The sequence below is a fragment of the Stenotrophomonas sp. GD03794 genome (genome assembly GCF_029842145.1).
GTDB lineage: Bacteria > Pseudomonadota > Gammaproteobacteria > Xanthomonadales > Xanthomonadaceae > Stenotrophomonas > Stenotrophomonas riyadhensis.
The window spans coordinates 1-41,145 of the sequence record NZ_JAOCFV010000043.1; the positions used below are offsets into that span (position 1 = coordinate 1).

45 protein-coding genes and 1 tRNA gene are annotated in these 41,145 nt (G+C 61.9%); 21 read left to right on the top strand and 25 right to left on the bottom strand.

Translation table 11 applies throughout. The annotated features are described in order from the left end of the window. Positions 1–223: transposase (locus tag N5D91_RS18365; RefSeq protein ID WP_279908568.1), on the bottom strand; the 223-nt coding region annotated here is incomplete at its 3' end. Positions 224–570: 347 nt separating this feature from the next. Here N5D91_RS18365 and N5D91_RS18370 point away from each other — a divergent pair. Continuing rightward, a protein-coding gene (locus tag N5D91_RS18370; protein ID WP_279908566.1) for an IS3-like element ISStma13 family transposase occupies positions 571–1,694 on the top strand; the annotation gives its coding sequence in 2 pieces (ribosomal slippage) (positions 571–847 and positions 847–1,694; 1,125 coding nt in all). A 41-nt stretch (positions 1,695–1,735) separates the two neighbouring features. On the opposite strand, the gene N5D91_RS18375 is transcribed toward N5D91_RS18370, so the two are convergent. The 5 genes from N5D91_RS18375 to arsH form a co-directional block, all read right to left on the bottom strand. Continuing rightward, positions 1,736–2,782 carry an NAD(P)/FAD-dependent oxidoreductase gene (locus tag N5D91_RS18375; protein WP_279908564.1) on the bottom strand — a complete coding sequence of 349 codons (1,047 nt, stop codon included), beginning with the start codon at positions 2,780–2,782 and terminating at the stop codon, positions 1,736–1,738. A gap of 63 nt (positions 2,783–2,845) precedes the next feature. Beyond that, entirely contained in the window at positions 2,846–3,193 is a 348-nt protein-coding gene (locus N5D91_RS18380; protein ID WP_019186249.1) for a metalloregulator ArsR/SmtB family transcription factor, read from the bottom strand. Positions 3,194–3,224: 31 nt separating this feature from the next. Next, entirely contained in the window at positions 3,225–4,448 is a 1,224-nt protein-coding gene (locus N5D91_RS18385; RefSeq protein ID WP_019186248.1) for an MFS transporter, read from the bottom strand. Positions 4,449–4,478: 30 nt separating this feature from the next. Beyond that, complete coding sequence (arsC, locus tag N5D91_RS18390) at positions 4,479–4,898, bottom strand: arsenate reductase (glutaredoxin) (protein WP_019186247.1); 420 nt, start codon at positions 4,896–4,898, stop codon at positions 4,479–4,481. Then, positions 4,895–5,635 (bottom strand): arsenical resistance protein ArsH, encoded by a 741-nt coding sequence (arsH, locus tag N5D91_RS18395; protein WP_012480200.1) that lies wholly within the window; start codon positions 5,633–5,635, stop codon positions 4,895–4,897. Before arsH ends, arsC begins: the two co-directional genes overlap by 4 nt. 41 nt (positions 5,636–5,676) lie before the next feature. Here arsH and N5D91_RS18400 point away from each other — a divergent pair, with 41 nt between their 5' ends. The 13 genes from N5D91_RS18400 (at position 5,677) to N5D91_RS18460 (ending at position 15,847) form a co-directional block, all read left to right on the top strand. After that, positions 5,677–5,991, top strand: a complete 315-nt coding sequence (locus tag N5D91_RS18400; RefSeq protein WP_012480201.1) for a metalloregulator ArsR/SmtB family transcription factor — start codon at positions 5,677–5,679, stop codon at positions 5,989–5,991. 27 nt (positions 5,992–6,018) lie between these two features. After that, entirely contained in the window at positions 6,019–6,510 is a 492-nt protein-coding gene (locus N5D91_RS18405; protein WP_032960056.1) for an arsenate reductase ArsC, read from the top strand. Between the two features lie 20 nt (positions 6,511–6,530). Next, the gene (gene arsB, locus N5D91_RS18410) at positions 6,531–7,589 is read left to right on the top strand and encodes an ACR3 family arsenite efflux transporter (RefSeq protein ID WP_012480203.1); all 1,059 of its coding nucleotides are present in this window, start codon (positions 6,531–6,533) and stop codon (positions 7,587–7,589) included. A gap of 3 nt (positions 7,590–7,592) precedes the next feature. Beyond that, positions 7,593–8,579 (top strand): thioredoxin-disulfide reductase, encoded by a 987-nt coding sequence (gene trxB, locus N5D91_RS18415; protein ID WP_012480204.1) that lies wholly within the window; start codon positions 7,593–7,595, stop codon positions 8,577–8,579. A gap of 24 nt (positions 8,580–8,603) precedes the next feature. Continuing rightward, entirely contained in the window at positions 8,604–9,677 is a 1,074-nt protein-coding gene (locus tag N5D91_RS18420; protein WP_026070021.1) for an ArsO family NAD(P)H-dependent flavin-containing monooxygenase, read from the top strand. Positions 9,678–9,864: 187 nt separating this feature from the next. After that, positions 9,865–10,299, top strand: coding sequence for a helix-turn-helix transcriptional regulator (locus N5D91_RS18425; protein ID WP_019184704.1), 435 nt, complete (start codon positions 9,865–9,867; stop codon positions 10,297–10,299). Between the two features lie 76 nt (positions 10,300–10,375). Then, complete coding sequence (locus tag N5D91_RS18430; RefSeq protein ID WP_180855443.1) at positions 10,376–11,428, top strand: PstS family phosphate ABC transporter substrate-binding protein; 1,053 nt, start codon at positions 10,376–10,378, stop codon at positions 11,426–11,428. A 50-nt stretch (positions 11,429–11,478) separates the two neighbouring features. After that, the gene (pstC, locus tag N5D91_RS18435; RefSeq protein ID WP_174704372.1) at positions 11,479–12,423 is read left to right on the top strand and encodes a phosphate ABC transporter permease subunit PstC; all 945 of its coding nucleotides are present in this window, start codon (positions 11,479–11,481) and stop codon (positions 12,421–12,423) included. After that, a complete protein-coding gene (gene pstA, locus N5D91_RS18440) occupies positions 12,423–13,352 on the top strand; it encodes a phosphate ABC transporter permease PstA (RefSeq protein WP_082332067.1) in 930 nt (309 codons plus the stop codon). The genes pstC and pstA overlap by 1 nt, the downstream gene beginning before the upstream one ends. Positions 13,353–13,366: 14 nt before the next feature. Then, a complete protein-coding gene (pstB, locus tag N5D91_RS18445; RefSeq protein ID WP_074038423.1) occupies positions 13,367–14,194 on the top strand; it encodes a phosphate ABC transporter ATP-binding protein PstB in 828 nt (275 codons plus the stop codon). Positions 14,195–14,206: 12 nt separating this feature from the next. Next, positions 14,207–14,932 (top strand): phosphate signaling complex protein PhoU, encoded by a 726-nt coding sequence (gene phoU, locus N5D91_RS18450; RefSeq protein ID WP_180855442.1) that lies wholly within the window; start codon positions 14,207–14,209, stop codon positions 14,930–14,932. A gap of 108 nt (positions 14,933–15,040) precedes the next feature. Beyond that, positions 15,041–15,637 carry a 3'-5' exoribonuclease gene (locus tag N5D91_RS18455; protein ID WP_228892862.1) on the top strand — a complete coding sequence of 199 codons (597 nt, stop codon included), beginning with the start codon at positions 15,041–15,043 and terminating at the stop codon, positions 15,635–15,637. 107 nt (positions 15,638–15,744) lie between these two features. Further along, positions 15,745–15,847, top strand: a tRNA-Ile gene (locus tag N5D91_RS18460). 3 nt (positions 15,848–15,850) lie between these two features. Here N5D91_RS18460 and N5D91_RS18465 read toward each other — a convergent pair. Next, positions 15,851–16,477 carry an SEC-C domain-containing protein gene (locus tag N5D91_RS18465; protein WP_019184711.1) on the bottom strand — a complete coding sequence of 209 codons (627 nt, stop codon included), beginning with the start codon at positions 16,475–16,477 and terminating at the stop codon, positions 15,851–15,853. A gap of 45 nt (positions 16,478–16,522) precedes the next feature. After that, complete coding sequence (locus tag N5D91_RS18470; protein WP_180855445.1) at positions 16,523–17,560, bottom strand: DNA-binding protein; 1,038 nt, start codon at positions 17,558–17,560, stop codon at positions 16,523–16,525. A 1,363-nt stretch (positions 17,561–18,923) separates the two neighbouring features. Here N5D91_RS18470 and N5D91_RS18475 point away from each other — a divergent pair. After that, positions 18,924–19,253, top strand: coding sequence for a YegP family protein (locus N5D91_RS18475; RefSeq protein ID WP_074038356.1), 330 nt, complete (start codon positions 18,924–18,926; stop codon positions 19,251–19,253). Between the two features lie 142 nt (positions 19,254–19,395). After that, complete coding sequence (locus tag N5D91_RS18480; RefSeq protein ID WP_129111535.1) at positions 19,396–19,752, top strand: hypothetical protein; 357 nt, start codon at positions 19,396–19,398, stop codon at positions 19,750–19,752. Positions 19,753–19,922: 170 nt separating this feature from the next. On the opposite strand, the gene N5D91_RS18485 is transcribed toward N5D91_RS18480, so the two are convergent. Together N5D91_RS18485 and N5D91_RS18490 are read right to left on the bottom strand one after the other, a co-directional pair. Further along, a complete protein-coding gene (locus N5D91_RS18485; RefSeq protein ID WP_049401588.1) occupies positions 19,923–20,864 on the bottom strand; it encodes an SseB family protein in 942 nt (313 codons plus the stop codon). Positions 20,865–20,866: 2 nt separating this feature from the next. Then, positions 20,867–21,160 carry a BPSL0761 family protein gene (locus tag N5D91_RS18490; protein ID WP_223224794.1) on the bottom strand — a complete coding sequence of 98 codons (294 nt, stop codon included), beginning with the start codon at positions 21,158–21,160 and terminating at the stop codon, positions 20,867–20,869. 294 nt (positions 21,161–21,454) lie between these two features. Between N5D91_RS18490 and N5D91_RS18495 the strand changes: the two genes are divergently transcribed. The 5 genes from N5D91_RS18495 (at position 21,455) to N5D91_RS18515 (ending at position 28,277) form a co-directional block, all read left to right on the top strand. Further along, entirely contained in the window at positions 21,455–21,718 is a 264-nt protein-coding gene (locus tag N5D91_RS18495; protein ID WP_180855441.1) for a cation transporter, read from the top strand. 137 nt (positions 21,719–21,855) lie between these two features. Continuing rightward, a complete protein-coding gene (locus N5D91_RS18500; RefSeq protein ID WP_012480207.1) occupies positions 21,856–22,251 on the top strand; it encodes a hypothetical protein in 396 nt (131 codons plus the stop codon). A gap of 73 nt (positions 22,252–22,324) precedes the next feature. Continuing rightward, positions 22,325–23,629, top strand: a complete 1,305-nt coding sequence (locus N5D91_RS18505; RefSeq protein ID WP_170935783.1) for a TolC family protein — start codon at positions 22,325–22,327, stop codon at positions 23,627–23,629. Continuing rightward, positions 23,626–25,140 (top strand): efflux RND transporter periplasmic adaptor subunit, encoded by a 1,515-nt coding sequence (locus N5D91_RS18510; RefSeq protein WP_180855440.1) that lies wholly within the window; start codon positions 23,626–23,628, stop codon positions 25,138–25,140. The genes N5D91_RS18505 and N5D91_RS18510 overlap by 4 nt, the downstream gene beginning before the upstream one ends. Next, on the top strand, positions 25,137–28,277 hold the full coding sequence (locus tag N5D91_RS18515) for a CusA/CzcA family heavy metal efflux RND transporter (protein ID WP_005413407.1): 3,141 nt from the start codon (positions 25,137–25,139) through the stop codon (positions 28,275–28,277). Before N5D91_RS18510 ends, N5D91_RS18515 begins: the two co-directional genes overlap by 4 nt. A gap of 104 nt (positions 28,278–28,381) precedes the next feature. Here N5D91_RS18515 and N5D91_RS18520 read toward each other — a convergent pair whose 3' ends face one another. The 15 genes from N5D91_RS18520 to N5D91_RS18590 form a co-directional block, all read right to left on the bottom strand. Further along, positions 28,382–29,212: a DUF4198 domain-containing protein gene (locus N5D91_RS18520; protein ID WP_012480210.1), complete on the bottom strand. Its 831-nt coding sequence runs from the start codon at positions 29,210–29,212 to the stop codon at positions 28,382–28,384. A gap of 26 nt (positions 29,213–29,238) precedes the next feature. Further along, positions 29,239–29,679 carry a TonB-dependent receptor gene (locus N5D91_RS18525; protein ID WP_229298439.1) on the bottom strand — a complete coding sequence of 147 codons (441 nt, stop codon included), beginning with the start codon at positions 29,677–29,679 and terminating at the stop codon, positions 29,239–29,241. A 153-nt stretch (positions 29,680–29,832) separates the two neighbouring features. Continuing rightward, a complete protein-coding gene (locus N5D91_RS18530) occupies positions 29,833–30,384 on the bottom strand; it encodes a DUF305 domain-containing protein (protein WP_005995733.1) in 552 nt (183 codons plus the stop codon). Positions 30,385–30,458: 74 nt separating this feature from the next. Then, positions 30,459–30,734 (bottom strand): hypothetical protein, encoded by a 276-nt coding sequence (locus tag N5D91_RS18535; protein ID WP_005413412.1) that lies wholly within the window; start codon positions 30,732–30,734, stop codon positions 30,459–30,461. Between the two features lie 28 nt (positions 30,735–30,762). Further along, on the bottom strand, positions 30,763–33,084 hold the full coding sequence (locus tag N5D91_RS18540; RefSeq protein WP_219625521.1) for a copper-translocating P-type ATPase: 2,322 nt from the start codon (positions 33,082–33,084) through the stop codon (positions 30,763–30,765). 61 nt (positions 33,085–33,145) lie between these two features. Further along, on the bottom strand, positions 33,146–34,087 hold the full coding sequence (gene copD / locus N5D91_RS18545) for a copper homeostasis membrane protein CopD (protein ID WP_012480212.1): 942 nt from the start codon (positions 34,085–34,087) through the stop codon (positions 33,146–33,148). A gap of 10 nt (positions 34,088–34,097) precedes the next feature. Then, the gene (gene copC, locus N5D91_RS18550; RefSeq protein WP_005413416.1) at positions 34,098–34,481 is read right to left on the bottom strand and encodes a copper homeostasis periplasmic binding protein CopC; all 384 of its coding nucleotides are present in this window, start codon (positions 34,479–34,481) and stop codon (positions 34,098–34,100) included. 178 nt (positions 34,482–34,659) lie between these two features. Further along, on the bottom strand, positions 34,660–35,010 hold the full coding sequence (locus N5D91_RS18555; RefSeq protein ID WP_012480213.1) for a four-helix bundle copper-binding protein: 351 nt from the start codon (positions 35,008–35,010) through the stop codon (positions 34,660–34,662). A 70-nt stretch (positions 35,011–35,080) separates the two neighbouring features. Next, positions 35,081–35,446, bottom strand: coding sequence for a DUF411 domain-containing protein (locus N5D91_RS18560; RefSeq protein WP_019184727.1), 366 nt, complete (start codon positions 35,444–35,446; stop codon positions 35,081–35,083). A 173-nt stretch (positions 35,447–35,619) separates the two neighbouring features. Then, entirely contained in the window at positions 35,620–36,129 is a 510-nt protein-coding gene (locus tag N5D91_RS18565) for a nuclear transport factor 2 family protein (RefSeq protein WP_012480215.1), read from the bottom strand. 19 nt (positions 36,130–36,148) lie between these two features. Then, on the bottom strand, positions 36,149–36,877 hold the full coding sequence (locus tag N5D91_RS18570) for a cytochrome c (RefSeq protein ID WP_279908531.1): 729 nt from the start codon (positions 36,875–36,877) through the stop codon (positions 36,149–36,151). Between the two features lie 54 nt (positions 36,878–36,931). After that, a complete protein-coding gene (locus tag N5D91_RS18575; RefSeq protein WP_005413421.1) occupies positions 36,932–38,200 on the bottom strand; it encodes a copper-binding protein CopB in 1,269 nt (422 codons plus the stop codon). Then, the gene (locus N5D91_RS18580; RefSeq protein ID WP_012480217.1) at positions 38,197–40,065 is read right to left on the bottom strand and encodes a copper resistance system multicopper oxidase; all 1,869 of its coding nucleotides are present in this window, start codon (positions 40,063–40,065) and stop codon (positions 38,197–38,199) included. The genes N5D91_RS18575 and N5D91_RS18580 overlap by 4 nt, the downstream gene beginning before the upstream one ends. 113 nt (positions 40,066–40,178) lie before the next feature. Beyond that, positions 40,179–40,598, bottom strand: coding sequence for a transcriptional regulator CopL (copL, locus tag N5D91_RS18585; RefSeq protein ID WP_012480218.1), 420 nt, complete (start codon positions 40,596–40,598; stop codon positions 40,179–40,181). Positions 40,599–40,772: 174 nt separating this feature from the next. Next, a complete protein-coding gene (locus N5D91_RS18590) occupies positions 40,773–41,123 on the bottom strand; it encodes a helix-turn-helix transcriptional regulator (RefSeq protein WP_043033515.1) in 351 nt (116 codons plus the stop codon). Positions 41,124–41,145: the final 22 nt, after the last annotated feature.

The following is a 41,145-nucleotide window of genomic DNA, read 5'->3' on the forward strand; positions in this document are numbered from 1 at the left end:
CGGCCTTCAGGCGCCGCACCTCGGCTGAGTCCTTGGGCGTCGGCAACATCGACCCCTCAGGCGTGCCCGCCAAGGCCTCGCTCCTGGACTTGCGGAGCCATTGGTAAAGGCTGTGGGACGAGACCCCCAACCGCTTGGCAACCTCGGCTACCGCAAAGCCTCTTTCGGTAACCTGCTTGACCGCCTCGGCCTTGAACTCATCCGTGTACTGTTTGCTTGCCATTAGACACCTCTCTCGCTTCCATTGATTATGGCTCTGAGATGTCTACGAAATCCTGGCCGGTCCACTCTATCACCAATGGTTGGTTTCTAAGATGAACTTTTTAAACTCGTTGACCCTCTTACAGCAGATGAGCATTGTCGCCGGCGTTGCTGTCTTTTTAGTAGTATCCATAACTGTCGCTGCCGTATGGGTCGCTCACCGTCAGAACAACAAAGGCTGACTTTGGGATTGCGCGACCACCTCGACGGCCCCGCAGAAGTTCCGGTGCCCTACTCCGTTCTTGGCATGCCAAACGTGCGACGTCCCCCCGAGATTGAGTAGCGAAGCGGTTTGGAGTCCAATCCTCAATGACAAGGAGATTGGACGTGAAGAAGCGCTTTTCCGAAGAGCAGATCATCGGCTTCCTGACGCAAGCTGAGTCCGGCATGCCCATCAAGGACCTCTGCCGCCAGCATGGCTTCAGCGAGGCCTCGTACTACCTGTGGCGCAGCAAGTTCGGCGGCATGAGCGTACCCGACGCCAAGCGGCACAAGGACCTGGAGGCGGAGAACACACGCCTGAAGAAGCTGCTGGCAGAACAGGTCTTCGAGAACGACGTCATTAAGGATGCGTTGCGAAAAAAGTGGTGACCGCGCCGGCGCGCAGGCTGCTGGTGCGGAGCATGGTCGAGAAGGGGTTGAGCGAGCGGCGAGCGCTGACGGTGGTGCGGATGAGCGCTAGCGCGCTGCGCTATGAGCCTCGGCCCGACAACAACGTTGAGCTGCGCGAGCAGATTGCTGCGCTGGCGCATCGGCACAGACGCTACGGGGTGGGCATGATCCATCTGAAGCTGCGGCAGAAAGGACTTGTCGTGAACTACAAGCGAGTGGAGCGGCTCTATCAGGAAGCGGGCGTGCAGGTGCGACGCAGAAAGCGTAAGAAGGTGCCGGTTAGCGAGCGCCAGCCCCTCCTGCGGCCGTCCGCTGCCAATGAGGTGTGGTCGATGGACTTCGTGTTCGAGCGTACCGCAGAAGGCCGGGTGGTCAAGTGCCTGACGATCGTCGACGACGCCACCCACGAGGCTGTGGCCATCGAAGTGGAGCGGGCAATATCCGGGCAAGGCGTGTCCAGGGTACTGGACAGGCTGGCCATGCAGCGCGGCTTGCCACGAGTGATCAGGACAGACAACGGCAAGGAGTTTTGCGGTAAGGCGATGGTGGCTTGGGCTCACGAAAAGGAAGTTGCCCTGCGTCTGATCGAACCGGGCAAGCCGAACCAAAATGCGTACATCGAGTCCTTCAACGGACGGCTGCGCGACGAATGCCTCAACGAGCACTGGTTCCCGACGTTGCTTCATGCCCGCACCAGTATCGAAAGCTGGCGGCGCGACTACAACGAAGAAAGACCAAAAAGAGCGCTTGGCGGTCTAACACCCGCCCAATACGCCGCGCAGTTGGCGGCGAAGAACGATAACATCAGCACCGGACTCTAAACCCGCCCACTACTCAAGCCGGGGGGACGTCGCGTGCGCAATTACATGGGCCGCAAGTGGCTCATGATCGATGCTAGGACTCCCAAGGAGTCACTACCAACTCCGCGAAGCGTGGCAGAGGCAAAGTTGCGCTGTAGCGGTAGCCCGAGGTAGTAGAGCCCCTTGATTGTGGTGGAAACCCCTTGGCTGTGTAGTGCCCGCCTGTCCGGATCCAAGGCTTCCCGTGGCAGGAATGACACGTTCGGCCGGAAGCCCGTCGCGAAGATCACAGCGTCGACCGCCTGTATTTCCGCATTCGGCCAGACCACCCCATCGTTGGTAAACGCAGTGAACATCTCTCGACGGGAAATGGCACCCGTACTCAGGGCGTGTCGATAACGTCCATCATCCAGAACGGGCGTGCTCTGATCGCTCAGCCAACGGGAATTGCCCAGGCCGGTCCACTTGAGCCAGTCATGAAAATCGAAGCCGAGGAACCGTTGTGGCATGAACTTCACTGGCTCGCGGGTTGCCAGCACCACGGTGGCAGTGGAGTGCAGTTCGTGCGCGATCTGTACCGCTGAGTTGGCCGCACCGACGACGACGACGCGTTTGCCTTCGAAGCCGGTGGGTGTTCGGTAGGCCGAACTGTGCAGAATCGTCCCTTGGTATAGCTGCCTTCCAGGGATCCCCGGCAGGTGAGGTGTGTTGAAGCCACCGGTTGCCACCACTACTGCCTGGGCGGTAATGACCGCTCCATCGGCAAGTTTGACGCGATGTTGGCTTGCTTCGGAGATGACCTCCACAACCTCGCTGTTGGCGCGCACTGGCAGGTCGAAGGCGGACGCATACTGGCGCAGATACGCGGTGACCTCGTCCCGCTTGGGATAGCGCTTGGCTCCGCCGGGGAACTCGAGGCCAGGCAGCGAGGAATATCCTGCCGGGGAGAACAGGGTCAGGCTGTCGTAGTACGACGGCCAACTGCCACCAGCGGCCGGTTGTCGTTCGAGAATCAGGTGCGACACGCCTGCGTTCTTGAGCCGGTATGACATCGCCAAGCCTGCCTGCCCTGCCCCGATCACGACGACGTCGACATTCAACTTATTCATGCGTGTATGCGCCTATATGCATATATGTGAGTTGCGTTGATGAATCAAGAATTGCCTGCGGTATTACTTCAAATCACCGGGGCAGCAGTAAGGTGCCAGCGCCCTGACCTGCAGCAGGATCTGCTCCAAGCGTGCGACCATCGCGGGGCCATCGACCTGGTAGTACACCTGCCGGCTCACCCGCTCTGCGCGTAGGATCCCAGCATCGTGGAGTCCCTGCAGATGACGTGAGACCACGGATCGCTCCTGTGGAAGGCCGGCGGCAATCTCCGCGATATCTGCCCGTTCCACCTGAAGCACACGCTTGAGCACGGCCAAGCGCGACGGCTCAGCCAGCGCCCGAAAAATGGGGTCTGCCAGCACGCTTACTGCTTGCTCAATGGCGTTTGCCTTGGGGGTGCCCTTGCTCATGCATAAAGCATATATGCACACGCATGCATATTCAAGGGCTCACGCCCTGCGTCTTTGCAGGCAACCAACAGCTTCCAACCAAGGAAACAGTGGCAAGCAGCGCCAATAGGCAGATCAGCCAAACAGGCTCGGTTCGCTCGAGCGCAATGGCTGCAAGCGGCGGTGCTGCCGCCTGTGCCAGTAGCATGGGACGGGCAAGTTGGCCCATGGTCTTGCCGTAGTCCGCCGATCCGATCAACGCCAACGGGAGGGTGCCGCGGGCCACCGTGAGTATCCCGTTGCCGGCACCGTAGATGACGAATGCAATGATCGCTGCCCACGAGTATCCAGTGAGTAGCAGCAGTAGCGCTGCCAATGTCGCTGCAATTCCCACGCGTGCGGACCAGGTCGGATGCACGCCTCGCCCGAAGTACATCTCCAGCAAACGAGCGATGACCTGCGCGGGGCCGATCACCATGCCAGCGAGCAGCGCAACCGATGGCGCCAGCCCGATGGCACCGAGCAGCGCAATCAGATGCACCGATAAGGTCGCCATGATCGCTGCCTGGCAGGTCAGCAACAGGCCAATGAGCACAAGCCAGTGTGCAGGCGGTGCTGCAGCTGAAACGGGTGCTGCAGTGCTGGTGTGGACGGCAGCGACCGCTGAGGGATGCGGACTTGCGCTAATACGGGGCTGATGCTTCGGAATAGCGAGCAAATGGATGGGCAATGCGACCAGCAGGTTGAATGCGGCAGCCACCCACAACGCGCCGCGCCATCCCATGGCCTCGTCAAGGTAGGTCAGCGCTGGCCAGCCGAGCGTGCTTGCAAAGCCGGCCACCAAGGTCAGGCCGGCAATGGATTGCTTCGCGTTTGCCCCGAGCAGCTGTCCCAGTGTCGTGAACGCAGCGTCATACAGGCCCGCAGACATGGCAACGCCCAGTACCACCCAGCCAAGGTAATAGGTAGTTGGGGAGTGTGACGTGGCCAGCGCCGCGAGGCCCATGGCAAACACTACGGAGCTGACCGCCAGTACGGTCCGCCCTCCCCGCCTGTCGATGGTCCGACCGGCCAGAGGAGCGAGTAGTCCGGCTGTGACCAGCCCAGCGGAGAGGCCTCCGACCAACAGCCCCAGCGACCAGCCAGTGCTTCTGGACATGGGAAGCGCCAGAATGGCCAACAGGTAATAGCTGCTGGCCCACGCAATGATCTGGCCCACTCCCAGCGCAACGATCAGCCGGGGCAGCTTTTGCGGCTGCTTGGACGCGCTTTGCATGCTCTCGAACTCTCCCTGCCGCTTAGCAACTCAGCGGACGCGCTTGCCGTCCTGATCGATCACCACTTCGCCATCTTCCTTGGTAAAGGGCTCGTGCACTGCTGGCAGGATGTCCAGAACCACCTCAGAAGGCCGGCACAGGCGCGTGCCCATGGTGGTCTGGACGAAGGGGCGATTGATGAGAATAGGATTGGCCAGCATGGCATCCAGCAGTGCGTCCTCGCTCAACGCGGGATCGTGCAGCCCCAGTTCCAGATAGGGTGTGCCTTTCTGGCGGATTGCACCGCGAACATCCAATCCGGCGGCGGCAATCAGCTCGACAAGCCGCGTTCGGCTGGGTGGGTTGACCAGGTACTCAATGACTTCAGGCTCAATGCCGGCGTGGCGAATTAAAGCCAAGGTGTTTCGCGAGGTGCCGCACTTGGGGTTGTGATAGATGACAGCGTTCATGCGTTCTCCTTTTCATTCAATGCGGTCTCGACGACACCGGCCGCGGCAGTCAGCGCGGCCGCTTCGACAGCCCCCTTTCGTTCGCTGTAGCGATCAACCAGGTAGTCACTGCGTCCACGCACCAGGAGGGTGAACTTGACCAGCTCTTCCATCACATCCACGACGCGATCGTAGTAGGCGGAAGGCTTCATGCGCCCCTCGTCATCGAACTCCTGCCAGGCCTTGGCCACCGAGGACTGGTTCGGAATCGTGACCATCCGCATCCAGCGGCCGAGAACGCGCAACGCGTTGACCACGTTGAAGGACTGGGAGCCACCGCAGACCTGCATCACTGCCAGCGTGCGACCTTGGGTCGGGCGTACGCTGCCCTCTTCCAGCGGTAGCCAGTCAATCTGGTTCTTGAACACGGCAGTCAGCGTCCCGTGCCGCTCCGGGCTGACCCACACGTGCCCCTCGGACCACAACGAGGCTTGGCGCAGCTCCTGCACCTTGGGGTGGGAGGCGGGCACCGAATCGAGCATCGGCAGCTCATGCGGATCAAACACTCGGGTCTCTGCGCCCAGATGTTCCAGCAACCGCTGCGCCTCCAAAGCCAGCTTGCGGCTGAACGACTGCGGGCGCAGGGAACCGTACAAGATCAGGATGCGGGGCCGGTGCGGCGCGGCATTGGGCTCGCTCAGCTTTTCGGCCACCGGAGGGTTCAAGGCGCCCGGGACGACATTGGGAAGGTGTTGCATGGGGGGTTGTCCTGCCTATTCGATTCGACTATTCTAGAATCATGGAACATAAAAACGCAACTCACGCCCTGGCCGCCCTGGGTCACGCCACCCGGCTTTCCATCTTCCGCCTGCTGGTCCAAGCCGGAAGTGGCGGCAAGCTGGCCGGCGATATCGCCCAGTCCCTCTCCCTTCCCGGTGCCACCCTCTCCTTCCATCTGAAGGAGTTGCTGGCCGCTGGCCTGATCACCGCCGAGCAGCGCGGTCGCACCATCTGCTACCGCGCCGAGTTCGAGGCGATGAGCTCGCTGGTTGCCTACCTGACCGAAAACTGCTGCGCCGACGAACAGGCCTGCGAACGTCCTGCTGGCTGCTGACCTCCCCCCCTCCTAGAGATCGCTCAAATGACCCGTCGTGTTCTGTTCTTGTGTACTGGCAACTCCGCCCGCAGCGTGCTTGCCGAATCGACCCTTAAAAAATGGGGCGAAGGCCGCTATCTCTCCTTCAGTGCGGGCAGCCAGCCGGCCGGTCGCGTCAATCCCTTTGCCATTGCCCAGCTGGAGCGCGAAGGCTTCCCGGTCGAGGGCATGCGCAGCAAGTCCTGGGACGAATTTGCCGAAGCCGATGCCGCTGCCATGGATCTGATCGTCACCGTGTGTGACAGCGCGGCCGCCGAGGCGTGCCCGGTGGTGTTTGGTGACTTCGTTCGCGTGCATTGGGGCCTGTTCGACCCGGCCGGCGTGGAAGGTTCGGATGCGCAGAAGGCAGAAGCCTTTGACCGTGCCCATCAGACCATCAAGCGACGCCTGCAGGCCTTCCTGGAGATTCCTGACAGCGCCTGGGACGACCGCGCAGCGCTGAAGGCTCGCCTCGACCCGATCGCGCAGATCGACTAACCGCTTTTCCGAGACCTGCCATGACTACTGATTCCCCCCGCCTGTCCTTCCTGGACCGGTACCTTACGCTCTGGATTTTCTTGGCGATGGCCCTTGGCGTCGGCTTGGGCGCGATGTTCGAAGGCGTCCCCAGCGCGCTTCACAGCCTGTCGATTGGATCGACCAACATCCCGATCGCCATTGGCCTGATCCTGATGATGTATCCGCCGCTGGCCAAGGTGAAGTACGAAGAGCTGCCCAAGGTGTTTGCCGACAAGCGCGTGCTGATGCTCTCGCTGGTGCAGAACTGGATCATCGGTCCGTTCCTGATGTTCGGCCTGGCGGTGCTGTTCCTGCGCGACTACCCTGAGTACATGACTGGCCTGATCCTGATTGGCCTGGCACGCTGTATCGCTATGGTGCTGGTCTGGAATCAGCTCGCCCGCGGTGATGGGCAGTATGTGGCCGGGCTGGTGGCCTTCAACTCGATCTTCCAGATCGCGTTGTTCAGTGTGTACGCGTGGTTCTTCCTGTCGTGGCTGCCGCCGGTGTTCGGCCTGCAGGGCAGCGTGATCGACGTCAGCTTCTGGACCATTGCCGAGGCGGTGCTGATTTATCTGGGCATCCCCTTCCTCGCAGGGTTCCTCACCAGCCGCTGGCTCAAGGCGCGCAAAGGCGTGCGTTGGTATGAAGAGAAGTTCCTGCCAGCGATCAGTCCGATCACGCTGGCGGCGTTGCTGTTCACGATCGTTGCCATGTTCAGCCTGAAGGGGGGCGATGTGCTGCGCATCCCGATGGATGCAGTGCGCATCGCGATCCCGCTGACGCTCTATTTCATCATTCAGTTCGTGCTGAGCTTCTTCATGGGCAAGTTCATTGCGAAGGACTACCCGCGCACGACCGCGATCGCCTTCACTGCTGCTGGCAACAACTTCGAGCTGGCCATCGCCGTCGCCATCGCCGCCTTTGGTCTGGCTTCGCCGGTCGCCTTCGCTGCGGTCATCGGACCGCTGGTGGAGGTGCCGGTGCTGATCCTGTTGGTCCATGTCGCCCTGCGGCTGGGCAAGCGCTACTTTCCTGCCGACGCACGGAGTCATTGAGTTATGAGCACGACCCGACACATCCCGCTGTTGATCCTCGGTTCCGGCCCGGCCGGCTGGACGGCAGCGGTCTACGCCGCCCGCGCCAACCTGAACCCGGTGGTGATCACCGGTCTTCAGCAGGGCGGCCAGCTCATGACCACCACCGAAGTGGACAACTGGCCGGGCGACGCCCACGGCCTGATGGGCCCGGACCTGATGGCGCGCATGCAGGCCCACGCTGAGCGCTTCGAGACCGAAGTGATCTTCGACCACATCCACACCGCGGATGTGACCCAGCGCCCGTTCAAGCTGATCGGCGACAGCGCCGAGTACACCTGCGACGCGCTGATCATTGCCACCGGCGCCACCGCCAAGTACCTGGGCATTCCGACCGAAGAGGAATTCAAGGGCCGCGGCGTCTCCGCCTGCGCCACCTGCGACGGCTTCTTCTACCGTGACCAGGACGTGGTCGTGGTGGGCGGCGGCAACACCGCCGTGGAAGAGGCCCTGTACCTGTCCAACATCGCCCGCAAGGTCTACCTGGTCCACCGCCGCGACACCCTGAAGGCGGAAAAGATCATGCAGGATAAGCTGTTCGCCAAGGTCGCCCACGGCAAGATCGAAACCGTGTGGCACCACCAGGTGGACGAAGTGCTGGGCAATGAAGCCGGCGTCACCGGCGTGCGGGTCAAGTCCACCCTGGACGGCAGCACCCGCGACATCGAGGCACACGGCTTCTTCGTGGCCATCGGCCACCACCCCAACACCAGCCTGTTCGACGGCCAGCTGACCATGAACAACGGCTACCTGGACATCCGCTCGGGCCTGGGCGGCAACGCCACCCAGACCTCGGTGGAAGGTGTGTTCGCCGCCGGCGACGTGGCCGACCAGCACTACCGCCAGGCCATCACCTCGGCCGGCTTCGGCTGCATGGCTGCACTGGATGCGGAGCGCTACCTGGATGCACTCAAGATCTCCGATCAACAGCAGAGAAAGAATGCCGCCTGAGTGAGGCGGCGCGAGGGAGCACAGATGGACAGCGTCGATGTGGTGGTAATCGGAGGTGGCCAATCGGGTCTTTCTGCCGGCTATTTCCTGCGCCGCAGCGGGCTGTCCTATGTAATTCTCGATGCGGAAGCGTCGCCCGGCGGCGCATGGCAGCATGCCTGGCACTCGCTGCATCTGTTTTCCCCGGCGGGCTGGAGCTCCATTCCCGGATGGCCCATGCCCGCCAGCCAAGGCCCCTACCCTGCGCGTGCCGAAGTGCTCGCTTATCTGGCGCAGTACGAACAAAAATATGCGCTGCCCGTTCTTCGCCCTATCCGCGTGCAACGAGTCAGCCACTTTGGCGAGCGTCTGCGGGTGGTGGCCAGGGACGGTCGGCAATGGTTGGCGCGGGCGGTGATCAGCGCCACCGGAACATGGGGGGAAGCCTACACGCCTGAGTACCAAGGGTTGGAGTCATTTGCGGGGATCCAGCTGCACTCCGCTCACTACAGCACCCCTGCGCCGTTCGCCGGAATGCGGGTGGCCATCATCGGTGGTGGCAATTCCGGTGCGCAGATTCTGGCCGAAGTATCGACGGTGGCGGAAACCACCTGGATCACACAGCACGAACCGGCGTTCCTGGCCGATGACGTCGACGGCCGCGTGCTGTTCGAACGCGCGACTGAGCGATGGAAGGCGCAGCAGGAAGGCCGGGAGCCTGACCTGCCACCAGGCGGTTTCGGCGACATCGTCATGGTGCCGCCGGTGCTCGACGCGCGGGCGCGCGGGGTGCTCGCCGCAGTCCCACCGCCGGCCCGCTTCTCCCCCACCGGCATGCAATGGGCCGACGGCACCGAGCGGGCGTTCGATGCAGTGATCTGGTGCACCGGCTTCCGCCCGGCGTTGTCGCACCTGAAGGGCCTGGACCTTGTAACCCCGCAGGGCCAGGTGGAGGTCGACGGCAGCGGCCTGCGCGCGTTGGCGGTGCCCTCGGTTTGGTTGTTGGGATACGGGGATTGGAACGGCATGGCCTCTGCCACGCTGATTGGGGTCACGCGTTACGCCCGCGAGGCGGTGAGGCAGGTCACTGCCTATTGCGCAGACCACCAGGACAGGTAGCTGACCCCTGTTGCCAACCGTGCCAGCTTGCTCCCCTCAACGTCCCGCTCCCGCGGGATTTTTTGTGAGCGACGTTGATCGATAACTGAATAGGTGTGTGTCATCACGGTGTCACATAGAGGGCCCACCATTTCGTCATGTCGATATATCTCGACATGTCGACATCTTGTGCAATCGGAGCACCGTGATGGCCCAGCCCCAACGCGTCTTGGATTTTGATTACTTCGAACGGCGCTCACTCAGCGCATCGATGTCGATCGACCATGCGCTGGATGCACTGTCGGCACTGAGCAACGGCGCACGTCTTGTGATCTTCCGCACGCTGGTGAACCACGAGCCGGAAGGACTGACCGCCGGTGTCCTGACCGACATGATGGGAATGCGGCACAACACCTTGTCCAACCATCTGGCCGTGCTGAGCCGAGGCGGATTGATCTGCGGCACCCGCGAAGGCCGCTTCGTGCGCTATCGCGCCTGCCTGGACGGCATGCATGGTTTGCTGGCCTTCCTGCTGGACGATTGCTGCGGCGGTCGTTCCGAGCTCTGTCTGCAGCCTCATCCCACCGATCCCGCCTGCGATTGCGTGGCGGAGGTCCCTGCCCCACCGCGGCCGCTCAAATAGTCGTGTACCGCCCGGCTGGGGAGTCGGGGGGTACCTAACCATCGCACCCATGCTCATCTGAACCTCGGAGACTTACATGTACCTGCGCCTCACTTTGCTTGCCGCCGCAACGCTCAGCATCCTCGCCTGCTCGCCGTCTGGAACACCTGCTACCACTGACCAGGACAGTGCCGGGGCACCTGCAAAAGCCGGCGAGATCACCGGCATGGTGAGCACGGACGGCTCGTCGACCGTGTTTCCCGTCACCGAAGCGATGGCTGAAGAGTTCCAGAAAGAAAATGCCGGCATCAAAGTAACGGTCGGCATGTCAGGAACCGGTGGCGGCTTCAAGAAGTTCTGCCGCGGCGAAACCGACATCTCCAATGCGTCGCGCCCGATCAAGGGTGAGGAGAAGGAAGCCTGCAAGGCCGCTGGCGTAGAGTACATCGAGCTTCCAGTCGCGATGGACGCTCTGACAGTTGTGGTCAACCCACAGAACACCTGGGCCAATGACCTCACCGTCGACGAACTGAAGGCCATGTGGGTCCCTGAAGCACAGGGCAAGATCACCAACTGGAACCAGATTCGTCCGAGCTTCCCGGACAAGCCGCTGGTCCTCTACGGTGCGGGCACCGATTCGGGCACCTACGACTATTTCACCGCTGCAATCGTTGGCAAGGAGCACTCCAGTCGCGGCGACTACACGGCCTCGGAGGACGACAACGTGCTGGTGCAGGGAGTCTCGGGTGATGCCAATGCACTGGGGTTCTTCGGTTTGGCCTATTACGAAGAGAACGCCGACAAGCTCAAGGCAGTAGGCATCAAGACCAACGCCGCCGCCCAGGCGGTCGCGCCCAGCGTCGAAACCGCGCGCTCCGGCCAGTATCAGCCTCTGTCGCGCCCGATCTTCATCTACGTAAGCAAGAAGGCCGCCGAAACCAAGCCCGAGGTCGCGCGCTTTGTCGAGTTCTATCTGGACTCCAAGCACTCCGAAGGATTGGTGCAGGAGGTGGGCTATGTGCCGCTGCCGGAGAACGCATTGGCCGCAATGCGCGAGCGCTTTGCAAAGCGGGAGATTGGCACCGGCTTCACTGGCTCGAAGATTGGCGTTTCCATCGACGAGCTGCTGAAAGAGAAGCTGGTTTACTGACAATCATGGTCGGCGCGCACAGCGATGTGCGCGCTGGCTGAGGCCGTCTGATGAAAAGTAGTGGTTCCTTCCTCGATGTGGGTCCTGTCCCGCTTCAGCCAAGCGACGCATTTCTGCGCCGCCGCCATGCCATCGACACAGGCATTCGCCTGGTACTGTTCGTCGCAGCGGCGCTATCAGTTCTGGTCACCTTCGGCATCCTCTACGTCCTTCTCAGTGAGAGCTTGAAGTTCTTCACTCAGGTGTCCATCGTGGACTTCCTGACCGATACGCAGTGGACGCCCGTCTTCGAAGAGAAGCACTTCGGGATCATGACACTACTGTCGGGTACGCTGATGACCACGGCCATTGCCCTGGTTGTTGCCGTGCCTGCCGGCACGATTCTCGCGTTGTATCTCAGCGAGTTCGCCAAGCCCAGGCTCCGTGAAGCGGTAAAGCCGTTCCTTGAGCTCATTGCAGGCGTACCAACGGTCGCTTTCGGGTACTTCGCTCTGCTGTTCTTGACGCCCATCTTTCAATCCTTCATCCCGGGTCTGGCGCGCTTCAACCTGCTCGTGTCTGGGGTGGTCATCGGCATCATGATCTTGCCCTACATCGTATCCATGAGCGAAGATGCCATGCGCGCCGTGCCTGATTCGCTGCGTGAGGGGGCATACGCACTGGGATTCACCCGCCTGCAGACCGGACTGAAGGTGGTGACGCCAGCTGCGCTCTCGGGCGTCACCGCCGCTTACTTGCTCGGAATGTCGCGGGCGGTCGGCGAGACTATGGTAGTGGCTATCGCTGCCGGCCAGCAGGCCAGGATCGCGACCAATCCGCTCGAGGGTGCAGCAACTATCACCTCATACATCGTGCAGTTGAGCATGGGCGATCTTCCACATGAGTCGATTGCCTATCAGACCATCTTCGCCGCCGGATTGACGCTTTTCGCACTTACGTTCAGTTTCAACCTCTTCGCCTTCTGGCTCCGCAAGCGCTACCGGGAGGCCTACTGATGCGCGACCACATCGAGCCCATGGGCCTTGACGATGCTGCAATTACACGGCGCGCAAGAGTTTCAGACTTGTGCTTCACCGTGCTCGGGCTGCTGGTACTGTTCCTGACCCTGACCATTCTGATGGCGCTTGTAGCCGACTTCGTAGTCGACGGCGCGGCCAGACTCACTCCAGACTTTTTCACCAACTTCCCCTCTCGCCGACCTGAGTCTGCCGGTATTCTCTCGGCGTGGATCGGTACTTGCCTTGTCATGCTGGTGACCGGGGTCCTTGCCGTGCCGGTGGGGGTCGCCGCAGGCGTCTATCTTGAGGAATACGCCCCGAAGCACTGGGTCACCGACTTTATTGAGGTCAATGTCACCAACCTTGCTGGCGTTCCTTCGATCATCTTCGGACTGCTGGCACTGGGGCTCTTCGTCCAGATGTTCGGGCTCGGCCAAACGATCCTGGTCGCGGGCATGACGCTTGCTCTGCTGATCCTGCCCATCATCATTGTCGCGACCCGCGAGTCACTGCGTGCCATTCCTCAAGACATCCGCGAGGCTGCTTTCGGGCTGGGGGCAGATCAGTGGCAGACCGTCAGCATCTTTCTGCTTCCGGCCGCGCGTCCGGGAATCCTGACTGGCGCCATCGTGGGCATGTCGCGGGCCATTGGCGAAACCGCGCCGATCATCACCATCGGCGCACTGACCTTCATTGCCTTCCTGCCGCCGTCACCAATCCAGGCATCTGCTCCCTTCATCAGTTTTGAATGGCTCAGCTCCCCCTTCACCGTGATGCCCATCCAGATGTTCAACTGGGTGTCGCGACCGCAGGCTGGCTTTCACGTGAATGCAGCCGCCGCCGGGCTGGTGCTGCTGGGCATGACCCTGCTGATGAACGGCTTTGCAATCTGGCTGCGTTACCGCCTTCGCCGCCGCTTGCGGTGATCCACGGAGACAACATGAATCACTCGACCATCTCAATTCCGGTTCCCGTGGCCGAACGCACCTCAACCCCCGCCCACGATGCGACGGTGCGTGCTGAGGTCCGTGGGCTTGACTTCCATTATGACAAGTTCCACGCGCTGAAGGACATCAACCTGTCGATCGGCAGCAACCAGGTCACTGCGCTGATCGGCCCCTCGGGCTGCGGCAAAAGTACGCTACTGCGCTGCTTCAACCGGATGCATGACCTGTATCCGAATAACCGGTACTCCGGCGCGATTACCCTCATGCCGGAGAACCTGAATATCGTAGGGCCGGATGTGGACCCGATGCGCGTGAGGCTGCGCATTGGCATGGTTTTTCAGAAGCCAAATCCGTTCCCGAAATCGATCTTTGACAACGTGGCCTCAGGGATCATGATTCGCGGTGTGCGCAACAAATCAGTTGTCACTGAGCATGTCGAACGCGCATTGCGCGGAGCGGCCCTCTGGGATGAGGTGAAGGACAGGCTTGGTAAGTCAGCATTCGAGTTGTCCGGCGGTCAGCAGCAGCGTCTGTGCATAGCCAGGGCGCTGGCGCCCAACCCCGAGATAATTCTCTTTGATGAACCCACATCTGCACTCGATCCCATTGCAACTGCGCGGATTGAAGAGCTGATCGACGAGTTGCGTGCGCAGTACACCATCGTCATTGTTACCCACAACATGCAGCAGGCTGCGCGGATCTCGGACAGGACGGCATTCATGCACATGGGACAGCTCATTGAGAGTGGCCCTACGGCGGAGTTTTTTACCAATCCGAAAGAGCAGAAGACCCACGAGTACATCACCGGCCGTTTCGGCTGAGGAGCAAAGGTCATGACCGACCATATTGTCCAGTCTTTCGATGTCGAGCTGCGGGGGCTTACTTCACACATCCTTGAGCTCGGCATCCTTGCCGAACAGCAGCTTACGGATGCCGTCTGGTCGCTACGGCGTGGCAACGAGCAAATGGCCAAGGAAGTGGCAGAGCGTGAGGAGCGACTGAACCGGCTTGCGGCGCAGATTGATAGCGACGCTGTGAGCATGATCGCGCGTAGACAGCCGCTAGCGATCGACCTTCGCCATGTGATGGCGGCAATCCGAATTAGTTCAAACCTGGAGCGCGTGGGCGATCTTGCTTACAACATTGCCAAACGCTCGATGGCAATGAGCGAGGCTCCGATACCAGCAGAGCTTGCGGAGCCTATGCAGCGTATGGCCGAGCTCACGCTATTGCAGCTGAAATCAGCGCGGGAGTCCTTTGCCACGATGGACATTCATTCGGCTTATCGCGTTTGGGAGGAAGATGCAGTAATTGACGCGATGCACACGATCTTGTTCAAGGATATCGTCCAATGCATGGCCGACGACCGCGCCTCCGCATTTGACTTAGCTCACCTGCTGTTCGTCGTCAAAAATATCGAGCGGGTTGGTGACCACGCAACCAACATAGCCGAGGACGTCGTATACATGATCAGCGGAGCGTTACCCATCGGCAAACGCCCCAAGATGGATGAAAGCACCCTGCCCAGGGCCGGAAGTGACAACCTCGGCAACAGCTAACAAACCCACTATCCCTGCATATTGGGCCGCTGCGCCCAACGGCGACGAGGTCGGAGAGCCGTTTTGTGACGACGGGACTACCTCCTTCCCCAGATTTCACGTTGCACCATGCAACGGGTTATTTATCGCATGGTGTTGTGGCACCATGGAGTGATGGCGGTGACATATTACTTTCTTGATACCGAGTGGTCCGATGTATTGGGCGCTGAGTTGGTCAGCCTCGCGCTGGTCCGGGAGGATGGGGAGCAGGACTTTTACGCCGAACGTGCCGATCTTTCCGAAACGCCGACCGACTTTGTTCGCCAGGCCGTATACCCGCTGCTGACCCGCGGAAATGCGGCCATGTCGGATGCGGCTTTGACCACGGCGCTTCGTGCCTTTCTGGGGTCGGTTGCGACGCCAGCGGTGATGGCGGACTACCCAAACGACTTGCACCTCTTGCAGTACGCCTTGGATGGCTTTGAACTGCCTGACGAGCAGGCTGCAGCCTGCGGCCCAATTCCCACCCCCATCCTGACGCGCATGCTGAAGGACGGCCTCACGGGAATGCTGGTAGAAGATTGGTTCGCCGCACATCCGGAGCAAAACGCCAAGCGCCATCACGCGCTGGCGGATGCGCAGGCGTTGCGGATGGCGTGGCTGGTCGCTACCGATCGCCTGCCGCCGCCAGCATGGGCCAAGTCGTACCGGCGACTCAGGGTATAGAAGCTCTGCTGGCTTTGATGCATTGAGCGAATTGGGTATGCTTGCGCCATGAGTCACATCTGCCAGCTCGGCCACCGAATACCGGCGTGATCGCATTGATCGATCACGCCCCTGTTGCTCATGTTGGTCAGAGCGCCGGCCTTATACCCCGGTGAGAGCACGCGCCAGATAAGCGCGTACACGTCGGTTCGATTCCGACCGGGGGCACCACCGTCAATGACGGAAGAATGCTTCTACTTGCGCGCCATGGCAGCGCTTGTACTTGCTGCCGCTGCCACACAGGCACGGCGTATGTTCACGCAGTCCCGCACCGAGTGACTGGCCCAAGAAATCCCTGGCCTGTAGAAGGGGCTGGATTTCATTGGCGGGAACGCTCACCTCTCCATATTGGGATGCTCGCTCGCCGCGGTTCATCACCCGGACTATCGCTTCAGACATCTGGATGAAGTGCTTGATGAGCATGTCATCGCGTAACGGCATGCGGACGTTGTCGATGGCCAAGCCCTCGTAGCGTCTGCGCGGATCGGGCACAAAGAGAATGCGTGTCTCACCTTCAGGCTTTGGCGTGATGTCGACCATTTCACCCTCGGGGCTGACCCACACGGCATGGAATTCTGCCTCCACCAGCACGTGCGGCCATTCCCACAGCTGCCAACCGCACCGCATCTGGCCGCCGTCCCGCGTGATCTTCGCTTGCACGTTGGGAAAGCACTCATGCACGATCGCATCGGCTTCCGGCTGCACAGGCAGATAGACGGGCTCTGCGCCGCGCACGACGGAATCGGTCAGGCGCCGCACTGCACGGGTGATTTCCGGGGGTGTGGTCGTTACCACGGTCATAGCAAAGCTCCTTGCGATCGTTGCGCCTAGTGTTCTCAACCTAGGTTATGGCTCCGGCGTCTCTTCCGATGAGATCCGCTTCGAGCCTTTACCGCCGGTACTGGCCGGCTGTAGCTGGGCCAAAAGCAGCTCCAAGGTGCTCAGACGCACCGTGGCGCGCAGGGTCCCCGCCTCGGCGTGCTCGCGTCGTTCGCGCTCCTGGGTCAATTCGGTCCGAGCTTGGGTGAGCTCCTGTCGTACTGCTTCCAAACTCTGGGTATCTTGGCTCCAGCGCACCTGCAGCGCCTGGTGTTCGGCCGCTGTGAGGCGCAGCGTATCGAGCTCGCCTTGTTGTGTCTGGATGGTCTGGCGCAACTGCGCTAACTCCCTTTCCAGCCGAGTGTGGCGTTCCAGCCATTGGCCGTTTTCCCTGTTGAGCTGCACCAGGTCGTGGTTTTTGGTGGTCAACACTTCGTTGGCTTGGCGCAGGGCGACCTGCAGTTCCTGCACCTGGTGCTCATGCCGGCGTTGCTCCTGCTCGCGCTGGTCTTTGACCGAGGTGCGGTAGTGCTCAAGGGCTTCCCTGGCATGCTCGTGCTTCTGTTCCAGGGAGCGCGCATGGCTTTCGTGCTCGGTCAGTCGCGCTGTGAGGCCCGCGATGCGCTCCTCTAGCTGGGCCAGTTCAGTGGTACGGCTGGCCAAGTCGCGCCTAGCCGCTTCGCCGGCCTCGCGCTCTGTCTGCAGCGCCGCCTCGGTGCGCTGAAGCTGCGCACTGAGGCTTCCGGCCTCTTGCCGGGCCTGTTCCAAGGTTTGGGTGCCCGCTTGCAGCTCGGCCTGGAAGCGCTCTTGCGCTTGGGCGATCAGCGCCTCGGCCTCGCCGTGCAGTCGCTCGGCCAGCCGCGCGACCAGGTCCTGCAGGGCATCGCTGACAGCGATCTTGGCGCGTAGGCCTTGCCCTTCCTCCTCTTCCAGCTCCTTCAGGTAGCGATGGATGGTGGTTTTGGACCCAGTGTTGCCCAGCGCCACGCGGACGGCGTCCACCGAGGGGTTCTTACCTTCGGCCCGGAGGATGTCGCGGGCGCGCTGCACATTGTTCGTCGACAGACAATTCTGCCCTGATCAGGCAGAGATTCTGCCCCTTCAGGCAGACAATACTGGCTCGCCGTGAATCCATGCAGAGATTTCTGGCTGTAGATTGGCCCGTTGCACACATCTACCGTTACAGGACCAGTTGAGCTCGCAGTTTAAGGAGCCTCTTACTTCATCGAAGGCCTGTCCGTCCTCATCGAAGCGCTTTCCGCCGGTGCCTGCCGATGGCCCGATCTGTCTGAGTAGACATGATCCGCCACAGGCCAGTTATCGGAGAGAAGAACCCGGCCGGGGTTTCCCTCGCGCCCTGGACGAATCCGCGGAGCATGGCAGTCATCAGATTCATGGTCGTCACCTCGCCCAATGGTGGATCAGATGTATCGGTACTGCACCGTAACACGCGCTGCCGACGGCTAGCTGCGCTTGTGGGCAGCCCTCGGCCTGACTGGTCAGATGGGTTGAGACGTTTCCCCCACAGGTTACCTGAGTGGCGAGCCGTGGCATTCTTGTGGCAAGCAGCTTCTGCAGCAGGCGTCCTATGCACTGGGATCCACCATCGGAAACGACCGCGTCTGCTCAAGCCAGGGTGGATGTCGCGACAGATTGGCTCGATGCGGACACTTTCGAAGCGTTGCTGAGCCCGGATGCCCTCCAAGGCCGGACCCTGAAGCAATGCCTTCAATCTGACAGCGTTTTGGGCGTGTGGATCGCAGAACGGAAGCTCTATCTCTTTCCACAGTGGCAGCTCGACCCTGCTGGGACACCTTGGGCTGGCCTCTCTGCAGTGTTGGCGCTACTGCGTGGGCCATATGGCGTTTCAAGCGGCGAACCTACGTCTGGGTGGGAGGAAATCGAGTGGCTGGTCGCTCCGCATGCTCTATTGTCCGGCGCGAAGCCATCAGAGGTACTTGCTCTGGATCCGGATCTGGTCCTGGCCGTGGCCAAGCAAGAGTTCTCCTCTTCTAGCGATGATGGCCGCTGGTGAACCCTGATCCTTGCGCTGAACCTTGACCAGGCAATTCGGGACGTTTCCCCCACGCTTTTAGCTCGCCTTTCAGCCGGCCACTAGGCGTGGCCCGGCCGCGCTGGTGATGATGCCCATGCCGTTCGCGCTACGTGCGTCCTGGGCTGCGCCAGGTATTGATGAGGTTGACGACTCGGTGTACTATCGGGACGTACTCAAAAAACACAATAAAATCCATGCGTTACCTCGCATAACGCATCTTATGTTTGTCAGGGCGATGTGAATGTCTATATGGCTTCGGTTTTTGCCGGATGCTGCCGATCTTTCGTCGAGGTGCGGCTTTCCCTGATAGACACTCAGGATTTCCTCTGACAGATTCGCTTGGCCAATCCAGGCGCAGCTAGGGGAACTTGCATGGCAGCTCGATATGTTCTGAGTCGTTCGGGAACGCAGTACCGCTTTGTCCTTAAGGCCGGCAACAACGAGATCATCCTCACCAGTGAATTGTATGCCTCCAAGCAAGGGGCACTGACTGGAATTGCTTCAGTCAAGGCGAACTCTCCTGAAGATTCGCGCTATGAGCGCAAGAACGCGGCAAACGGCCAGCCTATGTTCAACCTCAAGGCCGCTAATGGCGAGCGCATTGGTACCAGTGAGACCTACTCTTCCACCCAGGCCCGCGAGGCAGGAATTCAGGCTGTTAAAAACAACGGGCCAACTGCGCCAGTTGACGACCAGGCTTGAATTCCAAATGGGGAGCATGCCGCTCCCCTCCGCGGGCGTGCCCTATTCGTGAGGCTTGGGACGTTTTCCCCACAGATCGCCCACAATCTTCCGACTTGCTAGACTCGTGTTCTGTGTGGTCTCCATAGTGCGAGGCGGCTGAATGCACTTCGACACCTTTACGCCCGCTCAACGGATCCTCCGAGATGCGGCTGACGCGCGCCAAACACTTGCTGAGCAATGGCTCACTGCAGCACAGGTCAGTCAGGGGCTTGGCTCTCATGCTCCGAACGGTGGCCGCTTGGTCAGCCAGTTGCGCCGCGCTGGCAAGTTGCTGGGGGTCTACGTCACCAATCCGTCGCCCAGTTACCGCTACCCGACATGGCAGTTCCTCCCGAGCGGCCAGCCTGTGGACCACTTGGCCGAGATTCTGGCTGTGCTGCGTGAGTTCGGTCCTTTTGAGCAAGAAGGTCGGCAGGGATTCGTGAGAAAAACAGCCGAATCGTCTCTAACACCATGATTCAACGAGGAAACACCCCTCGACGTCAGGCAGTTCGTGGATTACAGACCTAGGCTTGATTGAACCAGAAGCCGCGTGACACAGGCATTCCTGGAGTACTGCTCAGGCACGCGTGCCCTTCTTGAATATTGGATTCAAGAGTTTCCACGCTCCTGACCCAACGGAAACCTTCAAGAAGGCTCTGACCGTCGCCTGATCCATTGCAGTAGTTCCTCGTGCGGGATCGTACGTCCAGCGTCGACGTCGGCCATACCCTCGCGGGTCCGCCGTTCCTTCTCTTCCTCGGTCAATCCCGGAAGGAGTGCTAGTAGCTTATCTTCAGGGCTCATAGGCCGATGAGCTGTGCTCAAGTTGGCTTGATTCTCGTGAAAAAATATGGGCAGGATCTGGGGATCATCCAAGCCCGCCGGCAAAGGCAGCGATACGTCGTGGACCGCCAAGTCGATGATGACGTCCAAATCTGAGCATAAGGGCTGTATGGCGGTGGTCACCAGACGAGCCGCCCGCTCGGCGAAAGCCAGGTCCACCACCAGCCAGATCAACAGACCGGGAGGCTGTTCGACGCCCCCTGACGAGTGAGTTTCCAGGAGATAGGCCGACGAGACGAAGTCGGCGTGCTCAAGGCTGCCGCTGATGGCCGGAGCGAGCCAAGCCGGCGCGGCCTGGGCAGGTCTCACCGCGAACTCCGCCGGCGCCAGACGTTCCACCCTGGCCAGAAAGCCCGTATCCAACAATGTCGCAACCTCTTCCGGGTACAGGACAACGCCGCCGTAGTTGGGATTGAGCATCAACGTCGCGCCGCGAGTACCGGTTAGCAGCTCACGGCCTGAAACTCCCAGAATTCTGACAGCAGACGAGCTGGCCGCCTGCGCCTTGTCGAGCGAGGTAAAGAAAGGGATCGCATCGAAACCGTCAGGATGGCGGAACTGGACCAGCCGCAGTGTCTGCGCGTCGTCCGAGATGGGCGCATGCACGTACACGATCGCATCCATCAGTCGCTTGAAGAATGCGCGTTCCTCGGCTGCACTGTCGCGGGCCCGTTCAAAGGAAGCCTCCAGCGCTGTCTCCGCAGACGTAGTCCCTCTTCCACGCGGCCTGCTCGGTTGCTTCATGGTCAGATGCGATGAGGGCCAAGCGGGTACCCGGAGAACCAATCCGCCTCGATCTCGCTGCTCAGGTAGGGTCGTACGAAGGCCGACTGGGTCAGCGCTCGCAGCCGCTCTTCGTGCTCAGCAATCGCCTCGATGTCGCTGACGGTTGGATAGTGCCGCAGCAGTCGATATGCCTCTTGCCGCACCTCTTTAGGCACGGCTTGGCTGGCCGCTAGCTGCCTGAGGAACGCGCCCGCCTGCAGCACATTGCGGGTGCGCTCAGATGGCATCGTCATGACATCAAGAATGACTAGCACTAAGGAATGCTTAGCTTATCGCGTTTGTGGCCGGCCAGGGCACGGTGCAACTACAGACCTTGCGATTCCTGTATTAATGTAATATAATCAATAACTTAATTCGCATAAGTGAGCGTTATGTCCATGGAGTGAGGGCCAATAGGAACGAGCAGGTAGCCTGAGCCTTCCCATGATGGGAAGGTCAACAACGCGGGACGGATCACCACTCAACTTGCCTGTCGTTTGACCTTCCCACCGTGGGAAGGCTCATCGTGACACCGTCGGCAAACCGCCGATGCTTTTGGAGGGTTGTCCATGAATCTCGTTGTTGAAGGTATGACCTGTGGTCACTGTGTCCGAACGGTCACCCAAGCCATTCAGGCCCTTGACCCCCACGCCCAGGTGGTCGTCGATCTGGGCAGTGGCGTGGTCAAGGTCGAGGGCCTGCTTGCCGTAGAACAGGCGGTTGAGGCCATCCAGCGGCAAGGCTATGTGATCGCTGCGGTGCTCCCTTCTGAGGCTGGTACGCCGGCCGCCCCGGCCGCCGCATCCTCCTGCTGCGGCGGATGCCACCGCTGAGTCCGCGCGAGGGCTTGATCCTGATCAATGACAGTCGGCCCCAAGAGGGCTAGACTGGCCATCATGAGAGCTCGCACGTCCCCTGCCCTGATCTGCCCAGCGTCCGCAGGCGCTGCTTCGGGCGTGCGGGAGCTGTCATGGTGAGGCTGCTGAGGCGATGGCGGCGACCCCGTTCTCGTGCCCGACTGGCATGGCTGGGACTGTGGGCGCTGCTGCTGCAGCAACTCGCGCTGGTGGCTTACGCCTGTCCGCTGGAATCGGTGGAAGCTGGACAAGCGACCCTGATGGTCGGTTGCGAAGAGATGTCCACGCCGGATCCCGATGCTCCGGCGTTGTGCGACCAGCATTGCCAGCGCGATCACATCGCCACGGCCGATGCGAAGGCCCCTCAAGTGCCTTACCAGCCCGCGCTGGCCGCCTTCGCGCTGGTGCAGGCTCTGTTGCCACCGGTACACGCGCAGTTCTATCGGGATGTTCCGGTGTGCGTGTCCGATCCGCCTCCCCTGCAGCGCTTCTGTAGCCTGCTGATTTAAGCCCCCTCCTGGATTGACCCGTGCTCGTGCTGCATGCGTTGCAGCGCGCTCGTTGTCGTTTCCCGGAGGTCTTATGGAGATGTCTTTCTTCTTGCGTGCAAGGCGCAAGATGGCGTGTGGGTTCGTGTTTGCCCTGGCGCTCAGTGGTCCTGTGCTGGCGGCATCGCCCGCTATCCCGATCAGCTACACAGAAGCCCTACAACGGGCGCTTGCTAACGCCCCAACCCTGCAGGTGCGCCGATCGCAGATCGATGCCAGTACCGAAGAAGCCGCGCGTGCTGGCGCGCTTCCCGACCCACGTTTGATCGTGGGGCTGGCGAACTGGCCCGTCAGCGGACCCGATGCCTTCAGCTTGCGGGCCGATGAGATGACCACCCAGCAAATCGGTCTGATGCAGGAGTTTCCTGCGCGTGCGAAACGACGTGCCGAGCACGCGTTGGCGCAAGCGACGCTGGCGCAAGCGCGCTCACTGTCGATGGCCGAACAGCAGATGGTGGCCCAAGCGGCCGCGCTGGCCTGGATCGAGCTGTGGAGTACGCAGCAAGCCGTAGATGCGTTGGAAGGTCTGCGCGAGCCGGCCCGTATAGCCGAGCGTGCGGCGCGTGCTCGCTTGGCAGGCGGCACGGCCGGGGCCAGTGATGTGCTTGCCGCCCAGGCCGCCCTACTGCAGTTGGACAATCGCCTGGAGCAGGTACATGCGGAGCACGCCGCCGCGCAGGCCGGCCTGGCGCGGTGGTTGGGTATTGCACCAGAGGCGATCTTGGCCAGTGGTGCGGCACCGGATTTTTCGCAGTTGCCATTGGAGCCCACCCAACTGCTGGCCAAACTGGACCAACACACGCCACTACTGGGCTGGGAGGCACGCGAGAGCTTAGCCCAGGCCCAGGTGGATGCGGCCGTGGCCGAAACCCGCCCGGATTGGAGTGTGGAGCTCACCTACGGACGTCGCGAGCGCGCACCCGACGGCATGGCGCGCAGCGACATGCTCATGGTGGAAGTGGGTGTGGGCCTGCCGCTGTTCCAGAAGAACCGCCAAGCACGAGGCATCGCGGCACGGCGGGCCGAGCTGGAGGCGGTGTCCGCAGAGCGCGATGAGGCCCGGCGCATCCAAGCCGAGTCGGTGCAACGCGCGATAGCGCGATGGCGCGGGTTAACCGGCCAGTTGGAGCGCCAGAACACGCAGAGCCTGCCTTTGGCGCGCGATCGTGCACGCACGGCGTTGGCCGCCTACGGCGCCGGTGCCGACCTGCAGCCGTGGCTGGAAGCGCGGCGCGATGAGATCGAATTGCACCTGGAGAACGCCCGTCTGCTGGGCGAACAGGGCCGTGCCTGGGCGGCACTGGCCTATCTGCTACCCCATGAGGAGAACACGCCATGAGCCCGACCAAGACGCGTCTCACACAGCTCGCCGTGGCCCTCGGGTTGCTGGCGCTCGGCTTTGCCGGCGGCTACGCCTGGATGACTCGAACCTCTGATACCACCCCGCCCCCCGGCACGAGCGTCGCAGATCAAGCACGCAAGGTGCTGTACTGGTACGACCCCATGGCGCCGGAGCAGCGATTCGACAAGCCGGGCAAATCTCCGTTCATGGATATGGAGTTGCTGCCCAAATACGCAGATGAGGCCATAGGGGGCGGAACGCAGATCGATCCGCGCCTGCAGCAGAACGTGGGCATACGCACTCAGGAAGTGACGGTAGAGTTACTAGGGACTGCCGTACGCGTGCCGGGCACACTGACGTGGGATCTGACCCAGGAAAGCGTGATCAGTGCGCGCATGGAAGGCTTGATCACCCACGTGCAGGTAAAGGCGCCGTTTACCGAGGTTCGTCGTGGTCAAACGCTGGCCACCGTGCAGGCCCCGGCATGGAACGCGGCCATCGCCGAAGCACATGCCCTGAGCCAAGCTCAGTCCGCGGGCGCGCGTGAGCTGCAGGGTGCGGCGCAAGAACGGTTGCGTTCGTTGGGTGTTCCTTCTGGCGCCTCGGCCAGAAGTGGCGTCGTGCTTAGCGCAGACCACAGTGGTGTCGTGACCGAGATCCTGGCACGCGAGGGACAGACGGTGATGCCCGGTACGCCACTGTTCAAGATCAATGGGCTGGACACGTTGTGGCTGGAGGCCTCGGTACCCCAGGCAGCGCTGGGCACCTTGCGGCCGGGGACCTCAGTGCAGGCCACGGTCAGTGCCTGGCCGGCAGAGCGCTTTGCCGGACAGATCCAGGCGTTGCTTCCCCAGGTCGACATGGCTAGTCGCACGCAGCGGGCGCGAATTGTGCTGCGCAACCCGCAGCGTCGGCTGGTGCCGGGCATGTTCGCCGAGGTTCTGGTGCAGCCCGACGCCGAGCAGGCCCTGCCAGTCGTTCCCACGGAGGCGCTGATCGCCACCGGGCGGGACAGCCGGGTCATCGTGCAGGATCCGGACGGGAGCTTCCGGCCAGTGCGGGTGAGTGTGGGACGTAGCGTGCAAGGGCGCACGCAGATCGTGGCAGGCTTGGCCGGTGGTGAACGCGTGGTCGTCTCGGGTCAGTTCTTGCTCGACTCCGAAGCCAGTCTCTCCGGTGCGTTGGAGCGCCTGGGTGCTGCACAACCGACACGCCCTGCCAGCGCATCAGGTGTGCACGAGCGCCATGACGCCGGGCACGAACCACGCACTGTCGTGCCGTCACCGTCCAGACAGCCGGCGCCTGTCGCGCCAGACACCTCCACCTCTACGCCGCCGCGCTGCCCGGTGCAGTACTGGTATGACCCGATGGTGCCGGAGAAGCATTTCGACAAGCCGGGCAAGTCACCGTTCATGGATATGCAGTTGGTACCCAAGTTCGGCCCCGCCGCAGCCGCTGATTGCCAGGCAAGCGAGGTCATGTCCGAAGCGATGGAGGGCACACCATGATCGCGCGCCTGATCCATGCTTGCATCGCCAATCGCGTGCTGGTGCTGGTTGCCGCCGCGCTGCTGGCGGTGGTCGGTATCTGGTCGGTAAAGAACACGCCGCTGGATGCGCTGCCGGACCTGTCCGATACCCAGGTCATCATCCGCACGCAATGGGCGGGGCAAACCCCGCGCATCATCGAAGACCAGGTCACCTACCCGTTGGCCACCACGATGTTGTCCGTGCCGGGCGTGAAGGCGGTACGCGGCTTCTCCTTCTTCGGTGATTCATTCGTCTACATCCTGTTTGACGATGCCACTGATCTTTACTGGGCGCGCTCTCGAGTGCTCGAGTACTTGAGCCAGGTACGCGATCGACTTCCGCCGAATGTGAATCCGGCGCTGGGTCCTGATGCGACAGGACTGGGCTGGATCTACCAGTACGCCTTGGTGGATCGGACAGGTCAACGTGATGTGGGGCAGCTGCGTGCGTTGCAGGACTGGTTTCTTCGTTATGAGCTAAAAACCGTGCCGGACGTGGCTGAAGTAGCCAGTGTGGGCGGTGCGGTGCGCGCCTGGCAGATCCAGCCCGATCCGCAGGCGTTGGCGGCCCGTGGACTGACGGTGGCCGAGCTCATCGAGGCGGTGGATGCGGCCAACGGCGCTACCGGGGGCTCGGTGATCGAACAAGGCGAAGCCGAACTGATGGTGCGCAGCGAAGGCTACCTGCGCACACAGGAGGCGTTCGAACAGGTGCCGGTAACCGGCAACGACGGCATCCCCGTCCTGCTCGGCGAGGTGGCCACGATCAGTCGCGGGCCGGTCTTCCGTCGTGGTATCGCAGAGTTGGATGGTCAAGGTGAGGTGGCCGGCGGCGTGATCGTCCTGCGGACCGGCAAGGATGCCTTGGGGGCCATTCGGAACGTCAAAGCGCGACTGCAGGCGTTGCAATCCAGCTTGCCCGAGGGCGTGGAAGTGGTGCCGGTGTACGACCGCTCCGAGCTGATCCAGGATGCGGTACGCAACCTCACCCACAAGCTTGGCGAAGAGTTTCTGGTCGTAGCGCTGGTATGCCTGCTGTTCCTGTGGCACCTACGCTCGGCGTTGGTGGCCGTCATCACCCTGCCTTTGGGTATCCTGGCGGCCTTCATCGTGATGCACGCCCAGGGGATCTCCGCCAACTTGCTGTCATTAGGCGGCATCGCCATCGCCATTGGTGCGATGGTCGATGCAGCGGTGGTGATGATCGAAAATGCACACAAGCATCTGGAGCACTGGCGGGAGGCGCACGGCCGGGAACCTCAGGGTGAGGAGCGCTGGCAGCTGATGGCCCGCTCGGCGGCCGAGGTCGGACCGGCCCTGTTCGCCAGCTTGCTGGTCATCACCCTGTCTTTCGTGCCGGTTTTTGCCCTGCAGGCGCAGGAAGGGCGATTGTTCTCGCCTCTGGCCTACACCAAGACCTACGCGATGGCCGCCGCAGCAGGGTTGTCGGTGACCTTGATCCCCGTCTTGATGGGCTACCTGATCCGCGGCCGCATCCGCCCGGAACAGCAGAACCCCATCAATCGCATCCTGATCGCTGGCTATCGGCCCATCCTGCTGTGGGTCCTCAAACATCCCGGTGTCACCTTGCTGCTCAGCGGCCTGCTGCTAGTGCTCACCTTGATCCCCTTTAGCCGGTTGGGCAGTGAGTTCATGCCGCCCTTGGAAGAAGGCAGCCTGTTGTACATGCCCACGGCCCTGCCCGGCCTGTCCGCCGACAAGGCCCGTCAGTTGCTCCAGCTCTCGGGCCGGATGATCAAGACCGTACCGGAGGTTGAGCACGTGTTCGGCAAGGCGGGCCGTGCCGAAAGTGCGACCGATCCGGCACCGATCGAAATGTTTGAGACCACCGTGACCTTCAAGCCGCGGGATCAATGGCGCCCGGGCATGACCCCCCAGAAGCTACGCCAGGAGTTGGACGCAGCGGTCAAGATTCCCGGTCTGACCAACCTATGGGTCCCGCCCATTCGCAATCGCATCGATATGTTGGCCACCGGCATCAAGAGCCCGATTGGGATCAAGGTCTCCGGACCCGATGTGGAGCAGATCGAGCGCCTGAGCCAGCAGATCGAGCAGGTGGCCAAGACTGTGCCCGGCGTGAGTTCGGCACTGGCCGAACGCGTCACGGGTGGGCGCTATGTCGATGTACAGGTGCGCCCGGAAATCGCTGCACGTTACGGATTCACTCAAGGCCAACTCCAGCAACTGATTGCCACGGTCGTTGGCGGTGATCCAATCGGGGAAACGATCGAGGGGCGCGAACGCTATCCCATCGTCTTGCGCTACCCCCGTGGCCAGCGTGACTCGTTGCAGGCCTTGCAGGATCTGCCGCTGATCGCGCCAGGCGGTGTGCAACTGACCTTGAGCCAGGTGGCGGAGCTGTCAATCAGCCCAGGCCCGCCGATGCTCAAGAGCGATAACGGCCGGTTGGTGGGCTACATCTACGTGGATGTGGCCGATCGCGACTTGGGATCGGTGGTCCAGGACCTGCAAGCCGCGGTGCAGACCCAGGTGAGTTTGCCTGCCGGCTATGGTCTGGCGTGGTCGGGGCAGTACGAGTATCTGCAACGGGCTTTGGCACGCCTGCAATGGGTGGTGCCCGCGGCGTTGGCGATCATCTTCCTGGTCATCTGGATGGTGTTTCGCCGGCTCAGCGATGTATCCATCATCCTGCTCAGCTTGCCCTTGGCGTTGGTGGGCGGTTTCTGGTTGATCTGGGGGCTGGGCCATGCGATTTCGGTGGCCAGCATGATCGGATTCATCGCCCTGGGTGGCGTTGCGGCTGAGTTCGGCGTCATCATGTTGCTGTACCTGCGTCATGCTTGGGAGCAGCGCTTGGCCAGCGGTGCGCCGGAAGATGTGTCTACCCTGCAAGAGGCTATCTACGAAGGTGCCGTGCAGCGGGTGCGCCCGAAGGCGATGACGGTAGCCGTCATCCTGGCCGGGTTGTTTCCGCTGTTCGTTGGTGCCGGTGCCGGCTCGGAGGTCATGCAACGTATCGCCGCGCCGATGCTGGGTGGCATGCTCACCGCACCGGTGCTCTCTATGGTGGTGATTCCCGCAGCGTTCTATCTGGTGCGGCGACGTGGATTGCGCGCGGCGCGGGGCGACCAATGAGAGACAGACTGAGCACCTGAGGTCCGTCCCCACAAAAAGACGCGAGTCATGGAAGAAGTCATGACTGGCGTCAAAGGGGAGAGTACCGCCTACGTGCCTACTTGTCAGTGCCCGGCGTGCGGGGAAATCTCAAAGCTCAGCGACGCCCGATCCGACACAAAATCCAAAGCCTTTTGTGTAGAGGGCACCATGTGATTGGTGTGGATGTACCAGGTCTTGGCGGTGGTCACCTGGAAACTGGCTTGGCCTTGGGCATCGGTGCGCAGGAGCGTAGCGCTACCGTGCCCGCCCTTGACCGGTGCATCAGCACGATGACCGACGTACACGCGTAGGTTGGGCACTGGCGTGCCCTGCTGCAGCACTTGGAACGACAGCTGATCGCCGACCTTCACGCTTCCAGGATTGCGGGTCAAGCGGATCTCCAACGGATAGCCCAGCGAGGCAGCGAAGTCGTCGGTCAGTTTCGTGCCCACCTGTCCAATGGCACGGGCATGCTTGGTATAGCTATAGGTGACCCCTTTGGGGAACTTGCTTGCGTCATAGGTGGCCAGCGTATCGGGCAAGTCTTCCAGCTCCAGGTACTTGCCCAACTCGCTGGCCGTACGTGTGCTGGTGGAAGCCATCGTCGAGACACCCAGCAGATAGGTGCCCTCGCCCGCCGGATGGACGGTGAGTTGGCTTTGCTTGCCGATCTCTTTCCAACTGGCCAGGTCCGGGGCGGCCTTGGCACCGTCCTGGCTCAGCGAAACGTCCTGTAGACGCGCTCGGGTGACTGCGCCAGCACTTTCATCGAAGGTGCCGTTGTTCACCAAGGCGGTGTTCGCCTCGCCCGCTGCGGTGCCAGGCTTGGAGAAAGCGACAAACAGGTCGTGCGCACCGGCACTGCCGGCCACAGCGAACAGCAGTAGTGTGGCGGATAGTTGCGTGTTTCTCATGATGTGTAGCTCCTCGTGATCGTGGCTTACCAGTGGTAACCAAAGCGGACATTCCAGCGACGACCCAGCAAGTCGTACGTCATGGTGTCGGTGTCGGTGTTGGGGTTGTTCTTCACGAACGGCGCCTTCTTATCGAGCACTTTTTCAACGCCGGCGGAGATATCCCATTTCTTCTTGATGCCGTAGCTCAGTTGCAGGCTGTGGTACACCACGCTGGACACATGCGAGCCGATCGTGTCGGGCACGGCGATGATGTCGTCCGCGCTGCCGATGTACTGCGCCGAATAGACGCCGGTCCAACGGTTCTTGCCCATACGCAGTGAGCCCAAGCCACGCCACTGGGTGTAGCTACCCAAGCCGCTGGTGATCTTGCCGGCGTACTCAATGGTGGTGGCCCCGGGCGTGAGCGCCCCCAACCCACGCGGGGTGAGTCTGGAGGTCCTGGAAGCCCTGCTGGATCTGGTCATGGCCTCGGGCAAGGTACGTGTGGTCGACGTGGCGGAACTGTGTCCGCCCCTGGATCCGGATCAAGCCACCGCACGTGTGGCCGCGCGTTTGATCCACCGAATGGTCAGTGCGCAGGCTCAGTGAAGTGATATCGGCTGGCAAAAGGCAGTGAGCTAACGGGAACGCTCAGCCAGCAACTGCTTCATTTGCGCGATCTCCTGTGTCTGCGAGGTAATAATGTCCTGGCAGAGCTTCACCAACTCAGGATCCTTCAGACGATTCTCCTCACACATCAGGATGGCGCCAGCGTGGTGGGGAATCATCGAACGGATGAACTGCTTGTCAGTGACCGCTGCTTGAGTGCGAATGCCCCACCAGCAGAACAGCATGAACGCCACCGTCAGACCAGCCAGAATCAGATTGCGTCGGCGATCGGGGTACATGCTGGACATTAGCCACAGCTCGATCAGCAGCATGGGAGCGGCCATCAGGCCCGCCATGTAGAACTGGTTCACGTTGTTATAGACGTTAGCCCACTGATCGACCATTGCGTACATCAATGCGTACATGGCCACGAAAGACAGGCCCATCATCAACAACAGGCGGCCGTAATGGCCTTGATGCCCTTGTTGTGCCTGGTGGGCAGGTTGGTGTGAGGCGTGCGGTTTTGCGTGCTGGGACTGCGGGTCTTGCGCGTTTTCGTGCGTACCGTGCGAAGAGGACATAACAATCTCCGTGGGAATGGCAGAACGGCGGAAGAACCCGGGAACTGTTGGAACAGCTCCCGGGCTGAGAACACTTACATACCCTTGCCGGCAGCGAATTCCTGCGGGCTCAGCTTGCCATCTTTGTTGCTATCGAGCATGCCAAAGTGCGGCGCCAGCTTGTGCTTGGCCAGTTCTTCCTTGGACAGCGAGCCGTCCTTGTTGGCATCGAGCTTGGTGAAATCGGCATCGGCCGCCGCCGGCTTGTGCTGACCGTGGTCGGTGGTGGGCGTGGTGGTCTGGCCGCCGGCGAAGGCCGCGCCCGCCATCAGGAACAAGGCCATCATCGAGAGGGAGGCATAACGCTTCATTGCAGTACTCCTTGTGGGATATGAGCCATCAGTGACAGGAATGGCCGCGCGCAGGCTCATCGGCGCGGTCAGGGTGGGGGGTGGCAACAACGGTGGAGCCGGACAAACGCAGGGCATTGGTGACCACCGAAACCGAGCTCAGGCTCATGGCCAGGGCCGCCATCATCGGACTGAGCAAAAGGCCGAAGCTGGGATACAGCAAGCCGGCGGCGATAGGCACGCCGATGGCGTTGTAGACGAAGGCGAAGCCCAGGTTCTGCTTCATATTGGCCACCGTCAAAGACGAGATGGCACGGGCTTGCACGATGCGCCTCAAATCACCCTTGACCAGGGTGAGCTGGGCGCTGGACATGGCCACATCCGTGCCCGTCCCCATCGCGATGCCCACATCGGCTGCCGCCAGGGCCGGCGCATCGTTGATGCCATCGCCAGCCATGGCCACGCGACGACCCTGGGCTTTGAGTTGCTGGACCAGGTCGGCCTTGTCCTGCGGCTTGACGCCACCACGCACATCCTCGATGCCCAGCGTGCGCCCCACGGCCTCGGCCGTCGCCTGTGCGTCACCGGAGGCCATCACCACGTGCAGGCCATCGGCACGTAGCAGGTTCAAGGCAGGCAAGGTCGTGGCTTTGATGGGATCAGCCACCGCAATGGCGCCGGCCAACCGACCATTGACCGCCAGGAACATCACGCTAGCGCCTTCTTTCCGAAGACGCTCGGCGCTGCTTTGCAAAGGTGCTACATCGGCGCCAACCGACGCCATCAGGCTTTGGTTGCCGAGCACGACATCCTGATCGGACACGCGCCCGCGGACGCCTTGGCCGGTGAGCGAATCAAAATCTTGGGCGGCCACCAGGTTCAAGCCACGTCGCTGGGCTTCAGCCACGATGGCCTCGGCCAAGGGGTGCTCACTGCCCTGCTCCAAGCTGCCGGCCAAACAAAGGATCTGATCGGCGTCGAAGCCGGCGTTGGAGAGCGTGTCGCGAAAGGCTGGACGCCCCTCGGTCAACGTACCGGTCTTGTCCACGATCAACGTGTCGATCAGACGTAGCTGCTCGATCGCCTGAGCATCGCGGAACAGGACCCCGACCTGCGCAGCGCGGCCAGTGGCGACCATGATCGACATGGGGGTAGCCAAACCCAAGGCACACGGGCAAGCAATGATCAGAACCGATACGGCATTGAGGACGGCAAAGGTCCAGGACGGTTCGGGTCCAAACAGACCCCATCCGAAGAACGTGAGCACCGCCGTGGCCAGCACGGCCAGGACAAACCAGTACGCCACCTTGTCCGCCATACGCTGCATCGGCGCGCGGGAGCGCTGGGCTTGGGCTACCAACTGCACAATCTGCGCCAGTACCGTCCCGGATCCGACTTTGTCCGCCCGGATGACTAAGGCGCCCGTCCCGTTGAGCGTGGCGCCTATAACGTGATCACCGACAGCCTTCTCCACCGGAATGGGTTCACCGGTCAGCATCGACTCATCGACACTGGCGCGGCCTTCGATGACTTCCCCATCGACCGGCACCTTCTCGCCCGGTCGTACGCGAAGCAGATCACCCACGTGCACGTGATCCAGCGCAACGTCCTCTTCGCCCCCATCGGGTTTGACGCGGCGAGCCGTCTTGGGCGCCAATCCCAGCAGGGACTTGATGGCCGCCGAGGTTTTGGAACGCGCCCGCAGTTCCAGCAGCTGTCCGAGCAGGGTGAGCGAGACGATGACCGCTGCCGCCTCGAAGTAGACCCCTACCCGTCCATGCTCGCGGAAAGAGTCCGGAAACAGGTCCGGTGCCACGGTGGCCACCACGCTGTAGCCAAACGCGGCGGCCACGCCGATGCCGATCAGCGTCCACATGTTGGGGCTGCGATTGCCGATGGACTGTAGGCAGCGCTCAAAGAAAGGCCACCCCGCCCAGAGCACCACCGGGGCGCTCAGCACGAGCTCAATCCAGGTGCGCGCCTGCGTGGACAAGCCGGGCAGACGGTGTCCCAGCATGGCCAAGACCAGGACGATCAACGTCAAAGGCAACGTCCACCAGAACCTTCGGGTGAAATCGCGTAACTCTGGATTGTCGTCCTCCTCCAGCGAGGGCATCTCCGGCTCCAGCGCCATGCCGCAGATCGGACAGGTGCCGGGACCTGGCTGACGAATCTGCGGATGCATCGGGCAGGTGTAGACCGTGGCGTGGGTACCGCTGGGTTGGGCCACCGCTGCTGGGGCGGTCACTTCAACTTGCTGGGGAGCATCGTCCGTATAGCGGACGGGATTGGTGATGACCCGTCCATCCGCAGCCTCGACAGGGGCTGCGCCTGCAGAATGGTGATGGTCATGGGACGACGGTGAGTTCATGCCGATGCTCGCTTTAGTGGGGATGGACTGCCAAGGCAGTGTGCCATTGCGGGTTACACAGCTATTCGGGGCTGAGCGTCCCGAGCACTGAAACAACAATCAGGATCAAGATGGCCAGCGCGGCCTCAGCCGTAACACTCTGCCGCAAAGCCCGCACCTCCTGCGCGGGATCTCCGCTGGTCAGCGCTCGTTCCAAGCGCGGCACCAGCGTCCATCGGTGCAGCGCTCCCAAACCCAGCATTCCAGCGAACAGGGCCAGTTTGAAAAGCAGCAACTTCCCGTAGGTGCTCTGGAACAGGGCCGAAAACGACCACGCGGTGAGATCCCCGTAGTGCGCGATGCCGGACACGATGAGCGCACCAACGAAGATCGTTCCCAGCGTCGAAAAACCATGCAGAAAGTCATGCGTTGATCGCAGACGCCCGCTGCCGTTCGTCTCTTTGCCGCGCAGCAGCATGGCAAGGAACATCAGGACCGCTGCGATCCAGCCGCCTGCCGCGAGAAGATGGACGATGCCTGCAGCAAGCCGGACCGCGCCTGCCAAGCCCTCGCCAGCGGCGGCGTGGCCGTTCCATGCCAGCGAAGCGAGTGCGCCGCCCGCCAGCATCGCCCCCAGCGGGAAGGCGGTCTCCACCTTCCCGCGGCGACGATGCCATCCGAGCACGAACATCAGGGCGACCAGCAGCGCGACCAGCAGCGCGCCTCTCGCCATGGCTGCCCGGCCCGCGGACGTCTCGAGCAGATACCAGCCAAGCGATGCGCGATCAACCTCGGCAAGCGGCATTCCCATGATGCCCGCGGTCTTGAAGACGACATCGAGCCCGGTGAGCACGAGACCGGCTACGGCACCCGCCAATAGAACGCCCATGAGTGACCACCCGGCCAAGGCGTCGGCGAGTGCCGATCGACGCGACCCGTACCAACCGAAGAGTGGAACCCCGAAAAGAACCATGATGACAAGGTATTCCAAGAATCTCAGTGCATAAGCCGACAGGTCGAACATTCGCGACTCCTCAGCGCACTGTGAAGCTGAAGCTGCCCGGCATGGGGTGGTTGTCACCACCGACGGCGCGGTATTCCACGGTATAGACGCCCGGAGCCAGCGGTCCAGGCAACTTGGCACGCAGGGTCTTGCCGTTGTTGACGATCTCGGTCGTGAAATTCTCGATCGGCATGGTGGAACTGCCGTGCTTCATGAGCAACTTGAGACGCGACGCCCGCGGAATCAATGTCTCGTTGAACACGAGATCGATCTGGCCTGGCGAGGCCACCACCGCATTTGCCGCCGGTGTGGACTGCTGCAGCGCGGCGTGGGCGTGCGCGACCTGCAGCGAAAACTGCCCGGCCGCGATTGCGAGGACGAGCGCGAAGGAGCGAATGACGTTGGACGACTTCATATGGATAAATCCTCATTGGAATGTGATGCAAAGCCCGTTCGGGAGGGGCCGCGCTGTGTTCGATGCGACAAGCGTTAGATGTCGGACTGTCACTGAAACCACGATTTGTCGGATTTTCTTGATACTTCCGCTTTCGCGAGACGAGGATCCCACCGGCTCAGGCGGGATCCTCGACGCATTACGCTGCCATGGCGCTGCAGCTTTCCGCGCAGCGGCGACAAACTTCGGCGCAGCGCGTCATCTCAGGGTCGTTCATGGCGTCGCATGCATCGGCGCACTGGCGGCAGATCTCCGCGCAGGCACCGCAAACCACGTCGTGAACGCTGGCACCGCGCAGCATCGCGTCGGCACTGGTTGCGCAGGTATCGGCACACGTCGCCAACAGGGCGATGTGCTCCGGGGCCGCGTGAACACCTCCTTTGGTCAGGCAGTAGTTGATGGTCTCCAGGCAGATCGCATGGCATTGCGTGCAGTTGTCGATGCACTCGTTCATGGCCTGGGGCCGGTGTGCTGCGGAATGGTGAGTCATGTAGTTCTCCTTCTTCCTCGCGGGCGAGAATCGGCGCGCCCGCAACACCGTCCCCTGTTGCTGCGACGGATCAGTGCTGTGCGAACGGTTCAGTGGTTCCGTCGCGATGGATCAGCTCGACCGTGAACGGCTGCTGGCGTCCCTCCGGGACCTCCATGCCCGGAGAACCAAGCGGCATCCCTGGGAGGACCAGGCCGCGTGCGTTCGGCTTTTCTTCGAGGAGACGCTTGATGTCCGCGGCCGGAACGTGGCCTTCGATGACGTATCCGCCGATCTCGGCCGTGTGGCAGGAGCCCTTTGCATAGGGGACACCCAACCGCTCCTTGACCAGACCCAGGTCATCCATGTCGTGCACATCCACGGTGAATCCCGCCTTCTGCACGTGGTCGATCCAGACACCGCAGCACCCGCAGGTCGGGGTCTTGTGGACGGTCATGCGTGGCAGGGCTGCTGGAGTCGCGTCGGCTGATTGGACGACAACCTGTGCGGAGGGCGAGGTTGTGGGTTGCGCGGATGAAGCATCCTGGGTGCAAGCACCCAGACCAGCCACGGCAAGGACCACAAAAGTCAGACGGTGCAATGTGAGCGTAGTCATTTCAATCTCTCGACTCAGCGCTTGGTCCGCGAGGACCAGTGGATGTGGACGATCCGCCAGCCGTCCGCGGTCTCCTTCAGCACCATCGTCTCGGCGCTCTGGACGGTCAGTGGCTGGCCGTCCTTCTGGGCATGCAACTCGCTTTCGGTTCCGACCCACGCGAACTCGCCAGCGGCTCGTGCGCGCTGACGGAGCAGCTGGCGATGGGCGCCCTTGAGGAACGCCGCATCGCTGACTGCGTGATGGCCCATGTATTCCTCGCGGCTGCGTTCGGCGCCCCCGGACTCGAGGATGAGAACGTCGGCAGCGAGCAGGGCTTCGACCGTGGCCAGATCGCCGCTAGACAGGGCCCTGTTGAAACGCTCCGCTACGGCGACCGCGGCCTCTGCAGTGACTGGGACGTCGACGTCCGCAGATGCCGCGGCAGCGGGGTGATGTGCGTGCGGCTGTGTCGCCTGCGCCATTGCGGGGGACACGACGGCCAGTGCCAGTGCGAGGGTGAACGAGATTGCTGTTGCGTTCATTGCGTGGGCTCCAAGGAGATCAATGGGTGTGCGCATGGCCGTCATCGGCCACGGGCGTGTGTGGTGCAGGGTGCGACTCCACCTTGCCGTCGGGATGGCCGTGGCTCACCAACCCGACTTCCGTGTCGCTGGGTGTCGGGCCGTGGTGATCGTCGTCCACGCCCGGCGGGTGCGCATGCGGCATGGAGTTGTTGCCCGGCTCGAATAAGGCAGGGTGATCCTCGGCCTTTTCGTCGTCATGGTGGCCTTGCGTCTCGCCGCCGCCATGCGAATGGCCCTCGCTGCTGTCGACAAGTTCCTTGTACGCAGTCGCGTCCAGCGTGGGCAACTTCTGCAGGAAGGCCGACATGTTCCATATGAACTCATCGTCCATGCTGCCGCCCCAAGCGGGCATGCCGCTGGCCTTGATGCCGTGCTTGATCACCCAGAACGCCTCAGCTGGAGCGACCGGCTGTTTGCTTAGGTTCGGTGGCGCGGGGTACAGGCCCTTGCTCATCTCGGTGGCCGCCGCGTCTGGTGAAAGATGGCAGGTCACGCACATGGCGTTGTAGTTGCCCGCACCCTGGCGGATACGCTCAGGATCATCAAGGTTCGTGGGTAGCTGAAGCTTGGCGGCGCGCACCTCAATGGAACGCTCGCGCGCCGTTTCAAGTAGCGCATACACCGGGCGACTATGCGGATCGTCGGCGGCCACGTTGTACACGCCCAGAGAGGCCGTGGCGGTTGCGACCACCGCAACCAATGCCACGCCGGCACCGAGTCATACCCACATCTTTTTGTTGGATTTCATTGTCAGTTCCCCTTAGAACCAGGTACGAAGGCCGATGACCAAGCGCGTGTCTTCAAAGGACTCGCCATGCTCGCGTCGCATGTCTGCGGTATTGCCAAACGCGCGCTCGTACACCACGCCGATGTAGGGAGCGAACTTTCGGGTGAACTCATAGCGAAGTCGTAGCCCCGCCTCAGCGGCACTCAGACCCGAACCTATCCCGCGCAATGGATCGTTCTTGCCATAGGCGGTGACTTCCACCAGCGGCTGCAAGATCAGCCGGTTGGTTAGCAGCAACTCGTACTCGGCCTCGACATTGGCGGCAGTCTGGCCCCCTTCGCCGAGATAGGCTGTGGCGGACACTTCGAACTTCATCGGCGCCAAGCCCTGTACACCGATAGCGGCGAAGTTCTGCGATGCCCCAGGCTTGAAGTCATGACGCACACCGGCCACCACATCCCACCACGTGGAGATACTGCGGCCGTAAAGCACTTCCAGATCAGCCGACTCGGTCTGACCATCCGTGCGTTCGCCTTCACTGCGGAGCCAGACGCGATTGAGGTCCGTACCGATCCAGCCCTGGCCCTCCCAGCCCAGCCCGGTGCCCGGATCGGCATCCCAGGTTTCCAGGCGATTGAGCAGCACGTAGCTCTTGATCGAGTTGTCATGCACCGGATGCGCGTGTTCCGGCGCGATGGCCGCCTTGCGATCCGCGTCCGTCACCGCGGGAATCGGGGTGCGCGGCTGCGTTGGCGCTGCAGGCCCGTGTCCCATCTGACTGTGGTCCATGCCCTCCATCGATTGCATTCCCGCTTCTGGTGTAGCGGGCGCGGGCGAATCATGGCCCATCTGCGAATGGTCCATCCCCTGCATCGCAGGCGTGGCCGTGCCGGAGGTGTCGGCTGCAGCGGGCTGTGCCATCTGACTGTGATCCATGCCCTGCATCGACTGCGCCTGCGCTGTGGGCGCCGCAGGTGTGCTCGCGGGCGAGCCGTGCCCCATCTGCGAATGGTCCATGCCCTGCATGGCAGGCTCGGCTGCGTTAGCCTGCGGCTCGGCGTGGCCCATCGCCGCATGATCGATCGTCGCTTCGCTCGTCTTGGCCGGTGTTGCAGGCTTTTGGGCTGGCGCAGGTTTTGATGTCGGCGCCTGATGTGCAGAGTGATCCTGAGTCTGGGTCTGCGCGCCCTGCTCCATCTGCATGGAGCCGTGCTGCATAGATTGGGCGCTGGCCGCATTGGCCAGGGCCAGCGAGATAGCCGTCAGCGCAGTCAGGGTGGTATCGCGTCTATTGATGTTCATTCGTCGACCCTCACCGTGCGCATCATTCCGGCTTCCATGTGATAAAGCAGGTGGCAATGGAACGCCCAGCTGCCCAACGCATCGGCACGCACGCGATACGTGCGTCGGCTACCTGGCGGCATATCCACCGTGTGCTTGCGCACCATGAAGTTGCCGTTGTCGTCCTCCACGTCACTCCACATGCCGTGCAAATGGATGGGATGGGTCATCATCGTGTCGTTAACCAATACGATGCGCATACGCTCGCCGTAGTTCAGCCGCAGCGGCTCGACATCGGAAAACTTCTGACCGTTGAAGCCCCAGGAGAATTTCTCCATGTGTCCGGTCAGATGCAGCTCGATCTCGCGACCGGGGTCGCGTCCGTCAGGGTCTTCAAAGGTGCTCTTGAGCATGGAATACGTCAGCACATGACGGCCGTTATCGCGCAGGCCATTGCCCGGATCATCCAAGCGCGAACTCACGCTCATGGCTTGGTTGTCCAACAGGGGATTGTTGGTCTCGCTAGCAGGGTGTGATTGCATGCCCCCGTGCTGCATGCCTGCCATGGCACCATCGCCGGCGGCGGGCATCGCATGGCCTGCATGGGCCGAGGTCGCGTTACCGCTGACAGGTGGGGTCATGCCAGGCATGCCCATGGCCGCACCACAGCCGCCTTCCATGCCCTTGCTGCCGCCAGACATATCCATCGACCCATGATCCATGCCCATGTCTGCCATCGTCAGCAGCGGCCGGGGATCCACAGACGGAACGGGCGCGCGTAATCCTTCGCGCACAGCGAGCGTGCCGCTGATGTAGCCGGTGCGACCGGAGTCTTGGGCAAAGATGGTGAATGCGTCCTGCCCGGAGGGCTCCACGATCACATCGAAGGTTTCTGCTACCGCGATGCGGAACTCGTCGACGGAAACCGGATGGACATACAAGCCATCTGCCGCCACCACGGTCATCTTCAGCCCCGGAATACGCACATCGAAGTACGTCATGGCAGAGCCATTGATGAAACGCAGGCGCACCTTCTCGCCACTGCGGAACAAACCGGTCCAGTTGCCCAGTGAGGTCGTGCCGTTCATCAGGTAGGTGTAGGTGTTGGCGTTGACGTCGGACAGGTCCGTGGGCGTCATCCGCATCACGCCCCACATCTTGCGATCTTCCAACGTGGCCGACAGGCCGTTGCGCTTCACATCGCGCGCAAAATCGCCGACCGTGCGCTTGTAGTAATTGTCATGGCCCGGCATCTTCTTCAAACGATCGAACAGGGCCGTCGGGTCCAGGTCTGTCCAATCGCTCAGCATCACGACGTAGTCGCGATCGAAACTGAAGGGCTCCGGCTCCAATGGGTCGATGACGATCGGGCCATAGAGCCCGGCTTGTTCCTGGAACCCTGAGTGGCTGTGGTACCAGTAGGTTCCGCCCTGATGCAGGGTGAACCGGTAGTGGTAGGTCTCACCACGTCCGATACCGTCAAAGCTCAGACCCGGCACGCCGTCCATGTTGGCCGGCAAAATGATGCCGTGCCAATGGATGGAGGTGTCCGCGCCATGGATGGAGTTAGCGGGCAATGCATTGGAGACGCGCAAGTTGACCGTGGTGCCTTCCCGCCACCGCAGCAACGGCGCCGGAACGGACCCGTTGACCGTGATCGCGGTGCGGGTCTTGCCGGTGAAGTTCATCGGCGTCTCGCCAATGGTCAGGTCAAACTCAGTGCCCGATAGTACGTTGGGTTGTCCCGGCCCCTTGAGCGCCCAACTGGCTTTGGGCCAGAAACCTAATCCTGCGACTGCGCCTCCCAAGGCCAAGCCTTGGACAAATCGCCGCCGCGAAGGCAGCAGCGGTCCACCGCGTGGACCACGAAAATCATCATGCGACATGAAAATGCTCCAAGCGTCGTGTTGCCACCGGCGGGCGGTGGTACAGAGCGGGCGGCTGGCCTAAACAGGCATGCAAGCCACACCAACGGCGCCATTGCGGCGCCTAGGGACGCTTAGCCGATCGGTGGTCGGATCAGATGAGGCAAGGCAGGTGCCGCATGCCCTAGGGGCAGCGGCATGACATCCAGGCCCAAGGCCAGTTGCACCGAAACATGCAGGCGCGCAGGAAGTGCGCTCGCGCAAGCGTGTACGCAGGCGCACCGGCACGCAGAAGACTTGCAACAGTCGGGACCGGCATGGTCGCCATGCCCAGTGCCAGCCTTTTCAATCGATGTGGCATCGGGATGATGCTCAGCACTGTGATGGGCGAAGCAGTCTTCGTCGACTTGCACCGCGGCAGCCACTTCGCTGGCCTGCTCTTCCATGACCGGGTTCATACTGACGGACGCAAACGCCGACCACGCGCCGTTAAGCACGAGCATGGCGATCAGGAACAGTCGCAGTAGAAGTGAGGAGGCTGACACGGGCGACATGGTATATCACTTTAGACAAGGCGCGTGTGTATCGGTCGTGAACAAAATCTCAAGTAAGCCTGAGATGTCGCGACTTGTCAGTCGCACTAGCCGCGGACACTGCAGCTCCCTCCAGAAGCGCCCAAAGGGCGGGTTGAGGCGAAGAGTTGCCCATAGGGCGAGCGCTTGTTCGGTTTACTTCTCGGGCGTGGCCTCGATCAGCTTCACCAACTCGCGCTTCTGCTGCTTGCTTAGCGAGCCCCAGCGCAGGAGCAACTTGGCCAGCAGATCATCGTCGGTGTAAAGGAAGGCGGCGGGGATCCCCAACGCTTGGGCCAACCGCTCAGCAATCTCCAGCATGGGCTCGTGCTTGCCACGCTCGTACTGGTTGATTCGGGGGCTGGCCACGTGAGGATCCAGACCGGCCCGGATGCCCAACTCCTTCTGCGACAAACCCGTGTGCAGGCGGGCTTGTTTGAGGCGTCGAGCGAAGGTCGGTGTTGAGTCGACGGACAAAGTCACGCGCGCACCCCATGGAGACCCCATAAGGATGGCGGATGTACCCTGC

What these genes read in the sequence shown, in the direction of transcription:
- N5D91_RS18375 (WP_279908564.1), bottom strand. Translation starts at nt 2,782, where the DNA reads ATGAATAAGTTGAATGTCGACGTCGTCGTGATCGGGGCAGGGCAGGCA.
- N5D91_RS18380 (WP_019186249.1), bottom strand. Translation starts at nt 3,193, where the DNA reads ATGAGCAAGGGCACCCCCAAGGCAAACGCCATTGAGCAAGCAGTAAGC.
- N5D91_RS18385 (WP_019186248.1), bottom strand. Translation starts at nt 4,448, where the DNA reads ATGCAAAGCGCGTCCAAGCAGCCGCAAAAGCTGCCCCGGCTGATCGTT.
- arsC (WP_019186247.1), bottom strand. Translation starts at nt 4,898, where the DNA reads ATGAACGCTGTCATCTATCACAACCCCAAGTGCGGCACCTCGCGAAAC.
- arsH (WP_012480200.1), bottom strand. Translation starts at nt 5,635, where the DNA reads ATGCAACACCTTCCCAATGTCGTCCCGGGCGCCTTGAACCCTCCGGTG.
- N5D91_RS18400 (WP_012480201.1), top strand. Translation starts at nt 5,677, where the DNA reads ATGGAACATAAAAACGCAACTCACGCCCTGGCCGCCCTGGGTCACGCC.
- N5D91_RS18405 (WP_032960056.1), top strand. Translation starts at nt 6,019, where the DNA reads ATGACCCGTCGTGTTCTGTTCTTGTGTACTGGCAACTCCGCCCGCAGC.
- arsB (WP_012480203.1), top strand. Translation starts at nt 6,531, where the DNA reads ATGACTACTGATTCCCCCCGCCTGTCCTTCCTGGACCGGTACCTTACG.
- trxB (WP_012480204.1), top strand. Translation starts at nt 7,593, where the DNA reads ATGAGCACGACCCGACACATCCCGCTGTTGATCCTCGGTTCCGGCCCG.
- N5D91_RS18420 (WP_026070021.1), top strand. Translation starts at nt 8,604, where the DNA reads ATGGACAGCGTCGATGTGGTGGTAATCGGAGGTGGCCAATCGGGTCTT.
- N5D91_RS18425 (WP_019184704.1), top strand. Translation starts at nt 9,865, where the DNA reads ATGGCCCAGCCCCAACGCGTCTTGGATTTTGATTACTTCGAACGGCGC.
- N5D91_RS18430 (WP_180855443.1), top strand. Translation starts at nt 10,376, where the DNA reads ATGTACCTGCGCCTCACTTTGCTTGCCGCCGCAACGCTCAGCATCCTC.
- pstC (WP_174704372.1), top strand. Translation starts at nt 11,479, where the DNA reads ATGAAAAGTAGTGGTTCCTTCCTCGATGTGGGTCCTGTCCCGCTTCAG.
- pstA (WP_082332067.1), top strand. Translation starts at nt 12,423, where the DNA reads ATGCGCGACCACATCGAGCCCATGGGCCTTGACGATGCTGCAATTACA.
- pstB (WP_074038423.1), top strand. Translation starts at nt 13,367, where the DNA reads ATGAATCACTCGACCATCTCAATTCCGGTTCCCGTGGCCGAACGCACC.
- phoU (WP_180855442.1), top strand. Translation starts at nt 14,207, where the DNA reads ATGACCGACCATATTGTCCAGTCTTTCGATGTCGAGCTGCGGGGGCTT.
- N5D91_RS18455 (WP_228892862.1), top strand. Translation starts at nt 15,041, where the DNA reads ATGCAACGGGTTATTTATCGCATGGTGTTGTGGCACCATGGAGTGATG.
- N5D91_RS18465 (WP_019184711.1), bottom strand. Translation starts at nt 16,477, where the DNA reads ATGACCGTGGTAACGACCACACCCCCGGAAATCACCCGTGCAGTGCGG.
- N5D91_RS18475 (WP_074038356.1), top strand. Translation starts at nt 18,924, where the DNA reads ATGGCAGCTCGATATGTTCTGAGTCGTTCGGGAACGCAGTACCGCTTT.
- N5D91_RS18480 (WP_129111535.1), top strand. Translation starts at nt 19,396, where the DNA reads ATGCACTTCGACACCTTTACGCCCGCTCAACGGATCCTCCGAGATGCG.
- N5D91_RS18485 (WP_049401588.1), bottom strand. Translation starts at nt 20,864, where the DNA reads ATGAAGCAACCGAGCAGGCCGCGTGGAAGAGGGACTACGTCTGCGGAG.
- N5D91_RS18495 (WP_180855441.1), top strand. Translation starts at nt 21,455, where the DNA reads ATGAATCTCGTTGTTGAAGGTATGACCTGTGGTCACTGTGTCCGAACG.
- N5D91_RS18500 (WP_012480207.1), top strand. Translation starts at nt 21,856, where the DNA reads ATGGTGAGGCTGCTGAGGCGATGGCGGCGACCCCGTTCTCGTGCCCGA.
- N5D91_RS18505 (WP_170935783.1), top strand. Translation starts at nt 22,325, where the DNA reads ATGGAGATGTCTTTCTTCTTGCGTGCAAGGCGCAAGATGGCGTGTGGG.
- N5D91_RS18510 (WP_180855440.1), top strand. Translation starts at nt 23,626, where the DNA reads ATGAGCCCGACCAAGACGCGTCTCACACAGCTCGCCGTGGCCCTCGGG.
- N5D91_RS18515 (WP_005413407.1), top strand. Translation starts at nt 25,137, where the DNA reads ATGATCGCGCGCCTGATCCATGCTTGCATCGCCAATCGCGTGCTGGTG.
- N5D91_RS18520 (WP_012480210.1), bottom strand. Translation starts at nt 29,212, where the DNA reads ATGAGAAACACGCAACTATCCGCCACACTACTGCTGTTCGCTGTGGCC.
- N5D91_RS18525 (WP_229298439.1), bottom strand. Translation starts at nt 29,679, where the DNA reads ATGACCAGATCCAGCAGGGCTTCCAGGACCTCCAGACTCACCCCGCGT.
- N5D91_RS18530 (WP_005995733.1), bottom strand. Translation starts at nt 30,384, where the DNA reads ATGTCCTCTTCGCACGGTACGCACGAAAACGCGCAAGACCCGCAGTCC.
- N5D91_RS18535 (WP_005413412.1), bottom strand. Translation starts at nt 30,734, where the DNA reads ATGAAGCGTTATGCCTCCCTCTCGATGATGGCCTTGTTCCTGATGGCG.
- N5D91_RS18540 (WP_219625521.1), bottom strand. Translation starts at nt 33,084, where the DNA reads ATGAACTCACCGTCGTCCCATGACCATCACCATTCTGCAGGCGCAGCC.
- copD (WP_012480212.1), bottom strand. Translation starts at nt 34,087, where the DNA reads ATGTTCGACCTGTCGGCTTATGCACTGAGATTCTTGGAATACCTTGTC.
- copC (WP_005413416.1), bottom strand. Translation starts at nt 34,481, where the DNA reads ATGAAGTCGTCCAACGTCATTCGCTCCTTCGCGCTCGTCCTCGCAATC.
- N5D91_RS18555 (WP_012480213.1), bottom strand. Translation starts at nt 35,010, where the DNA reads ATGACTCACCATTCCGCAGCACACCGGCCCCAGGCCATGAACGAGTGC.
- N5D91_RS18560 (WP_019184727.1), bottom strand. Translation starts at nt 35,446, where the DNA reads ATGACCGTCCACAAGACCCCGACCTGCGGGTGCTGCGGTGTCTGGATC.
- N5D91_RS18565 (WP_012480215.1), bottom strand. Translation starts at nt 36,129, where the DNA reads ATGAACGCAACAGCAATCTCGTTCACCCTCGCACTGGCACTGGCCGTC.
- N5D91_RS18575 (WP_005413421.1), bottom strand. Translation starts at nt 38,200, where the DNA reads ATGAACATCAATAGACGCGATACCACCCTGACTGCGCTGACGGCTATC.
- N5D91_RS18580 (WP_012480217.1), bottom strand. Translation starts at nt 40,065, where the DNA reads ATGTCGCATGATGATTTTCGTGGTCCACGCGGTGGACCGCTGCTGCCT.
- copL (WP_012480218.1), bottom strand. Translation starts at nt 40,598, where the DNA reads ATGTCGCCCGTGTCAGCCTCCTCACTTCTACTGCGACTGTTCCTGATC.
- N5D91_RS18590 (WP_043033515.1), bottom strand. Translation starts at nt 41,123, where the DNA reads ATGGGGTCTCCATGGGGTGCGCGCGTGACTTTGTCCGTCGACTCAACA.